At 63.8% G+C, this 43,553-nt stretch carries 43 protein-coding genes and 1 tRNA gene; 35 read left to right on the forward strand and 9 right to left on the reverse strand.

Features of this window, described 5'->3' with window-relative positions; translation table 11 throughout:
• The first annotated feature begins 386 nt into the window (after nt 1-386).
• From Q8O80_RS02875 to Q8O80_RS02915, 9 genes are all read left to right on the forward strand, one after another.
• Nucleotides 387-878, forward strand: a complete 492-nt coding sequence (locus Q8O80_RS02875; protein WP_305576717.1) for a chemotaxis protein CheW — start codon at nt 387-389, stop codon at nt 876-878.
• 133 nt (nt 879-1,011) lie between these two features.
• Entirely contained in the window at nt 1,012-2,622 is a 1,611-nt protein-coding gene (gene lnt / locus Q8O80_RS02880) for an apolipoprotein N-acyltransferase (RefSeq protein WP_305576719.1), read from the forward strand.
• 105 nt (nt 2,623-2,727) lie between these two features.
• Complete coding sequence (locus tag Q8O80_RS02885; RefSeq protein WP_305576722.1) at nt 2,728-3,345, forward strand: ribonuclease D; 618 nt, start codon at nt 2,728-2,730, stop codon at nt 3,343-3,345.
• A complete protein-coding gene (locus tag Q8O80_RS02890; RefSeq protein WP_305576724.1) occupies nt 3,345-3,998 on the forward strand; it encodes a hypothetical protein in 654 nt (217 codons plus the stop codon). Before Q8O80_RS02885 ends, Q8O80_RS02890 begins: the two co-directional genes overlap by 1 nt.
• A gap of 10 nt (nt 3,999-4,008) precedes the next feature.
• On the forward strand, nt 4,009-4,461 hold the full coding sequence (locus Q8O80_RS02895) for an LptA/OstA family protein (RefSeq protein WP_305576726.1): 453 nt from the start codon (nt 4,009-4,011) through the stop codon (nt 4,459-4,461).
• Nucleotides 4,458-5,225, forward strand: coding sequence for an LPS export ABC transporter ATP-binding protein (gene lptB, locus Q8O80_RS02900; RefSeq protein WP_305576728.1), 768 nt, complete (start codon nt 4,458-4,460; stop codon nt 5,223-5,225). The genes Q8O80_RS02895 and lptB overlap by 4 nt, the downstream gene beginning before the upstream one ends.
• Nucleotides 5,226-5,378: 153 nt before the next feature.
• Nucleotides 5,379-6,890, forward strand: a complete 1,512-nt coding sequence (gene rpoN, locus Q8O80_RS02905; protein ID WP_305576730.1) for an RNA polymerase factor sigma-54 — start codon at nt 5,379-5,381, stop codon at nt 6,888-6,890.
• Between the two features lie 234 nt (nt 6,891-7,124).
• Nucleotides 7,125-7,694, forward strand: a complete 570-nt coding sequence (gene hpf / locus Q8O80_RS02910; RefSeq protein WP_305576732.1) for a ribosome hibernation-promoting factor, HPF/YfiA family — start codon at nt 7,125-7,127, stop codon at nt 7,692-7,694.
• 47 nt (nt 7,695-7,741) lie between these two features.
• On the forward strand, nt 7,742-8,209 hold the full coding sequence (locus Q8O80_RS02915) for a PTS sugar transporter subunit IIA (RefSeq protein WP_305576734.1): 468 nt from the start codon (nt 7,742-7,744) through the stop codon (nt 8,207-8,209).
• A gap of 87 nt (nt 8,210-8,296) precedes the next feature.
• On the opposite strand, the gene Q8O80_RS02920 is transcribed toward Q8O80_RS02915, so the two are convergent.
• Both Q8O80_RS02920 and Q8O80_RS02925 read right to left on the reverse strand, forming a co-directional pair.
• Entirely contained in the window at nt 8,297-8,584 is a 288-nt protein-coding gene (locus Q8O80_RS02920; protein ID WP_305576736.1) for a DUF1150 family protein, read from the reverse strand.
• Nucleotides 8,585-8,599: 15 nt separating this feature from the next.
• Entirely contained in the window at nt 8,600-9,019 is a 420-nt protein-coding gene (locus Q8O80_RS02925) for an Hsp20 family protein (RefSeq protein ID WP_305576738.1), read from the reverse strand.
• A gap of 120 nt (nt 9,020-9,139) precedes the next feature.
• Between Q8O80_RS02925 and Q8O80_RS02930 the strand changes: the two genes are divergently transcribed.
• The 11 genes from Q8O80_RS02930 to Q8O80_RS02980 all read left to right on the forward strand — a co-directional run bounded on the left by Q8O80_RS02930 (nt 9,140) and on the right by Q8O80_RS02980 (nt 24,758).
• Nucleotides 9,140-9,988 (forward strand): glycosyltransferase family 2 protein, encoded by an 849-nt coding sequence (locus Q8O80_RS02930; protein ID WP_305576740.1) that lies wholly within the window; start codon nt 9,140-9,142, stop codon nt 9,986-9,988.
• Nucleotides 9,989-10,169: 181 nt separating this feature from the next.
• Entirely contained in the window at nt 10,170-10,370 is a 201-nt protein-coding gene (gene rpmI, locus Q8O80_RS02935) for a 50S ribosomal protein L35 (protein WP_035099236.1), read from the forward strand.
• 20 nt (nt 10,371-10,390) lie between these two features.
• Complete coding sequence (gene rplT / locus Q8O80_RS02940; RefSeq protein ID WP_305576748.1) at nt 10,391-10,792, forward strand: 50S ribosomal protein L20; 402 nt, start codon at nt 10,391-10,393, stop codon at nt 10,790-10,792.
• A gap of 194 nt (nt 10,793-10,986) precedes the next feature.
• Nucleotides 10,987-12,117 carry a phenylalanine--tRNA ligase subunit alpha gene (pheS, locus tag Q8O80_RS02945; RefSeq protein ID WP_305576750.1) on the forward strand — a complete coding sequence of 377 codons (1,131 nt, stop codon included), beginning with the start codon at nt 10,987-10,989 and terminating at the stop codon, nt 12,115-12,117.
• A gap of 2 nt (nt 12,118-12,119) precedes the next feature.
• A complete protein-coding gene (locus Q8O80_RS02950) occupies nt 12,120-12,752 on the forward strand; it encodes a DNA polymerase III subunit epsilon (protein WP_305576752.1) in 633 nt (210 codons plus the stop codon).
• 12 nt (nt 12,753-12,764) lie between these two features.
• A complete protein-coding gene (gene pheT / locus Q8O80_RS02955; protein ID WP_305576754.1) occupies nt 12,765-15,185 on the forward strand; it encodes a phenylalanine--tRNA ligase subunit beta in 2,421 nt (806 codons plus the stop codon).
• 201 nt (nt 15,186-15,386) lie between these two features.
• Nucleotides 15,387-16,091, forward strand: a complete 705-nt coding sequence (locus tag Q8O80_RS02960) for a nucleotidyltransferase family protein (protein ID WP_305576756.1) — start codon at nt 15,387-15,389, stop codon at nt 16,089-16,091.
• Entirely contained in the window at nt 16,088-19,105 is a 3,018-nt protein-coding gene (addB, locus tag Q8O80_RS02965; protein WP_305576758.1) for a double-strand break repair protein AddB, read from the forward strand. The genes Q8O80_RS02960 and addB overlap by 4 nt, the downstream gene beginning before the upstream one ends.
• Nucleotides 19,102-22,533, forward strand: a complete 3,432-nt coding sequence (addA, locus tag Q8O80_RS02970) for a double-strand break repair helicase AddA (protein ID WP_305576760.1) — start codon at nt 19,102-19,104, stop codon at nt 22,531-22,533. Before addB ends, addA begins: the two co-directional genes overlap by 4 nt.
• A gap of 78 nt (nt 22,534-22,611) precedes the next feature.
• Nucleotides 22,612-22,935 carry a thioredoxin gene (gene trxA, locus Q8O80_RS02975; RefSeq protein ID WP_305576762.1) on the forward strand — a complete coding sequence of 108 codons (324 nt, stop codon included), beginning with the start codon at nt 22,612-22,614 and terminating at the stop codon, nt 22,933-22,935.
• Between the two features lie 152 nt (nt 22,936-23,087).
• Nucleotides 23,088-24,758, forward strand: coding sequence for a glycoside hydrolase family 3 protein (locus Q8O80_RS02980; RefSeq protein ID WP_305576764.1), 1,671 nt, complete (start codon nt 23,088-23,090; stop codon nt 24,756-24,758).
• 84 nt (nt 24,759-24,842) lie between these two features.
• On the opposite strand, the gene Q8O80_RS02985 is transcribed toward Q8O80_RS02980, so the two are convergent.
• Complete coding sequence (locus Q8O80_RS02985) at nt 24,843-25,634, reverse strand: phytanoyl-CoA dioxygenase family protein (RefSeq protein WP_305576767.1); 792 nt, start codon at nt 25,632-25,634, stop codon at nt 24,843-24,845.
• A gap of 200 nt (nt 25,635-25,834) precedes the next feature.
• The gene (locus tag Q8O80_RS02990) at nt 25,835-26,872 is read right to left on the reverse strand and encodes an aldo/keto reductase (protein WP_305576769.1); all 1,038 of its coding nucleotides are present in this window, start codon (nt 26,870-26,872) and stop codon (nt 25,835-25,837) included.
• An 82-nt stretch (nt 26,873-26,954) separates the two neighbouring features.
• On the opposite strand from Q8O80_RS02990, the gene Q8O80_RS02995 reads away from it, so the two are divergent.
• From Q8O80_RS02995 to Q8O80_RS03015, 5 genes are all read left to right on the forward strand, one after another.
• Nucleotides 26,955-27,980 (forward strand): rhodanese-related sulfurtransferase, encoded by a 1,026-nt coding sequence (locus Q8O80_RS02995; RefSeq protein ID WP_305576771.1) that lies wholly within the window; start codon nt 26,955-26,957, stop codon nt 27,978-27,980.
• Complete coding sequence (gene tsaB / locus Q8O80_RS03000) at nt 27,977-28,591, forward strand: tRNA (adenosine(37)-N6)-threonylcarbamoyltransferase complex dimerization subunit type 1 TsaB (RefSeq protein WP_305576774.1); 615 nt, start codon at nt 27,977-27,979, stop codon at nt 28,589-28,591. Before Q8O80_RS02995 ends, tsaB begins: the two co-directional genes overlap by 4 nt.
• Nucleotides 28,588-29,067 carry a ribosomal protein S18-alanine N-acetyltransferase gene (gene rimI / locus Q8O80_RS03005; protein ID WP_305576776.1) on the forward strand — a complete coding sequence of 160 codons (480 nt, stop codon included), beginning with the start codon at nt 28,588-28,590 and terminating at the stop codon, nt 29,065-29,067. The genes tsaB and rimI overlap by 4 nt, the downstream gene beginning before the upstream one ends.
• Nucleotides 29,068-29,076: 9 nt before the next feature.
• Nucleotides 29,077-29,544 carry a Fur family transcriptional regulator gene (locus Q8O80_RS03010; protein WP_305576778.1) on the forward strand — a complete coding sequence of 156 codons (468 nt, stop codon included), beginning with the start codon at nt 29,077-29,079 and terminating at the stop codon, nt 29,542-29,544.
• A gap of 122 nt (nt 29,545-29,666) precedes the next feature.
• Nucleotides 29,667-29,909, forward strand: coding sequence for a hypothetical protein (locus Q8O80_RS03015; protein ID WP_305576780.1), 243 nt, complete (start codon nt 29,667-29,669; stop codon nt 29,907-29,909).
• On the opposite strand, the gene Q8O80_RS03020 is transcribed toward Q8O80_RS03015, so the two are convergent.
• Nucleotides 29,906-30,160, reverse strand: a complete 255-nt coding sequence (locus tag Q8O80_RS03020; RefSeq protein WP_305576782.1) for a hypothetical protein — start codon at nt 30,158-30,160, stop codon at nt 29,906-29,908. The genes Q8O80_RS03015 and Q8O80_RS03020 overlap by 4 nt on opposite strands.
• 115 nt (nt 30,161-30,275) lie before the next feature.
• Nucleotides 30,276-31,586: a nicotinate phosphoribosyltransferase gene (gene pncB, locus Q8O80_RS03025; protein WP_305576784.1), complete on the reverse strand. Its 1,311-nt coding sequence runs from the start codon at nt 31,584-31,586 to the stop codon at nt 30,276-30,278.
• A 214-nt stretch (nt 31,587-31,800) separates the two neighbouring features.
• Between pncB and Q8O80_RS03030 the strand changes: the two genes are divergently transcribed.
• Nucleotides 31,801-33,993 carry an SEC-C metal-binding domain-containing protein gene (locus Q8O80_RS03030; RefSeq protein ID WP_305576786.1) on the forward strand — a complete coding sequence of 731 codons (2,193 nt, stop codon included), beginning with the start codon at nt 31,801-31,803 and terminating at the stop codon, nt 33,991-33,993.
• A 39-nt stretch (nt 33,994-34,032) separates the two neighbouring features.
• Here Q8O80_RS03030 and Q8O80_RS03035 read toward each other — a convergent pair whose 3' ends face one another.
• From Q8O80_RS03035 to Q8O80_RS03045, 3 genes are all read right to left on the reverse strand, one after another.
• Nucleotides 34,033-35,187, reverse strand: a complete 1,155-nt coding sequence (locus Q8O80_RS03035; protein ID WP_305576788.1) for a winged helix-turn-helix domain-containing protein — start codon at nt 35,185-35,187, stop codon at nt 34,033-34,035.
• A gap of 141 nt (nt 35,188-35,328) precedes the next feature.
• A tRNA-Ala gene (locus tag Q8O80_RS03040) sits at nt 35,329-35,404 on the reverse strand.
• Between the two features lie 140 nt (nt 35,405-35,544).
• Entirely contained in the window at nt 35,545-35,946 is a 402-nt protein-coding gene (locus Q8O80_RS03045; protein ID WP_305576790.1) for a TIGR02300 family protein, read from the reverse strand.
• 166 nt (nt 35,947-36,112) lie between these two features.
• Between Q8O80_RS03045 and Q8O80_RS03050 the strand changes: the two genes are divergently transcribed.
• From Q8O80_RS03050 to Q8O80_RS03090, 9 genes are all read left to right on the forward strand, one after another.
• Nucleotides 36,113-37,456, forward strand: a complete 1,344-nt coding sequence (locus Q8O80_RS03050) for a 3-phosphoshikimate 1-carboxyvinyltransferase (protein ID WP_305576792.1) — start codon at nt 36,113-36,115, stop codon at nt 37,454-37,456.
• A gap of 3 nt (nt 37,457-37,459) precedes the next feature.
• On the forward strand, nt 37,460-38,101 hold the full coding sequence (locus Q8O80_RS03055; RefSeq protein ID WP_305576794.1) for a d(CMP) kinase: 642 nt from the start codon (nt 37,460-37,462) through the stop codon (nt 38,099-38,101).
• A gap of 183 nt (nt 38,102-38,284) precedes the next feature.
• Entirely contained in the window at nt 38,285-39,988 is a 1,704-nt protein-coding gene (gene rpsA, locus Q8O80_RS03060) for a 30S ribosomal protein S1 (RefSeq protein WP_305576796.1), read from the forward strand.
• An 81-nt stretch (nt 39,989-40,069) separates the two neighbouring features.
• Nucleotides 40,070-40,582, forward strand: a complete 513-nt coding sequence (locus Q8O80_RS03065; RefSeq protein ID WP_305576798.1) for a GNAT family N-acetyltransferase — start codon at nt 40,070-40,072, stop codon at nt 40,580-40,582.
• 70 nt (nt 40,583-40,652) lie between these two features.
• Nucleotides 40,653-41,609 (forward strand): signal peptide peptidase SppA, encoded by a 957-nt coding sequence (gene sppA, locus Q8O80_RS03070; RefSeq protein ID WP_305576800.1) that lies wholly within the window; start codon nt 40,653-40,655, stop codon nt 41,607-41,609.
• Nucleotides 41,610-41,646: 37 nt separating this feature from the next.
• Complete coding sequence (locus Q8O80_RS03075) at nt 41,647-41,928, forward strand: integration host factor subunit beta (RefSeq protein ID WP_305576802.1); 282 nt, start codon at nt 41,647-41,649, stop codon at nt 41,926-41,928.
• Nucleotides 41,929-41,959: 31 nt separating this feature from the next.
• Nucleotides 41,960-42,319 carry a LapA family protein gene (locus Q8O80_RS03080; protein ID WP_305576804.1) on the forward strand — a complete coding sequence of 120 codons (360 nt, stop codon included), beginning with the start codon at nt 41,960-41,962 and terminating at the stop codon, nt 42,317-42,319.
• Between the two features lie 8 nt (nt 42,320-42,327).
• Nucleotides 42,328-42,975: a phosphoribosylanthranilate isomerase gene (locus Q8O80_RS03085; RefSeq protein WP_305576806.1), complete on the forward strand. Its 648-nt coding sequence runs from the start codon at nt 42,328-42,330 to the stop codon at nt 42,973-42,975.
• A gap of 163 nt (nt 42,976-43,138) precedes the next feature.
• A partial coding sequence (locus tag Q8O80_RS03090) for a pyridoxal-phosphate dependent enzyme (RefSeq protein WP_305576808.1) occupies nt 43,139-43,553 on the forward strand: 415 nt, incomplete at its 3' end.

The following is a 43,553-nucleotide window of genomic DNA, read 5'->3' on the forward strand; positions in this document are numbered from 1 at the left end:
CAGCTTGGCGCAGAACGGGTTAAAATGGCGTTCGACGCAGACCCTGCGCGCAATTGCGCCGCACAGGCCCCCCATGGCGCCACGCGAGACAGTGGCAGCGGACGGGGCGTTGTGGATCCGCTGCGGGTCCCCGGAGCAGCCCATCAGCGCCCGCAGGCACCGATACGGACCATTGCCTGCGGTGGCAGCTCCTTCAAAACCCCTTGTTCTGCAGGCATTTGGCACTGTGTGCATGAATTTTATTCGGCAATAACAATGCCCGCAGAACTTGTTCAATGGTTTAGAAAGCATTTTGAAAAACAATGGGGGCGCGCTGCAGGAACAAAACCGGTGCCAGCGAGCGATGAGCGATAGCGTGACACGGACAGCATGGGCGGAGTTTTTTGATGAGTACAGCACTGCAATTTGAACCATCAGAGGGCGGACAAGACCTGCTTGGCGCGACGCAGGCCAACCAGTTCGTGACCTTCTCAGCCGGCGACAAGGGCTATGGCGTCGACATCATGGCGGTGCGCGAAATTCGCAGCTGGTCGCCCACCACCGAACTGCCCGATGGCGCCCATTCGGCTTGCGGTGTGCTTGATATCCGCGGCACCGTGGTGGAGGTGCATGATCTTGCCGCCATGCTGGGCGGACAAAAGCTGCAGGCGGCACGCGGGCATGTGGTGCTGGTGGTTTCGCTGGGCGCGACCAATGTCGGCATTCTGGTGGATTCGGTGTCCGATATCATCTTTGCCAAGGATGACGAATTCCGGGACGCGCCGGGCCATGGCGGCGACCCCGCCAGCGCCAAGGTTTCGCGCCTGGTGCGCCAGGAAGATCGGCTGATCGCCATTCTGAACCTGCAGGCCCTGTTTCCCTACGCCAGCATGCACTGAAGCGAGCGGGCGGCATTGCCGCCCCCGAACCAACGCCGCGCGCCCGCCCGGGCCGGGGCGCGCCGTGTCTTGACGCTGTGGGTCGCACCCGCCAGCTTGCCATCATGCGCCCTGATTCGCCGATTAACCCGCCATGACCTGGCTCGCCGAAACCGCCATGCTCAGCCATGGCTGGCGCCGTTTCGTGCTGCTGGTGGCCGCCGGGGCGCTGGCCGGGCTGTCGGTGCCGCCGCTCTTTGTCCTGCCCGCCCTGTTCCTGGCTTTTCCGGTCTGGATCTGGTGCCTTGATGGGGCCGAGACGCCGCGGGGCTGGCGCCGCCTTTTCGGCCCGGCCTTTACCATCGGTTTTGCCTTTGGCTGGGGCTACTTCGCTGTCGCTTTCCATTGGCTGGGCGCCGCCTTCTTTGTCGATGGCGGCATCATGCTGGCCGTCATGCCGCTGGCCATTCTGGCGCTCGCCGCCCTGATTGCCCTGTTCTGGGGGCTGGCCAGTGCGCTGGCCCATCTGTTGTGGAGCCATGGCCCCTGGCGCATCGTCACCCTCGCCACCTTTCTGACCCTGGCCGAATGGGCCCGCGGCCATGTGCTGACCGGCTTTCCCTTTGATCTGCTCGGCTATGCCCTGACCCCCAATGACGAGATGATGCAGCTCAGTTCGGTCATCGGCATTTACGGGCTGACCCTGCTGGCAGCACTGCTGGCCATGACCCCGGCCCTGATCTGGCCGGCCGACGGGCGCAGTCTCAGCCGCCGGCTTCTGCCGTTCTTTGTCGCCATTGCCGTGATTGCCGCCCAGCTCGGCTATGGCTACAACCGCCTTGCCGGCATCACCGCGACCGAGCGCAGCGACACCGCCATGCGGCTGGTGCAGCCGCTGGTCTATGAGCATGCCGATTGGAACAATGCCGATCCTGTCGCCCTCATCGATCGCCTGCTGATGCTCTCGGATATGCGCATGGATCCGACCGATCAGGGGCTGGCCGATATCGATCTGCTGGTCTGGCCCGAATCCAGCCTGCCGTTCTATCTCTCCACCTATCCTGAGGCCCTGGCCCGCATTGCCCGGCTGCTGCCCGAACAGACCACTCTGCTGGCCGGGGCGCCGCGCCAGCAATATGAGCCGGGCTCGGCTTTGCCCTCGGGCCCGCCCTTCAATGCCATTCTGGCCATCGACAGCAATGGCGAAATCATCGCCAGCTACGACAAGTCCCATCTGGTGCCGTTCGGCGAATTCCTGCCCTTCGGCCCGTTCTTTGCCAGCCTGGGCATCAAGCAATTCGTGCCCGGCGCTGAGGGCTGGAGCCATGGCGATGCCCGTCGGCGTCTGATCAGCCTGCCCAACAGGCCATCCCTGCTGGCGCTGATCTGCTACGAAATCCTGTTTTCCGGCGATCTGGGTGATACCGAGAACGCGCAATTCCTGTTCAACATCACCAATGATGCCTGGTTTGATCATTCCATCGGTCCGGCCCAGCATGCCCATCACGCCCGCATCCGGGCGGTCGAGGAGGGCATGAGCCTGATCCGCGCTGCCAATTCCGGCCTGACCTTCGCCACCGACCCGCTCGGCCGCATCACCGCGCAACTGGAACCGCTGCAAATGGCGGCGCTTGATGTTCGCCCCCATGATCGGCTCGAGAGCACCCCGTTCACCCGGCTGCGCTACTGGCCCCTGCTGATCGCGCTGCTGCTCGGCCTGGCCATTTCCGTACTGGCCCGCCGCCCGCGCCGGCGGCCGGCCTAGACTGTCGCCTGCCGCCCCATCTCGGGCCGGCCAATATCGGGCCGGCCTTTCCAACGCCTTGATGCTGTGGCATCAGGGATAGACCCCAAGCTTGCGAGAGTTTTCATGGCGATCCGACTGCACCGCGGCGACCTGCCCAACTTGTCCAATTACGACGGCCGCGAAGTGGCGATCGATACCGAGACCATGGGCCTGCATCCCCATCGTGACCGGCTCTGTGTCGTCCAGCTCTCGCCCGGCGATGGCAGCGCCGATATCGTCCAGATTCCGCAGGATGCCAGCCAGGCGCCCAATCTGACCAGACTGCTTGCCGATCCCAAGGTCACCAAGATCTTCCACTATGCCCGCTTTGACGTGGCCGTGCTCAGGAACCGCTTCGATGTGGTCACCGGCCCGGTCTACTGCACCAAGATCGCCTCCAGGCTGGTGCGCACCTATACCGATCGCCACGGCCTGAAGGATATCAGCCGCGAACTGCTGGGCCTCGACCTGTCCAAGCAGCAGCAGAGTTCCGATTGGGGGGCCGACAAGCTCAGCGATGCCCAGCTCGACTATGCCGCCGCCGATGTGCTGCATCTGCACGATCTCAAGCGCCATCTCGACCGCATGCTGGCCCGTGAAGGCCGCACCGAGCTCGCCCGGGCCTGTTTTGACTTCCTCGCGACGCGTTGCGAACTGGATTTGCTGGGCTGGGACGAAACCGACATCTTCGCGCATAGCTGATGGATAATCTGGCGCTGGACCTGCAGGCCGATGCCGCCCAGCGGGCGGCGATCTATCGCCGGCTGCAGGGGCGCAATCGTCTGGTCGCCATTCTGCGCATCGGCGTGCCGGCGCTGGGCCTTCTCGTCTTGGTGGCGCTGCTCGGCCAGATCTATCTGTCCAGCCTGACCGGCCGCTTTGAAATCGGGCGTATCGAGGTCTCGCGCGATACCATTGCCATTGAGACCCCCGAATATTCCGGCGTGCTCGACGATGGCACCACCTATCGCGTCTGGGCCAGGTCGGCCGAGGCGGCAATTGCTGCCGCCGATCAGATCGCCCTGAGCGAGGCGGCCCTCACCATGCGCCGCCGCAGCGGGCTGGTGACCGAGGTCACCGCGCGCGACGCCACGCTCGATACCGGTCGCGAGACCGTGACCATCCCCGGCGTCGCCCTGGTCGAGGAATCGACCGGCACCACCGGCACCATCCGCGATTCGCTGTTTGACTATGCCGCCCAGACCCTGGTGGGCCAGGGCGCGGTGCATATTGACTATGCCGACGGCACCACGCTCGATGGCGTCGGCATGACCTATGATGTCAGCAACGCCATCTGGACATTTTCTCGTGTGACCGTCACTTTGCCCTCCACGCCCGGATCCGACACCCCATGATCAAGTCACCATGATGCTGCGCCTGTTTGCTTTCCTCGCGCTGGCCCTTGCGGCCACCCCGGCCCTTGCCCAGCAGGAGGTCAACATCACGGCTGACCTGTTCACGCTGGACGAGCAGACCAGCACGGCGGTGTTCACCGGCAATGTGGTGGTGGTTCACCCCACCGTCACGGTCTGGGCGCCCAAGGTGGTGGCCACCTATGGCGCCGGCGGCACCAGCGACATCAAGACCTTCGAGGCCACCGGCGCGGTCAAGCTCGAAACCACCGATCAGACTGCCACCGGTCAGCGCGCGGTGTTCACCCCCGGCGACCAGTTGCTGCGCCTCACCGGCGATGTGGTGGTGGTCAATGCCGGCGGAACCGTCAATTCCGACGAGCTCGTGGTCAATCTTGAAACCAATGTCTCGACTTTCACCAGCGGCCAGAAGGGCCGGGTTACCGGCGTCTTTACCTCACAATGAGCGCCAGTCCCGATCAGCCGGCCAGGCCGCGCCTCGACCAGACCGGCTGGCTCGTCGCCCATAACCTGGCCAAGAGCTTTGGCAAGCGCGTGGTCGTGCGCGATGTCTCCATTGCGGTGCGCCGCGGTGAGGCCGTCGGTCTGCTCGGCCCCAATGGCGCCGGCAAGACCACGGTGTTCACCATGATCATGGGCCTGGTCAAACCCGATGCCGGCTCCATCCAGCTCGATGGCCGCGCCATCACCCACCTGCCGCTGTTCCAGCGCGGCCAGCTCGGCATTGGCTATCTGCCCCAGGAGCCCTCGATCTTTCGCGGCCTGACGGTCAGCGGCAATATCATGGCGGTGCTGGAAAACCACATCAGCGACAAGCCGGCGCGCAAGGCGCGGCTGGCCTCCTTGCTGGCGGAGTTTTCCATCCAGCATCTGGCCAAATCCAACGCGCTGGCCCTGTCGGGCGGCGAACGCCGCCGCGTCGAGCTGGCCCGGGCGCTGGCCGCCGATCCCGCCTTCATGCTGCTCGACGAGCCCTTTGCCGGGGTGGATCCGATTGCGGTGGCCGAGGTCAAAGGGCTGGTGCGCCAGCTCACTCAGCGCGGCATTGGCGTGCTGATCACCGACCACGCCGTGCGCGAGACGCTGGGCCTGGTCGACCGCGCCTATGTCATTCACGGCGGCAAGGTGATGATTCAGGGGCGTCCCGAGACCATCAGCGCCGATCCCGATGCCCGCCGCGTCTATCTGGGCGAAAATTTCGAGATCTGACCGCGCAGGTCGCTCATCGTACTTGGCACGAAGAACTTGGCACGAAATTTGCCCGCATTGGGCACCGTTGCTTGCCCGCTGCGCAATAATGAGGCATGGTCGCGCTGAAAATTGGGCAGTTTTGGCCCGAACTTGTGCTCAGGGTTTCGTTTGATGGCACTTTCGCCGCGTCTGGAATTTCGTCAGGCCCAGAGCCTGACACTGACGCCGCAGCTGATGCAGTCCATCCGCCTGCTGCAGCTCAGCCACCTTGAGCTGAACAATTTCGTCGAGGACGAATTGCTGCGCAATCCACTGCTTGAGCGCGGCGATGGCGCCGAGCCCGGCGAGCCTGACATCCCCGAAGTGGTCGAACGCTCCACCGAAATCACTGCCTATGAAGACACTGTCGATCGGGGTGATCGCATCCAGGATGCCGATTCCATTGCCGATGGCTATGATACCGCCGTCGAGAATGTGTTCCCCGACCAGACCGCGCAGGATCAGCTCAATCCGGCCAGCCGGCTGGATCGCAATGGCAGCTCCGAGGCCGGCGAAGCCCCCGATATCGATCAGTTTGTCGCGTCCCGACCGGTGCTGAGCGAACACCTTGAAGCCCAGTCCAACCTCATCCTGCGCACGGCGGCCGATCGGCTGATCGCCCGCTACCTGATCGATGGCCTCAATGAAGCCGGCTACCTGACCGCCGATCTGGATGCCTTGGCAGAGCAGCTGGGCGCGGAGCGGGCCGATATCGAGGCCGTGTTGCTCGCCTTGCAGGGCTGCGATCCGGTGGGTGTATTTGCCCGCAGCGTTCCCGAATGCCTCGCCATCCAGCTGCGCGAGCGCGACCGGCTCGACCCGATGATGCAGGCGCTGCTCGACAATCTGGAACTGCTCACCGCGCATGATATGGCCGGCCTGCTGCGGATCATTGGCTGTGATCGCGAGGATCTGGTCGATATGCTGGCCGAACTGCGCCGGCTCGATCCGCGCCCCGGTCTGGCCTTTGACAGCGGCCCGGTCGAAACCGTGGTGCCCGATGTGTTTGTGCGGCGCGGCCCCGATGGGGGTTGGCAGATCGAGCTCAATACCGAGGTGCTGCCCCGTGTGCTGGTCAACCGGGTCTACTATGCCAGCGTCACCAAACAGGCCCGTGCGCCCGGCGAAAAGGCCTTCCTGTCCGATTGTCTCTCCACCGCCAACTGGCTCACCAAGAGCCTCGATCAGCGGGCCCAGACCATTCTCAAGGTGGCGGCAGAGATTGTGCGCCAGCAGGATGGTTTTCTGACCCACGGCATTGCCCATCTCAAGCCGATGACCCTGCGCATGGTGGCTGAAGCCATCGAGATGCACGAATCCACCGTCAGCCGGGTCACCGCCAACAAATATCTGGCCACCCCGCGCGGCCTGTTTGAAATGAAATACTTCTTCACCACCGCCATTGCGTCCAGCGATGGGGGCGGCGATCACTCGGCCGAAGCGGTGCGCCACCGCATCCGGCAGCTGATTGAGGCTGAACAGGTCACCGCGGTGCTCAGCGATGACACCATTGCCGAGATGCTCAAGCAGGAGCAGGGTATCGAGCTGGCCCGCCGCACCGTCGCCAAATACCGCGAGGGGATGAATATCCCCTCATCGGTGATGCGCCGCCGCCGGATGAAAAATTCCCAGCAAATGGCCTGATCCGCCAGCGCCCGGCCCGATGGCTCGCGCAGGATAAGGCGCTTTTGTGGCCAAGTCCAAGGGATAAACCACCCCGAACCGGGAGTTGCGCATTGCTTCGGTCGCGCCCGCAGGTCTAGCATTGGCGTAGCGGCCACCCATATCTCAAGGGGTAGGCAGCAGGCGTGATCCCGAAACCGGGAACGGCTTTCGGCGATCTTCACGTCGCACCACGACAAGAAGGGAATAGAAGCCATGACCTTACGCGTTTCGGGAAAGAACATGGATGTCGGCGATTCGCTGCGCGGCAAAGCCGAGGAGCATTTCAACACCGTTGTCGGGAAGTATTTCGACGGCGGCTATGACGGTCATCTCACCCTCTCACCCGATGGCATCGGCTTCCGCGCCGATTGCGTAGTGCACCTCGATTCCGGCGCGACCTTGCAGGCCAGTGCCCAGGGTGGCGACCCCACCGCGGCCTATGAGGTCATGGCACTCAACATTGAAAAGCGGCTGCGCCGCTACAACCGCAAGCTCAAGCAGCACCGCCGTGGCGCCAATGGCGGCGACGTGACGGCGCAATATACCGTGCTTGATGCCGGCACCCAGCTCGATGAGCTCGATGCCGACTATGCGCCGCCCGTGATCGCCGAAGGCACCAAGAGCCTGCGCCAGCTCAGTGTTGAGGAAGCGGTGATGGAGCTCGATCTGACCGGTGGCCAAGTTGTGATGTTCCGCCATGCTGGACATGGTGGGCTGAATGTGGTCTACCGCCGCACCGACGGTAACATAGGTTGGATCGACCCCGCCCTCGGAGCCAGTTGATGTGCTCCTGAACCACAACTGGCGCAGTTAATCGTAAGGTAATTTGAATGGAATTGGCCAATATTCTGGCTGAGCGTGCCGTGCTATTTTATCCCGATACAACAGCCAAACGCCAGTTATTTGAGGACCTTGCCACCCGTGCTGCTGAACTGACCGGGTACCCGAAGGCCGACATCCTCGCTGCCATCAATGGCCGCGAGGAACTTGGCTCCACCGGGTTGGGCAATGGCATCGCCATTCCGCATGGCAAGCTCCCCGGACTCAAGGATGTCACCGCGCTGTTCGCGCGGCTGGATCATCCCATCGAGTTTGATGCAGTTGATGATCAGCCGGTCGATCTGGTGGTCCTGCTGCTGGCGCCCACCGGGGCCGGCGCCGATCATCTCAAGGTGCTGTCGCGCGTGGCGCGGCTGCTGCGCACCGATAATGTGGTCGATGAACTGCGCCAGACCGAGGACCCGGCCCAGATGCACGCCATTCTCACCCAATCCCTGCTGGGCACCTACGCCGCCTGATCGACTGGGCCAGTCAGTCACTCAACAAAAACCCTCCAGCGGGTGACGCTGGAGGGTTTTTCATTTTGTTACTGGCCCTGGTGGGGTTCAGTGCAGCGTGGCCAGGCCCAGATTGTTCTCGCCGAGCCAGTCATTGACGGAATCTTCGGTGTCGGTCACCAGCAGCGGCGTACCATTGGCCGCCATCAGCAGCTGATACTCGGTCTCGGCCTCAAACACCGCATCCTCGATCAGCGTGCCCAGCACAGCGCCGGTCACCGGGCGCAGATAGGCCACGGCATCGCCGCCCAGGGCGGCAAATTGCGCCCGTGTCAGTGATTTCAACGGATGGATCACGCGATCTGCTGCGGCCACGTCGGTTGGTTTTTCATACATGGTGTCGGCCTTTCCTCAGATTGAGCGAATTTCGATACGGCGGGCGTTCTTGGGCGCTTGCGGGCGTTCAATGGTAATAACGAGCATACCGTGCCCTAAAGTTGCATCCAGTACCATCATGCCATCGGCCAGCAGGAACGAGCGTTGGAATTGTCTGGCGGCAATGCCGCGATGCAGAAACTCCCGTCCTGGCTCGTCCTTCTGCTTGCCGCGCACGATGATCTGGCTGTCTTCGGCCAGAACCTCAAGCTCATGGGCGCCAAAACCGGCAACGGCGATGGAAACCACAAAGTGCTCGGTGCCCTGGGCATCGACAGTGCGCTCAATGTTATAGGGCGGATACCCGTCGGCGGATTTGGCCAACCGATCGACGCGCTCCTCAAAGCTGTCAAAGCCGAGGAGAAATGGGGCGGAAAATACCGAAACACGCGTCATACACACCGTCCTTGATCGTCAAGCAACGCACCGACACGCGACCCGATTGCAGTGGCATCGCGCGTCTGCCACGAATATGGGACCTGCACGCCCATCGTTCAAGGTCGAGGTTTTGCTGCCGTGTCCCACACCGTTTCCATCATCACGCCGGCCTTTCGGGCCCAGCCCACCATATTGGCCACCGTGCGCTCCGTGCTGGCGCAAACCCATGCCGATTGGCGCCTCTGGCTCATTGCCGATGATGACTTTGACTATGCCGGGCTGCTGGCCGAGGCCGGGCTGGACGACAGCCGCATCCTGCATCTGAGCAGCGGCGGCGTCGGGCTGGGTGCCGCCACCGCCCGCAATCGCGCGCTGGAGCGTCTCGACACCCCGTTTGCTGCCATTCTCGATGCCGATGACCGGCTCAAGCCGCAAAAGCTCGAATTGGCTGTTGAGGCCCTCGCCGAGCACGCCATTGTCACCACCGCGCTCGATGTGATGGACGAAGCGTTCAATCATCTGCGTTTTGTCGGGCAGGGGCCCGATCGGGCGCTGACGCCGGGCCAGCACAAATGGGTCAGCCTCTCCATGGATTCAATGCTGGTCTGGGATCGCCGCCGCGCCGATGGCCGCTATGACTCCACCATGAGCAATATGACCGATCTGGAATTCCTGCTGCAGCTCTATCGCCAGGTGCCGGCCTCGTTTCATCTGGGCACGCCGCTGCACGATTACATCAAGCGCAGCGCCTCGATGAGCAATGGCGCCAATGTCGCTGCCGGCATGATCGCCTCAAAGACCACGCTGCTGCAGCGCCTGCGCGCCGGCTTTTACGGCCTGCCGGCTGAGGATGTCGCCGGGCTCGAACAATTCCTCGACATTTCGCTGGCCGCCGAGCCCCTCTATGGCCCCGCCCTGGCCGCACAGCCGGGCCTGCTGTTTGAGGATCACCTGGAACCCAGGCTCGCCCAGGCAAAACGCGCCTAGCCTGAGACCGGCGCGGGCCAGGCTGGCACGCGGCGTCAGACTCTGCTTGAGCCTCTTGCTCTGTCCCCGGTTTCCGCTTATAGAGCCAACTTCTCCGGATCGCCCGGCCAACAGGCATGCCGTGGCGATCTCTGAATGCGATGGGCCAAATCCATCCAATCTTCTTATAAGGACCCGCAAAATGCCCAAGATGAAGACGAAGTCTGGCGCCAAAAAGCGTTTCAGTTTCACAGCGACCGGTCGGGTCAAGGCAGGCGTCGCCGGCAAGCGCCACCGCCTGATCAACCACAACGCCAAGTACATTCGCACGAACCGCGGTACCAAGATCCTGTCCAAGGGCGACGAGGGTCTGGTCAAGTGGTACATGCCGTACAATCGCTAACGCTGAAAGGAAGCTGACACATGTCACGCGTTAAAAGAGGCGTTACCAATCACGCCCGCCACAAAAAAGTTCTCAAGGCTGCTGAAGGCTATTATGGCCGCCGCAAGTCGACGATTCGCATCGCCAAGCAGGCCGTCGAAAAGGCCGGCCAGTATGCCTATCGCGATCGTCGCATCAAGAAGCGCAATTTCCGCGCCCTCTGGATCCAGCGCATCAATGCTGCCGTGCGCGACCAGGGCCTGACCTATGGTCGATTTATCGACGGCCTCAGCAAAGCTGAGATTGCTGTCGATCGTAAGGTGCTGAGCGATCTCGCGATCACCCAGCCTGAAGCGTTCGCCGTGCTGGTCACCAAGGCCAAGGCTGCTCTGGCGTATCTGGAAGACGTGGACACTGTTACCCACGCTCGCGTCACCGCCTAACTCTCCCCAGCTTCGCTGAGGTCGATTTTGACGCCTTGCGCCGCCCTTTGGGCTGGCGCGGGGCGTTTCTGTTTGTTGGCACCGGCCTCTTTTACCCTTCTCCCTCAACAGGAGACGGACGACCATGCAATTTGCACCTGACTCTGCTGGCTCAAAATGCTCTAAAGCCCGCAAAACGACCGAATGAGAATGCCATGTCTCTCGATACCCAGATCGACACCCTGCGCAGCGACCTCAGCGCTGCCATTGCCGCAGCCGCCGATGAGGCCGCGCTCGATACCGTCCGCGTCTCTGCCCTGGGCAAGAAAGGCAGCGTCTCGGCGCTGCTGGCTTCGCTCGGCGCCATGGCCCCCGAGGAGCGCAAAAGCGCCGGCCCGGCCATCAATGGCCTCAAGGTCGAGATCGCCGGGCTTGTCGACGCCAAGAGCAACGAACTCAAAGCCGCCGCGCTCGACGCCCGCCTGCGCGCCGAAACCCTCGATGTCACCCTGCCAGTCCAGCCCGCGCCCACCGCGCGCGGCCGCATCCACCCGATCAGCCAGACCATTGACGAGATCACCGCGATCTTCTCCGACATGGGCTTTTCGATCGCCGAAGGTCCCGATATCGAGACCGATTATCTCAATTTCACCGCGCTGAATTTCCCCGAAGGCCATCCGGCCCGGGAAATGCACGACACCTTCTTCATGAAGCCCGGCCCCGATGGCGTCAAAAAGGTGCTGCGCACCCACACCTCGCCGGTGCAGATGCGCGTCATGCAGAAAACCAATGAAAAGCCCGCCGCGGCCTATCTCACCCCCGCCATGGATCCGCCGATCCGCGTCGTCATGCCCGGCCGCACCTATCGCAATGATAGCGATCAGACCCACACCCCGATGTTCCATCAGGTCGAGGGCCTCGTTATCGACAAATCGAGCCATATCGGCCAGCTGCGCTGGGTGCTCGAGGAGTTCCTCAAGGCCTATTTCGAGGTCCCCAACGTCACCCTGCGCTTCCGCCCCAGCTTCTTCCCCTTCACGGAACCCAGCATGGAAGTGGACGTGCAGTGCGACCGCTCCGGCAGCGAAGTCAAGATCGGCGAAGGCAGCGACTGGCTCGAGATCCTGGGCTGCGGCATGGTCCATCCCAATGTCATCGCCAATGCCGGCCTCGACCCCGAAATCTACCAGGGCTTTGCCTGGGGCATGGGCCTCGACCGCATCGCCATGCTGAAATACGGCATGCCCGACCTGCGCGCCTTCTTTGACGCCGACCAGCGCTGGCTCGACCATTACGGCTTCCGCCCGCTGGACCTGCCGACCCTGTTCGGTGGGTTGAGCAGCTAGCCATGACTGACGCGCCAGACCATGCGATTTTCATCGTCACCGATATTGAAGCCGATGGCCCCACGCCCTTGCGCCATTCCATGCTCAGTTTTGCCTCGGTCGCCATTGATGCCGATGGCCAGCGCTATGGCGAGTTCGAGGCCGTGCTGGAGCCGCGCGCCGACAAGACGCAAAGCCCGATGACCATGGATTGGTGGGCCACCCAGCCCGAAGCCTGGGCGGCAGCCACCACCGGCGCCGAGCCGGCCGAGATCGTCATGCCGCGCTATGCCGATTGGGTCGACAGCCTGCCCGGTCCCTGCGTCTTTGCCGCCGCGCCGATGATGTTTGACGGGCTGTGGATGGACCATTATCTCGACAGCTTCGCCGATACCCGCGTGCTGGGCGGCCCCTTTGCCCAGCGCCAGATATTCAAGGGCGGCGGGGTCTGTCTTTACACCATGGCCGGCACGCTGCGCGGCGTCCCCTATCCGCAATGGGGCATGAGCCGGCTGCCCGCCGAGTTCTTTGGTCACATCGCCCATACCCATAAAGCCATCGACGATGCCCGCGGCTTTGCCAATGTGCTCGTTGAACTGATGAAAATTTCCCGCGCTCTGCCGCCGATCTCCGGCAGCCAGAGCGACTTCCGCTAAGGTGCCGATCTCATGAAATTCACCCTCGACTGGCTCAAGCAGCACCTCGATACCGATGCGTCGGCGACCGAGATCGCCACCACGCTGACCTTGATCGGGCTCGAACTCGAAGGCATGGAAGATCAGGGCAAGGCCTTTTCCAGCTTCGTCACCGCCCATATCGTCTCGGCCGAACAGCACCCCAATGCCGACAAGCTGCGCGTCTGCAAGGTCGATGCCGGCACCGGCGAACTGATCGACGTGGTCTGCGGCGCCCCCAATGCCCGCACCGGCCTCAAATCGGTGTTCGCCGCCCCCGGCACCTATATTCCGGGCAAGGACATGACCATCGGCAAGGGCAATATCCGCGGCCAGGTCAGCAATGGCATGCTGTGCTCGGATGCCGAGCTCGAACTGTCAGACAACCATGACGGCATTATCGAGCTGCCCGCCGATGCGCCGATCGGGGTGCCCTATGACCAATATGCTGGCATTGGTGGCGTGGTGTTCGACATTTCCATCACCCCCAATCGCGGCGACGCCACCGGCGTCTATGGCATTGCCCGCGATCTGGCCGCCTATGGCCTGGGTACGCTCAAAGCCACCGACATGTCGCCGGTCCCCTCCAGGGGGCCCAGCCCGATTCTGCCGCTGCCGCAGCAATTCAGCGCCGATGAGCCCAAGACCATTCGCCGCTTTGGCGGCCGCTATATCAAGGGGGTCAGGAATGGCCCGTCTCCCGCCTGGCTGCAGCAGCGCCTGCGCGCCGTTGGCCTGCGCCCCATCAACGCCATTGTCGATATCACCAATCTCGTTTCGCTTGGCTGGGGCCGCCCGCTGCACGCCTATGACGCCGACAAGATCGTTGGCCAGCCCGTGCTGCGCAACGCCCGCAATGAGGCGTTCGAGGCGCTCGACAACAAGGTCTATACGCTCGACGAGACCATGACCGTCATCGCCGATGATCTCGGTCCGCTCTGCCTCGGTGGCATTATGGGCGGCGTGCGCTCCGGCGTCACCGAAGCCACCACCAATGTCTTCATGGAATGCGCCAGCTGGGACCCCGATCTGGTCGCCCGCACCGGCCGCAAGACCGGCATTGTCTCCGATGCCCGCTATCGCCTCGAACGCCATGTCGATCCGGCTTTGACCGATCCCGGTCTGGAACTGGCCACCCGCCTCGTGCTCGAGCTTTGCGGTGGCGAGCCGATGGAGCCTGCCATTTCCGGCGACGATATCTACCCCAATACCGTGGTCGATTTTCCGCTGTCCGAAGTCAAACGCCTCACCGGTCTCGATGTCGAGCCGATGATTATTACCGCCATCCTCACCAGGCTCGGCTTCGAGCTGACCGCCAAGGGCGACAGCTTCACCGTCAAGGTGCCCAGCTGGCGCCCCGACGTGACGCTGAAGGCCGATCTGGTCGAGGAAGTCATGCGCATGGTCGGCGTCGACAATATCCCGGTCGAGCCGCTGGCCCGTCTCAGTCACGTCGCGCCGCGCATGCTGACCACCATCCAGAACCGCCGCCGCATCGCCCGCCGGGCGCTGGCGTCGCGCGGTCTCGATGAGGCGGTGACCTGGAGCTTCATCAGCCATGATGAAGCCACCCGTTTTGGCGGTGGTCAGGAAAGCCTGCAGCTGGCCAATGCCATCGCCGCTGACATGACCGATATGCGCCCCTCGCTGCTGCCGGGCCTGCTCGCCGCGGCCCGTCGCAATGCCAATCGCGGCATTGATGATCTGGGCCTGTTCGAAGTCGGCCAGGTTTTCCTCTCCGCCAGTCCCGAGGGCCAGCACACCTATGCCAGCGGCATTCGCACCGGCACGGCCAGGCTCACCGGCGCGGGCCGCCACTGGTCGGGCAAGGCCGACAAGGTTGGCGTGTTCGACGCCAAGGCCGATCTGGCCGCCGCGCTCGATGCGCTCGGCATTGATATCGACAAGGTCCAGATCCTGGCCGAACCCGCGCCCTGGAGCCATCCCGGTCGTGGTGGCCGCATCGCGCTGGGCCCCAGGATCACTCTGGGCTGGTTCGGCGAACTGCACCCGGCCATGGCCGCCGAGCTCGACATTGATTTCCCCGTCGCCGCCTTCGAGATCGACCTCGATGCCATCCCCGAGCCGCGCCAGAAAGCCACGAGGACCAAGCCGGCTCTGGCGCTGTCATCCCTGATGCCGCTCACCCGCGACTTTGCCTTTGTGGTCGATGCTTCGGTCACGGCCGCCACCATCCTCCGCGCCGCCCGCGGTGCCGACAAGGCGCTGATCAAGGACGTCACCATCTTTGACGTCTTCGAGGGTGCCCATCTCGGCGAAGGCAGGAAGTCGGTCGCCATCGCCGTCACCATCCAGCCCAGCGACAAGACCCTGACCGACGAGGACATCGACAGGATCTCCGCCGCCATCGTCGCCGCCGTCACCAAATCCACCGGCGGCGTGCTGCGGGCATAGCGGGCGCACCGTTTCGCCCCGCCCACGGAGCGGCACCTCCCCCTCGACGGGGGAGGTTGGGAGGGGGTGTGAGAGCCCCGATACCGGGGCGCCCATCCCCCCTCCCTGACCCTCCCCGCAAGGGGGAGGGTGTCGACTGCTAAATCGGTGCAGCGGTCTACAGCTCTTGCCTCGGCGACGGTGTACGGCTCTTATCCCGACATGACCGAACCCAGCCGATTCCCCGATGTGATGCTGCTGGCCGCGGGCCTGGGCACCCGCCTGCGCCCCATTACCGATTCAATTCCCAAGCCGCTGGTGCCGGTGGCCGGCGTGCCGCTGATCGAGCGGGTGATGGACAATGCCAGGGCCGAGGGCGCCCGGCGCTTTGTCGCCAATGCCCATTACCGCGCTGACCAGTTGCTGGCCCATTTTGGCGGCCTGCTCAAGGTCAGTCGCGAGGACGAGCTTCTCGATACCGGCGGCGGCGTCAAGCGCGCTCTGCCCATGCTGCTGTCGGACCCCATTCTGGTGATGAATACCGACGCCTTCTGGCCCGCCGGCAGCGACACCCCTCTCGCCCGCATGCTGGCGCGCTTTGACGAGCGCACCGACATGGTGCTGCTTTGCGTGCACCCGCGCGACGCCGCCGGCTTTGCCCGCAGCCATGATTTCTGCCTGTCGCCGCACGGCACCATTACCCGCGATACCGGCGCGCCGGTGATCTATGGCGGCGTGGCGCTGATGGGCAAAGCCCTGTTCAACAATACCCCCGACGGCGCCTTCTCGCTCAACCATCTGTTCGAGCAGTGCCTCGAGCGCGAATCCCTTTATGGCGTTGCGCTCAATGCCCCCTGGTTTCATGTCGGCGACGCGGCTGGCCTTGCCACAGCCGAAGCGCGGCTCGTCGCGCCGGCCGCGCCATGACGCTGTTCTCCATTGCCCCCCATGCCCGTTTCATCGCCACCCTGGCCGACCGGGTGATCGACGGCACCCTGCTGGGCGGCGCCGACCAGACCCAGCCCTTCTGGCTCACCGATGTCACCATCGTGCTGCCCACCCGCCGCGCCAAGCTGGCGCTGGCCGATGAATTCGCCCGTCGTGGTCACGGTCTTTTGCCCGATATCCGCAGCTTTGGCGGCGAAGTCGAAGACGAGGAACCCTTCCTGCCGCCCTTCGACGCGCCCACGCCCTTGCCCGCGGCCTCGGGGCTCGAACGCCGTCTGGTGCTCTCCAGCCTCGTCGACCAATGGGCCAATTCCGCTGCCGGGCAACGCGCCTTTTCCAGCCCGCCCACCGCTGGCGAAATCCTCTCCATGGCCGAATCGCTCGGCCTGCTGATCGATGATCTGCACACCGAGGAGCGCGGCGCCGCCGAGATCCGTGCCATCGTCCCCGAGATCGAGGCCAATCTGGGCGAATACTGGCAGCAGACGCTGACCTTTCTCGACATCGCCCTGACCTATTGGCCGGTGCGGCTCGAGGCCAAGGGGCAGGCCGATATCGCCGCACTGCGCGGCCAGCGGCTCGACCGCCAGGCCTTGGCCACCCGACTGATCTATGGCGACCGCCCGGTCATTGCCGCCGGCTCCACTGGCTCCATTCCCGCCACGGCCCGCCTGCTCAAGGCCATCAATGATCTGCCGCGCGGCGCGGTGGTGCTGCCCGGGCTCGACTGCACCATGAGCGCGAACGATCACGCGGCCCTGCTCGACGACAGCAACAATCCGCACGGCCATCCGCAGTTCGGCCTGGCCAGGCTGCTGCGCTCCATGGGTGCGGCCATCAGCGACGTCACCGAACTGGCCCCCCATGATCATCCGCGCACCACGCTGGTCCATCGCGCTCTGGCCCTGACCAAGGACACCGCCCGCTGGTCCACCCAGCGTCTGACCACCGCCCAGCTCGACGAGGCTAGCGAAAACCTCTCGGTCATTCGCGCTCGCACCGAGGACGAGGAGGCCCGCGCCGTCGCTCTGGCCGCCCGCCAGGCCCTCAGTGAAAGCAAGACCGTCGGTATCGTCACGCCCGACCGCAATCTGGCCCGTCGCATCGCCGCCGAGCTGCGCCGCTTTGATGTCGATGTCGATGACGCCGCTGGCGTGCCGCTGTTCCAGTCCGGTGCCGGCCGCCTGTTGCGGCAGATCCTGGCGCTGGCGACAACCAATTGTGCCGCCGTCGATCTGATGGCCCTGCTGCGCAACCGCGCCACCCGCTTCGGCCAGAGCCGCGCCGCCATCTCGGCTCTGGCCGACGCCATCGAGCTCGGTCTGCTGCGCGGCCAGCGCGCCAATCCGGGCCTTGCCGGTCTGCGCCAGCTGCTCGCTGCCAATATCGCGGGCACCACCACCCATCCGGCGCGCCGGCTGAGCGAAGACGATCGCGCGCCCATCACCGCCCTGTTCGACCAGATCGAGGCCGCGCTGGCGCCTCTGTTCGCCCTGCTGGCGGAAAAGACCATCCGCGCCAGCGCCCTGGCCTCGTCGCTATGCACCGCCTTTGATGCCGTGGCCGATGGCGCCGACATTCCCGGGCGTCATGAGCTGGGCGATTGGGCCCGACAAATGGCCGGCCTCAGCGGCGAAGGCCACACCTTCCAGCCGCGCCAGCTTGACGGCGTGCTGACCGCCCTGATGCTCGGCGCCCAGGTGCGCACCTATGAGGAGCGCCGCCATGACATCGCCATCTGGGGCCAGCTCGAGGCCCGGCTGCAAAATCCCGATCTGCTGATCCTGGCGGCGCTCAACGAAGACAAATGGCCCGAACCGGCCGATCCCGGCCCCTGGCTCAGCCGTGGCATGCGCCTGGCGGCCGGGCTCAATCCGCCCGAACGGCGGCAGGGCCTGGCCGCGCATGACTTTGCCCAGGCGCTGGGCAATCCCGAAGTCATCATCGCCTATGCCGACCGCGTTGGCGCCAGCCCCGCCATTGCCTCGCGCCTCTTGCAGCGACTCACCGCCTTTGCCGGCACCGAGACCGCCGCAATCTGGGAGCAGCGCGGCACCATCTGGCTGGAGCAGGCCCGCTGTCTCGATGCGGTGGACGACACAAAATCGGCGCCGCGCCCGGCACCCAATCCGCCCGCCAGCACCCGCCCGCGCGCCCTCTCGGTCACCGAGATCGAGACGCTGATGCGCTCGCCCTATGATATCTATGCCAAGCATGTGCTGAAGCTGCGCCCGCTCGATCCGCTCGGCGACAGCCCCGATGCCCGCGAGCGCGGCACCATCATCCACGACATCTTCGCCCAGTTTATCCAGGACAGGTGCGACGTCATGGCGCCCGACGCCATCGACACGCTAATGGCCATCGCCGCCGATAAGTTCTCCGGGCTCGACGCCATTGGCGAGCGCCGCGATATCTGGCTGCGCCGCTTCCACACCGCCGCCACCCAGTTCCTCGATTTCGAGCGCGCCCGCGAGCCCCTCGTCGCCCGGCGTCACGCTGAAATCGATGGCGAGCTGAAGCTGCATCTGAGCGAACCCTTCACCCTGCGCGGCCGCGCCGACCGCATCGATGCGCTCAACGATGGCACGCTCGAAATCATCGATTTCAAGACCGGCTCGCCGCCCAGCAAGGGCGCCATGCAGGCCTTTGAAGTCCCCCAATTGCTGCTCGAAGCGCAAATGGCCAATGCCGGCACGCTCAAGGGCGATATCGCTCCCGCGGCCACCTCGGCCCTCACCTATATCAAGGTCGGCCTCGGCCCCGACGCCTTCACCGCCCGGCCCTTCGTGCCCGCCGACGGCTTCGACATCATGGCTGCCGCCGACGAGATTACCGCGCGCATGCAGCGCCATGTCGAATTCTTCCTGCTGCGCGACACGCCCATGCCGGCCCGCCTGCTGCCGCTGCCCGGCCAGCGCTTCGCCGGCGCCTATGACCATCTCTCCCGGCTCGCCGAGTGGACGGCTGTCGATGGCGGGGAGGACGCCTCATGAGCGATCGCGGCACCCTCGTCGTTCCCTTCGACACCAGCGCCCAGCAGGCGCGCGCCGCCGATCCGTCCTGGTCGATCTGGGTGTCGGCCAATGCCGGATCGGGCAAGACTTTCGTGCTCACCCGCCGCGTGCTGCGCCTGCTGCTGGCCGGCGTCGCGCCCGAAACGGTGCTGTGCCTGACCTATACCAAGGCCGCCGCCGCCGAAATGCGCCGCCGCGTGGCCGGCGAACTGGCCAAATGGGCCCTGCTTGAGGATGCCGAACTCGATATTGAACTGGCCAAGGTCGAAGGCCCCAATGTCTCGCCCGAGCTGCGCGAGCGCGCCCGGACCCTGTTTGCCAAGGCGCTCGAAACCCCCGGCGGTCTGAAGATCGTCACCATTCACGCCTTCTGCGAATCGGTGCTGCACCGCTTTCCGCTCGAGGCCGGCGTGCCGTTCGATTTTGCCGTCATCGAGGATGATGAGCGCAGCGCCATGCTGCTCTCGGCCCGCGAAACCGTGCTCTCGGCTGGTCTTGATGTCGATGGGGCGGTGGAAACCCTGTTCCAGACCCTCAGCGACGAGCAGATCAAGAACGCCATCAACGCCGCCCTTGCCGATGGCCGCAAGCTCAAGCTGGTGCTGGCCAATCCCGAACAGGCCAAGGCCAGGCTGCGCGCGCTGATCGGCGCCGCCGCCAATCGCTCCGTCAGCGAGATCAACACCGCCATTCTCGCCGAGCGTCTGCTGACCGATGCCGATCTCGCCCGGCTCTATGCCCTCTGCCCGCCCTCGGGCGGCAATCGCAAACTCGAAGACAAGCTGGCCGCCATCGACCCGGCCAACCCGTCGCCTGCCGCCTGGCTGCGCGCCTTCCTCACTGCCGATGAAACCGTGCCGGCCCGCCTCGTCGTCAAGGCGGTCAGCACGGCTGATCCCGATCTCGCCGATCTGCTCACTGCCGAAGCCGAACGCCTCGCCGAACTCGCTGCCGCCCGCCGCGCTGCCAGCCTGGTCGCGCGCAGCGACGCCCTGCTCGATATCGTCGCCGCCGTCGGCAAGCGCTACGAGGCGCAAAAGCGCGCCCGCTCGCTGCTCGATTTCGACGATCTGGTGGAACGCCTTGCCGATCTGTTCCAGCACCAGTCCGGCGACTGGGTGCGCTACAAGCTCGATGCCGGCATCGACCACATTCTGGTCGATGAAAGCCAGGACACCAATGGCGAGCAATGGCGCGTGGTGCGGGCCATTGCCGAAGAATATTTCGCCGGGGCAGGGGCCGTCAGCCGCCCGCGCTCGCTGTTTGCGGTGGGCGATCAGAAACAGTCGATCTACTCCTTCCAGGGCGCCGAGCCGGCCCTGTTCGCCGACACCGGTCGCGACTTCTCGCTCAGGGCCGACAGCGTCGACCTGCCGTTCCAGCCGGTGCCGCTGCGCACCAGCTTCCGCACCCTGCCCGAAATCCTCGCCGCCGTGGATCTGGTCAGCGATCGGCAGGACATTCAGGCCGCCCTGCTCGAATCCGACAAGGTGCACCACAACACCGCCCGCACCATGCGAGGCGGTTCGGTCACGCTCTGGCCCCCCACCCAGCAGGTGGCCGATGCCCCCGCCGGCAGCGACTGGCCCACCACCGTGCTCGAAACCGAGCGCAGCGCCCCGCGCCAGATTGCCGAGCGCATCGCCAGCGAGATCAGGCGCTGGGTCGATGGGCAGCGCCCGCTCACCGGTCGTGGCCGCTCCGTCACCGCCGATGACGTGCTCATCCTGGTGCAGTCGCGCGGCCCGGTATTTCAGGAAGTCATTCGCGCCCTGCGCAATGCCAATCTCCCCACACCCGGCGCCGACCGGCTCGGCGTCACCAGCCATATCGCCGTCATGGATCTGCTGGCGCTCTGCGATGTGCTGCTCAACCCTGCCGATGATCTGCAACTGGCGGCGCTGTTGCGCTCGCCGCTGTTTGATATCGACGAAGAAACCCTGTTCGCCCTGGCCCAGCCCCGCGCCAGGAACCAGACTCTCTGGCACGCACTGGCTGAACACGCCGACGCCAATTGTGTCGCCGCCGCCGAGCGCCTGCTCCGCTGGCGCGGCGCGCTGGATTTCGAGCGCCCCTTCGAATTCCTCACCCAGGTACTCTACGCCGAAGGCGGCCGCAAGCGCTTCCATGCCCGCTTTGGCGGCGAGGTCGATGACGTGGTCGCCGAACTGCTCGAGCTGGCGCTCAACCACGAGCAGGGCCCCCAGCCCTCGCTGCAGGGCTTTGTCGCCGAGATGCGCCAGCGCTCGGGCACCATCAAGCGCGAACTGCCCGAATCCGGTGGCGGCGTCCGGGTGATGACCGTGCACGGCGCCAAGGGGCTTGAAGCGCCCATCGTCATCCTTGCCGATGCCGCGACCAAGCAGCGCAAGCAGATGATCGGCAAGCCGGTTTATCTCCTGGCCGAGGCGCCCGGGCCCTTGCTCATCCACGCCTCCAGCACCGCCGACCATGTCGAGGCTACCCTGCCCATCAAGCAGGCGAGCGACGACAATCTCGAGCGCGAATACTGGCGCAAGCTCTATGTCGCCATGACCCGCGCCGAGGATGAACTCTATGTCACCGGCGCGCTGACCCCGGGCTCGGACGCCGGCAAGCAGCTTGAGGGCAGCTGGTACGAGTCCATCGAGACCGCCCTGCGCCCGCATGCCCAGAGCCAGACCGATGCCGATGGCGCCGAATCGGCGCTGGTCTATCCGCGGCTTCGCGTCGCGCCCGCCGCCATCGGCGCCACGCCCGAGCGGGCCAGCGCCCGCACAGCGCCGCTCAGCTTTGCCCCCTTGCCCACCCCGCTCAGCATTCCCCAGGTTTCGCCATCGCTGGCCGGCAAGGCCGCTTTCCCCGGCGCCGCGCTCGATAGCCTCGCCGAACAGGTCCGCGATGCTGAAGCGGCGCGGCGCGAGGGCATTGCCCTGCACGCCTTGCTGCAGCATCTGGGCAAGCTCGATCCCGCCATCTGGCCCGAAATCGCCGACAAGGCGCTGGCCGCCCTGCTGCCTGATTCGCCCGCAGACCACGCAAGGCTGGCCGCCAAGGCCATCGCCATCCTAACCCGCCCCGAATTGGCCCATCTGTTTGGCCCGGGCAGTCGCGCCGAAGTGCCGTTTTTGCTGGACGCGCAACGCGATGGCCAGCCCATTCGCCTGAGTGGTCGCATCGACCGACTGGTGATTGACGCACAGGGGGTATTGGTGGTCGACTACAAGTCCGATGCGTCAGTGCCGGGGGGACCGGGCGAGGTACCGGGGCGTTACGTCACCCAGCTTGGACTATATGCGTTGGTTGCAACTCAGCTCTTCCCGGGACGGGCCATCCGTGCCGCAATCTTATGGACAACACTGGAATCATTGATCATTCTCTCCCCGGACGCCCTGTCGGCTGGCACCCGGGGCTTCACCTTGCAGTGATCTTGCTTGTACCCATGCTGGACACGCACCAGCTTTGGGCGCACACAGACCGCCGCTCAGAACAAAAGGCAGAATCCCATGACTACTCATGTTTCCGATGCCAATTTTGGCGAGGAAGTCCTCAACTCCCAACAGCCCGTCCTGGTGGACTTCTGGGCTGAGTGGTGCGGGCCATGCCGCGCAATTGCTCCAGTGCTCGACGAGCTCTCGACCGAACTGGCCGGCAAGGTCAAGATCGTCAAGCTCAATGTCGATGAGAACCCGGGTACCGCCAGCAAATATGGCGTCCGCTCCATCCCGACCATGATCCTGTTCAAGGGCGGCGAAGCGGCTGACATGAAGGTCGGCGCGGGCACGCCCAAGGCCGGTCTCACCAAATGGCTCGAAGGCCACGCAGCCTGATTGCAGGCAGTGCGACAGAATTTACACCGCTGGGGCGACCCGGCGGTGTTTTCGTTTGCGCTGACAACAGCCTGCGCGGCGTGCGAGTTCCCCCCCGGGGGCACATCTGCTAAGCCTTTTGCCACATAAGAAGACTTCAGGGAGCAAGCCCCATGGCGCCCATCGATCTCGCAGCCGCCCCGTTCCATCTCGATGACGACGCCATGGCCTGGGTCCACACCACCAGGGACAGCTTCAGTCCACGCGACAAGCTGGCCCAGCTGTTTGTGCTGCTGGCGCGCGGCACCCCCCAGCAAGCCGCTGAACAGGTCCGCAGCTTCAAGCCCGGTGGCATCACCCGCATCTATTCCGCCGACCTGGCCGCCGAAATCGCCCTGGCCCGCGAACTGGCTGAACTCAGCGCCGTGCCGCTGCTGGTCAGTGCCGATCTCGAGGGCAGCCGCATGAGCCTGCCACTGGGCACCAGCGTGCCCAATCCGCTCGGTCTGGCTGCTGTTGATGATCTGGAAGCCACCACTGCCATCGCCACCCTGATGGCGCGCGAAGCGGCGGCTGTCGGCCTCAACTGGAGTTTTACCCCGGTCATCGACCTCAACATTGCCTGGCGCAGCGCCATTGTCGGCACCCGCTCTTTTGGCAGCGATATCGACAAGGTCGAGCGCCACGCGCTGGCCCAGATCGCCGCCTTCCAGGCCAATGGCATTGCCGCCACCGTCAAGCACTGGCCCGGCGAAGGCTATGATGATCGCGACCAGCATCTGGTCACCACTGTCAATCCACTGTCCATGAGCGATTGGGAGGCCAGCTTTGGCCGGCTCTACCGCAAGGCCATCGCGGCCGGGGTGATGAGTGTGATGAGTGCCCACATCGCCTTTCCCGCCTATGCGCTGGCGCTCGATCCCGATGCCGGTGCCGAAGCCTGGCGCCCCGCCTCGCTCAGCCGCATTCTCAATGAGGATTTGCTGCGCCGCGAGCTGGGCTTTAATGGCCTGATTGTCTCTGACGCCACCGCCATGGCCGGACTGGGCGATTGGGGCCCGCGCGACCAAACCCTGCCCGAACTGGTCATTGCCGGCTGCGATGTCATCCTGTTCTCCGACGACCCCAATGCCGACCTGATGCGGCTGGTCAAAGCCGTTGCCGATGGCCGTCTGAGCCAGGACCGCGTTGACGAGGCCGTTACCCGCGTGCTCGCCCTCAAGGCCGCCCAGGGCCTGCACCGGCCCCGCCCGCTGCTTGAACTAGAGACGGCCCGCCAGCTGGTGACCAGCGAGGCGCACCAGGCCACCGCGACCGCCGTCACGGCCCGCGTCCCAACCCTGGTCAAGGACACCAACAAGCTGCTGCCGCTCTCACCGTCCCGGCACCACCGCGTGCTGGTCTATTCCGGCGGCGCCATCGTGCCCTTCGTGCCCGAGCCGCTGCCGCTCAGCGTGCCGCTGCGGCTTGAGGAAGAGGGCTTTGCCGTCACCGTCTTCACCCCCGGCATGGCGGTCAATCCGAAGGATTTTGATCTGGTGCTCTATCTCTTCGCCGAAGAGACCACTTTGGGGCGCAGCCGGATCTTCCTTGATTGGGTCAAGCTGACCGGCTCCACCTTGGGCGGTATGACTCGCTACTGGCACGACGTGCCCACGCTGATGATCTCGTTCGGCTACCCCTATTATCTCTACGATGCGCCGCGCGTGCCCGCCTATATCAACGCCTATGGTTCGAGCGAAGCCCTGCAGGCGGCGGTGGTCGAGGCCATTATGGGCCGCACCCCCTTCACCGGCACCAGCCCCGTCGACCCCTTTGTCGGCAGCGACCAAGGCAAATACTGATCATTCTGCTTTCATAGGCACTGTTCCATCCCGGCCACCACGCACCCCTCCCCACCAGGGGAGGGGTGCGCGCGGGGCGCCGGGCTAGAACGTCAGGCCACAGGCCTGGCGAATGGCGCGTTGCACCGGCGATGGCGGCAGGGCGGGGTCGAATTCGCCGCGCGGCAACAATGGCGGTTGCGCCATGAAGCGCGGCTGGGTTCCCCGATGCGGCTGGGCCGCATGTACGAGGAAGGGGTGGCACAGATAGACTGTTCCGGCCCGTCCGGTCGCCAGGGCTTCCGGGCATGACGCCGTCGAGGTGAAGCCATCGGCAGCCAGTTCGCCCAGCGTCAGGCCACTCTCGCCAAAGGGCAGCAGTTGGCGGGCGATGGTGAGGTGCGATCCCTTGCGCACCCTGGTGGGGGCATCATCGGGGCCGATATCGGAAAACAGGAACAGCATGAGCAAGGCGCGCCCCGTGCTTTTCACGTTGACCCGCCATTGCATGAAGTCGGGGTTTTCCAGGCCGAAGCTGGCATCGACATGCCAGCCCGCATCGCCCGGCTCCTCGGTGGCGGGAAACCGCACGGGGAAGGTGCCCAGCCCATTGGGCTTCAGCCAGCGCCCCGCCCCGGCCAGGGCGTCATAGGCCTGATGCAGCTGCGGCGTGTTGGCGGCGTCGACAAAGGGAGGCCCCGCCATGAAGCCCAGGCGGACAACCGGGCGCGTCCAGGTCTCGGGCGCATCGGGCGACAGCCCCATGGCGCGCCAGAGTTCCTGTCGCCCCGCCCGGGCGAGCTCGGCATCGAAGGCCGCTTCGAGCTTTAGATAGCCATGTTCAATGAAGTGATCGAGCTGAGCCGTGCTCAGTCCGCAATGAGAAGCATCCGACATTCAAAAATTCTCCGCACAGCGGCCTCTGCGAGGCGCTGTCAACAAGCTGAACGGCACTGGCGTGCCGCGACGAAACGGGTCGTCAGCTCAGAGCGGGAAGAATGTGGACTGGAACATCATGGGCGAAATTTAGCAGACCGCGCGTGGCGGTGCAATCGCCGGGCGGGGTAGCCCGCCCCCCTTGAGGGGCGGGCCGACGCTCAGCGCAGCCAGCCGGCGGGGCGGGGATGGAGTTCCATCTGGCCATCCTTGGTGGCGGCGTCGATGGCGGCGATTTCCTCGGGCGCCAGCGCCAGATTGTTGAGCACGCCCAGATTGTCCTTGAGCTGATCGAGATTGCGCACGCCGATCAGGGCCGAGGTCATTTCCGGGCGGCGCAGCACCCAGCTCAGCGCCAGCTGCACCATGGTCTGGCCGCGGGATTTGGCGATCTCGCCGAGCTTGTCGACAGCGGCCAGCACGCGCGGCTCGATATGGCTGGCGCGCAGGCTGCCATTGGGGTTTTCGCCGCGGGTGCCGGATTTGTCGCCCCGGTTGTATTTGCCCGACAGCACGCCCTGGGCGAGCGGGGAGAAGGCGATGACGCCAATGCCCAGATCGCCGCAGGTGTCCAGGGTACGGTCGTTCTCGATCCAGCGATTGATCATGGAATAGGAGGGCTGGTGAATGGTGGTGGCGACGCCCATCTCTTTCAGAATGCGATAGGCCTCGCGGGTTTCGGCCTCGGGATAGCTGGAAATGCCGACATAGAGCGCCTTGCCGCTGCGCACCGCATGGGCCAGCGCGCCCATGGTTTCCTCGAGCGGGGTATGGGGATCAAAGCGGTGCGAATAGAAGATGTCGACATAGTCGAGGCCCATGCGCTGCAGCGACTGATCCAGACTGGCCAGCAGATACTTGCGGCTGCCGAATTCGCCATAGGGGCCCGGCCACATATTGTAGCCGGCCTTGGTGGAGATGATCATCTCGTCGCGATAGGGGCGGAAATCGCGGGCCATCACCTGGCCGAACAGCTCTTCGGATGAGCCGGGCGGGGGGCCGTAATTATTGGCCAGGTCGAAATGGGTAATGCCCTGATCGAAGGCATAGCCGAGGATTTCCATCGCCGAAGGATAGTCCCGCGTGCCGCCGAAATTCTGCCACAGGCCCAGGCTGATCACCGGCAGTTTGAGGCCCGAGCGGCCGGAGTGGCGGTATTGCATGGTGTCATAGCGTGCCGTATCGGCCCGATAGGTCATGGTAGGCTCCGTGTCATGTTCTGATTTGGCCGCGCGGGCGGGCAATGGTATGAGCGGGCAAACAACCCGCCGAAAAAGTCACATGACCCGTAATCTGCCCCAAGACGCACTGCCATACAAGGTGATGGCGATCTATAAATTCGCTGACCTGCCCGATGCCGCCCGGTTGCAGCCGGCGCTGGCCGCACTGTGCGCCGCACAGGCGATCAAGGGTACGCTGATCCTGGCGCCCGAGGGCATCAATGGCACGGTGGCCGGCACGGCGGCGGCGATCGACGCGCTGGCGGATTTCCTGTTGCTCAGTGGACCGTTCGGGCAGCGGCTACAGGGGGCGGAAGTGAAATATTCGGCCGCCAGCACCATGCCGTTCCTGCGCCTCAAGGTGCGGCTGAAAAGCGAGATCGTGACGCTGCGGGCGCCGCAGGCCAATCCGGCCAGGGCGGTGGGCACCTATGTCGAGCCGGTCGACTGGAACGGGCTGATCGAGCGCAATGATGTGGTGCTCGTCGATACGCGCAATGACTACGAGGTCGGGCTGGGGACTTTCCAACGGGCGCTGGACCCCAAGACTCAGCATTTCACCCAGTTCAAGGACTATGTCGCCACCCATCTCGACCCGAGCCGGGACAAGAAGGTGGCGATGTTCTGCACCGGCGGCATTCGCTGCGAAAAGGCCTCGAGCTATCTGCTGAGCCAGGGGTTCGAGGAGGTGTTTCACCTCAAGGGCGGGATTTTGAAATATCTCGAAGTGGTGCCAGAGGCCGAGAGCCGGTTTGCCGGGGAGTGCTTTGTGTTCGACGAGCGCGTGGCGGTGGGCCATGGGCTGGTCGAGGGCGAGGCCACCTTGTGCCGCGCCTGCCGGCATCCGCTGACGCCGGCGGACCGGGCCGACAAGGCCTACGTGGAGGGGATAAGCTGCCCCTATTGCGCCCAGGACACCGCCAGGCACGCCGCAGCGCAGGAGCGGCAGAAACAGATGGCGCTGGCCGCGCGGCGCGGCGCGGCGCATCTGGGCGATGGCGCGGTGCAGGCGGCAGCTGATGCCCGGGCCCGCAAGCGGGCCGAGGCCGAGGCGTCGCGGGCGCGCAACGCGGCTGCCAGGCCATGAACCCGACACAAGGGCCGGTGCTGGCGATTGATACGGCGGCGCCCCGGCTGCAGCTGGCGCTGTTGCTGGCCGATGGCCGGGTGGATGAGTCGGTGGAAGACATGGCGACCGGCCAGGCCGAGGCGATCTTCGGGCGGATTGCCCAATTGCTGGCGCGCAACAAGCTGGGTTACCCCGATCTCGACCGGGTGGTGACCACCACCGGGCCGGGCTCGTTCACCGGGCTGCGCATCGGGCTGAGCGCGGCGCGCGGCATCGGGCTGGCGCGGGGCATACCGGTGATCGGGGTGCCGAGCCTTTTGGCGCTGTCGCTGAGCGTGGCAGGGCCCTCCACCGTGCTGCTCGATGCGCGGCGCGGCGAGGCCTATTTCCAGATTTTTACCGGGGCCGGCATGGCGGTGACGGCGCCCGACCTGCTGCCCATGGCGCTGGCACAGGCGGCGACACCGCCCGAAACCACGCTGATTTCCACCCCCTTTGTCGATGTGGCGCTGCTGGCGCAATATGGCGCCACGGCTGATCCCGCGACCCACCCGCCCGAGGCGGCCTATGTGCGCGACGCCGATGCCAAGCCGCAGACGGCCGGCCGGGTGGAAAGAAGCGCCACGTGATCAAGCTGTGGATGGCCCCGGGGGGCCTGCATATCGAGCCGGGGCAGACCAGGGATGCCGATGAGCTGGCGCGCATCCATGCCAAGGGGTTCTATCGCGGCTGGCCGAGCGCCGAATTTGCCAGCTTTTTGAGCGAACGCGATACGCCGGTCTATGTGGCCTGCGACGCCAAGCGGCGAATTGCCGGCTTCGCCCTGGTGCGCATCGCTGCCGATGAAGCCGAATTGCTGACCATTGCGGTGGACCCCAAATGGCGCGGCAAGGGCCTGGGCCGGGCGCTGCTGCAGGCCGCCTTTGCCGATCTGCTGACCAGTCCGGCCAGGCGGATGTTTCTTGAGGTCAGCGAAGAGAATGCGGCGGCGATCAAGCTCTATCAGCGGCTGGGTTTTACCACTATTGCCCAGCGCCAGGGCTATTACCCCCGGGCCGATGGCTCGGCGGCCACGGCGCTTGTCATGGCCACCGATCTTGGATAGGCCGGTGCCATGACAGATCCGGTCGGGAGCCGTGATGTGAGCAAGAGCCAGACCGAGCCAACGCTGGAAGAAGCCTGCGTCGCCAAAGGTATGCGCATGACCGAACAGCGTCGCGTGATTGCCCGGGTGATTGAATCGGCTGCTGACCACCCCGATGTGGAAGAACTCTATCACCGGGCTTCAGCGATCGATGACCGCATCTCGCTGTCGACGGTGTATCGCACGGTGAATCTGTTCGAGGAGGCGGGCCTGGTCACCAAGCACGACTTCAAGGACGGGCGGGCGCGGTTCGAGCTGATCCCCGACGAGCATCACGACCATCTGATCGATATTCGCAGTGGCGCGGTCATCGAATTCCGCAATGAGGAAATCGAGGCGATCCAGGAGGTCATTGCCAAGCGGCTGGGCTACCGGCTGGTCGACCACCGGCTCGAGCTCTATGCGGTGCCCCTGACCAGCGGCAAGGACAAGGCGTAGGCCGGTCCGGGCCCTCGCCGGCCGATTGATTGCAATTTTAGCGGGTAAGCCTAACGCCGGATTCGGCTTGGGCGTTAACGTCCTGTTAGCTAAGTCTGGCTCCTGCACTGAAGGAGACGGCAATGGTCTGGCAGGTTCTGGCAATGTGGGCGGTGGTGCTGACCACCATCATCTGGTTTGTGCGCGATGAACGCCGGCTGCGCGCCCATGCCGCCCTGGCGCGGTCGGCGCGCTACTATGCCCATGCCCCCAAATACCGGCATCAACCGAGCCGGGCCGTGCTGCCGCCACCGCCCAGGCTTGCCCGGGGCGGGCTGAGCGAAACGCAGCGGGCATTCCTCAAGGCGCTGGCGCAGAAGGCCTAATCGTCCGTACCCATGGATTTCTTCATGCGGGCGACGATTTCTGCGGCCTTGAGCAGCAGCGCCATATCGACATCGGCGGGCGGCGTATCAGGGGCGACATTGGCCCAGACGGCAATGGACAGCTCATGGGTCTGCGCATGCCCGTCCAGCACCTCGCTGAGTACAGCGCGGACGTGACCGGTCACGCGGCCGGCGAGCCGAGGATGGGACTGTTTGTCCCGCACAGCGATATCAATAAGTTCAAAGGTCATACCGGCCCCGAGGGACCCCCAACGCAGTGGCACGCGTGGAGTATCCCGAGCTCTTAACGCACGGTGCGGGCTGGTTGTTCCGCTGCGGTGCTTTATTGAAGGAATGGCGCCTAGATCACACCTTGACGGCGTATTCAACCCGCCCGGACTCGCCAAAAAGCCGGATATAGCGTGCGATTTCCTCGGGCGTGCCGGTGGCCTTGGCCGGATTGTCGGATAGCTTGACCACGGGGCGTCCATTCGCTTCGCTGACCTTGGCAACGATGGAAATTGGTTCCAGTCCGGGGTTTGGCCCATCGGGTTCGCAGCCCGCAAAGTCATTGGTCAGGTTGGTGCCCCAGCCAAAAGCCATGCGTACCTTGCCGTCAAAATGCAGATAGGCCTCCTCGATCATGTCGACGTCGAGCCCATCGGAAAAAATCAGTAATTTTTCGCGCGGATCGCGACCGCGACTTTTCCACCACGAAATGATGCGTTCGCCCCCGGCAATGGCCGGCGCGCTGTCGGGCCGGAAGCCGGTCCAGTCGGCCACCCAGTCGGGCGCATGCTCGAGAAACGAGTCGGTGCCAAAGGCATCGGGCAGCACGATCTTGAGATTGCCGCCGTAATAGCGCTCCCAATCGGTCAGCACCTGATAGGGCGAGGCCAGCAGCGCCTCGTCATTGGCCGCCAGCGCCGCCAGCACCATGGGCAGCTCATGGGCATTGGTGCCCAGCGCCTCTAGGTCGGTGTCCATGGCCAGCTTGACGTTGGAGGTGCCGGTGAAATTGTCGCCAATGCCCTCCTTGAGCGCATCGACGCACCAGCGCTGCCACAGGAAGGAATGGCGCCGCCTGGTGCCGAAATCGGAAATGCGCAGGTCAGGCAGCTTCTGCAGCCGCTCGACCTTTTCCCACATCTTGGCCTTGGCGCGTGCATAGAGCACATCGAGGGTAAAGGGCCCATAATGCTTGAGGGCGGCCCGGCTGCGCAGCTCGTTGATGATGGCGAGCGCGGGGATTTCCCACATCGAGGTTTCCATCCACAGGCCGGGGAATTCGAGCACGAACTGGCCGTCGCGGCGCTCAAGCGTGTAATCGGGCAGGCGGAAATCCTCGAGCCATTTGAGGAAGGCCGGCGAAAAGATCTGCTTGGAGCCATAAAAACTGTTGCCCGCCAGCCAGATCATTTCCTTTTTGGTGAAACGCAGTTCGCGCACGTGGTCGAGCTGGGCGCGCAGCTCGTCAATGTCGATCTCCTCGGCCAGCCGCACCGATTTGGTGCGGTTGATCAGCGAGAAGGTGGCGTTGACGCCGGGATACAGCCCCCAGATCATCTGCAGCATCAGCAGCTTGTAGAAATCGGTATCGAGTAGGCTGCGCACGATCGGATCGAGCTTCCAGGTGTGGTTGTACACCCGGCGGGCCATGTCTGTGAAAGTTGCCATTGTCGTTCCCCGTTCGCGGCGAGGCTTGTACCGCGCAGGGGTGGCAATGGGAAGACCGGGGGCGGGTGGATTGGTTCGGCTGGGGGAAGTGGCTTCATACGACTTGGAGGTGCGAGTCGCAGACTTGACCGCGCGGATCCAGAGAATGTTGACGGGGATTTCAGCTAGGCTGCTATGAATTTCTATGTCCCAGTGAGTCGAGGGCAGTCACGTCATGAACGCAAAAGACATGTCTCCAGGAGAGGCACGCGACGAGTCTGAAATATTCGCAGCACTGGAGAAAGTCTGTTGCTCCCCCGGATACATCCACGCAATCGCATATTTTTGTTGGCGCGATAACCTCATTCGATTTGGCGGTGATGAGCTAACAGAAAAAGACGTAGAGCACCAATACTCCGGTGATCAGCTACTTAGGTCCGAGATTTCAACCCTCGTGGGCCTGATGGCGAAAGGGGTTATCGACTTTTCCATCCCAGAGCCGAGCACCCTTCAAAGCTACATAGATAAGTCAGAAGCGCTGCTGCATGAAATTCATTTGAGCCTTCAGAAACCTTGGATGGCCGCGTTTCAAGCCATGGTGCGCAACCCCAGCAAAGCAAGTCGCATTGATCCATTCAGCACCGCTGACGGCCTTCGGGAACCCATATTTTATGGAGGCGAGTCTGCTTACAACTTTCAATATGAAGAACTGTCGCGCCTGAAATATAACGCAGACAATGACTGGCTCAGTTCACAAGTTGGCTTCTCAATTGATGAGGCTTGCTTGGTCGCTCGTGCGATTGGCGAATTGCAGATGCAAAAACTCTTGGGCCTTCGAGAAGGGATGATTAAGCAGCATCCGGATCAATGGACTTTTTTACCCGGATTTGCCTTTCGCGCCGATGAGTTGGAAGGCCGAACAGAATTGTCTCGTGAGAAAATAGAAAGCGTCCTCACGGCGTTTACTGCTGACCCGAACAAAGCAAACGCCTCATTCTCCAGCTTGAGCGCCTTCAACGAAACAAATTCCGCCCCGGTCATCAAAAATGTCAACGGCTCATATGTTCTATTGCAGCACTACAGCCTGCTTGAAGCGATATATGAAGCGCCATTCTTCTGGATGGCGGGAGACAAACGCTACGCTGCAACTGCATCCAAGAACCGTGGCGCGTTTGCTGAGCAGTTTCTGGCACAACGTCTCACCAGCGTGTTTGGCCCCCAGCATGTCTTTCAAAATGTGGACATTTACAAGGGAAAGGATCGCGTCACGGAAGCAGACGTCTTGGTCGCGTATGGGGACCGAGCAATTGTCGTGCAAGCTAAGTCCAAACGGCTGACCATCGAAGCTCGAAAGGGGAACGACCTTCAGCTAAAGGACGATTTTAAGAAGGCAATTCAGGATGCCTACGATCAAGCCTTGCTGTGTTCGGAGGCGCTCCTAGACCATGAATATCGGTTCGTCTCATCTTCTGGCGGTACAATCGACTTTGCTAAGAGGCCCACCAATATCTACCTAATCTGCAGTGTGTCGGACCATTTTCCCGCCTTAGCCGCGCAGGCTCGACAGTTTCTAAAAATAAAATCCACAAAAAACGTGCACCCGCCCATAATAACAGATCTATTCTTTATGGACGTTTTATCTGAAATACTGGAAACTCCTCTCCATTTTCTGAATTATTTGTCACTAAGGTCAAAATTCGACAGTAAATTACTGGTAAGTCAAGAGCTTACAAACCTTGGATATCATCTGAGACACAACCTGTGGCTGGACGATCAATATGACATGGTGAACTTGGGTGACGATTTCACCAGCTCTCTCGACATAGCAATGTCTGTACGTAGGTTGGGAGTTCCCGGGGAACGAACACCCAAAGGCATTTTAACTCGCTTTGACGGAACGCCCCTTGGCAGATTGATTTCCGAATTTGAAGCCAGCGCAATTCCCGAACTTGTGGGGCTTGGTATGCTGTTCCTTCAGTTCGGGTCCGACACCGCCAAGCATATAAATAAGGGCGTTGAAAGACTAGTACGTTCAGCAGCAGATGACGGGCAACAACATGACATCTCAATTCCTTCCGCTGCGGATAGGTCGGGTTTCACCATTCATGTTAATTCCCTACCGGAGAGGTTAGCGCGGGAGCGTTTGTCCGCTCACTGTCGAATTAGGAAATACGATTCAAAGTCGGACGTCTGGCACGGGCTGCTACTTGCTCCTGGAACCGGGAACATCAGAGGCGCCCTTTCTGTCGAAGAGACTTGGAAAGCCGATGCAAGCATGGAGAATGCACTTACTGCATGGCCAAAAAAGCCAATGGTTGCGGTTGACACGCTATCGCGCGGCGCACTTCGTAGGAAAGTGGGACGCAATGAACTGTGCCCATGTGGTAGCGGAATGAAGTACAAAAGATGTTGTTTAGCTCGGTCTTGACCCCCGTTGCATTGCATTCCTGATAGTCCGCATCCCCCCTCACGCCCCCAGCTGAAACCGCTCAAACCGTCCCAGCGCTTCGTCCACCGCCACCCTGCCCTCCGCCCCGACATCAGCCAGCCAGGTCTCTTGCTGGATCAGCAGCTTGCCGGCACTGCGGTCGGTCTTGAGGTCGAGGGCGGCGACGATGTTGTCGCCCAGCAGCACCGGCAGGGCGAAATAGCCGTAGCGGCGCTTTTGGGCCGGCAGATAGGCTTCAAACAGATGCTCATAGCCAAAAAAGCGCTTGAGCCGCTTGCGCTGGATGATCAGTGGATCGAACGGCGAGAGGATGTGCACCAGCCCGGGTGGGATGCCGGCGGGGGCCTCGAGCGTTTCCGGCGCGGCCCAATGGAGGGTCTGGTCCGGCCCTGCCAGGGTCAGCGGCACCAGCTTCTTGGCGCGGACACGGCTCTCGATCAGCGCCTTGACCATGGGCTTGCTGGGCGCGTCGAGGTGGCAGATGGAATCCAGGCTGACCACGCCCTGGCTGCGCAGGGCGCGATCGAGCTTATAGGCAATGATCTGGCGGGCGGTGGCCGGCTTCGGCCTGCCGGTCCAGCCGAAATGGCGCGCCATCAGATCATAGCTCTTGAGCATGCCCTGGCGCGCCGCGACGGTGACATGGCCCTGGTAGAACAGCATTTCGAGCACGCGCTTGGATGGCTTGCGGCTGGCCCAGGGATGATCCTTGTCGACCAGCCTGTCGTCGCCGATATCGCGCATCGACAGCGGCCCCTCGCGGCGCAGGCGGGCCAGCATGGCCCTGGATTCGGCGGGGGTGACCGAACCGAACCAGCGGCTGGCGCCATTGCGCTGGGCCTGCATGGCCGGCAGGAAGAACGCCAGGTCGGCGCTGGGCACGTAGCTGAGCGCGTGGGTCCAGTATTCGAACACCGATTTGTCGGCGGACTGGGCCGCGACCAGATCGGCGCGGCGATAGGCCGGGATGCGCGAGAACAGCATGTGGTGGTGGCAGCGCTCGATGACATTGATGGTGTCGATCTGCACATAGCCCAGATGGGCAACGGCGGCGCGCACCGCCTCGGGGCCGCTGCCGAACGGCGCGGCACCATCGAGACGCTGCGCGGCAATCCAGATCTGGCGGGCGCGGGCGGGGTCGATAACAAGCGGGGTTTTGGCCAAGACGGGCATCCGAATCGCGTGGATGACCAGCATGGCGGGGCAGGGGCGCGCCGGTCAATCAGCCGGCGCCCGCCGGCAAGCGGACGCTGAAGCGCTGGCCGCACGGAACGGGCCGGGCTGATCGGGCAAGCGGATATGGCGGGAAAAAATTGGTGGAGCCTAGCGGGATCGAACCGCTGACCTCTTGCATGCCATGCAAGCGCTCTCCCAGCTGAGCTAAGGCCCCATTATTTGGGTCTTTGGAGGACAATTGCCTTCCAAATCGAGGCGGAACCTATTGGATGATCCCGGCCCTTGCAAGTGCCTAAATGACACTTTTTGATTCAACCGGCCGGGTGACCCAGCCGGTTGAAAAATCACATGAAATCAGGGCTCGTCGTCGGTATTGACGTCAAAGCCGAGCGCGTCGTCTTCGTCTTCGTCTTCTTCGAGGAAGGTGTCGGCGTCATCTTCGCCCAGTTCTTCATCGACTTCGACGTCGTCGGTCTCGGGAATGTCATCGCCCGATTCTTCGGCGTCGGCTTCCTCGAGCGAAACGATCTCGGGCGCGGCGACGTCTTCAATCTCGTCATCGAGCTCGTCGTCAATCGGCTTGACGGGCTTGGGCTTGGCGGGCGCCGCCTTGGGCGTCACCGCAGCCTGCTCGAAAAAGGCGCGCGGATAGCTCTTGCCGGTATAGGGCGAGACAACCGGATCGAGGTTGAGATCGTAGAACTTTTTACCCGTATCAGGGTCGGTCCGCTTGGTGCCGCGGTCGGAACTGGCCATCGATGTTCCTCGTGGATGGGGTTTGGTGGGCGGTTTCGCCCCGTGTTTGGTCAGTCCGGTTATGAGCAAAGCAGGCCCCTGTCAAACCGAAAATGTGGAGAGCAGCTTCCCGGACCGACGGGGTGATGGCAATCACGGGGCTGACCGTGTTAAGTCCGGGCGCGTCATGACCGATTTGCCAGCCAGTTCCGCCCCGCTCACCGCCCACGGTGCCGATCCGCTCAGCGGCCGCTTTGCGACGCCCGGCGACCCCGCCATCTCGCTGCGCGCCGTGCTGCTGGCGGCGCTGACCGTGGGCACCAGCAGCTTCACCAGATTGCGCCTGTCCGCCGATGTGCAGCGCTGTATTGCCGGGCTGCGCCAGCTGGGCGTCAGCATCGAGACCAGCGGGCCGCAGACGCAGGTGACCGGGCTGGGCGTAGCCGGGCTGCTCAAGCCCGAGGCGCCGCTGCAGGCGGGGCCATCGGCCACCAGCCTGGCCATGCTGCTGGGGCTGCTGGCGCCCTATGGCTTTGCCACCGCATTGCGCGCCGAGCCGGCCGTGAGCAAGGGCATCGACCCTGAACTGCTTGAGGGCCTGACCGCCATCGGCGCGCGTCTCGAGCGGCGGGGCAAGAGCGGCTTGACCCTGCATGGCGCCTGCCTGCCCTTGCCGCTGCAGCTCAATCTGGTGACCCCCGCCGAAGCCACCAAGACCGCGCTGCTGCTGGCCGGGCTGCAACTGGCCGGCGACAGCCAGCTGCACCAGGCCATGGTCACGCGCGACCATACCGAAAAGCTGCTGGCCGCGTTTGGCGCCAATATCACGGTGACGCCCGATGCCGATGACGGCGGGGGCGTGACGATTCGGCTGGCCGGCCTGCCAGAGCTGACACCTCAGGCCATCAGCGTGCCGGGCGATCCCTCGGCGGCGGCCTTCGCGATTGTGGCGGCGCTGATCATCAAGGGATCGGACGTGGTGGTGGAAAACGTGCTGATCAATCCGCTGCGCACCGGGCTGATCGACACGCTGCTGGAAATGGGTGGCAATATCCAGTTTCTCAACCAGCGCGAGACCGCCGGCGAGTACATCGCCGATCTGCGGGTGCGCTCCAGCTGGCTCAAGGGGGTGCGGGTGGACCCGCGTCACCTCGAGAGCATGCGCGACGATATGGCGATGCTGGCGGTGGCCGCCGCCTTTGCCGAAGGCGAGACGGTGATCCACACCGGCGCTGCCGCGCCCAGTGGCGACCCCTGGGAGCGGCTGGCGGCGGGGCTGCGGGCCAACAAGGTCAAACTGCGCCAGGAGCCCGGGAGCCTCACCATTGCCGGCGACGGCAAGGTGGCCGGTGGCGGCAAGGTCGACTGCCAGGACGATCCGGTCATGGCGATGAGTTTTGCCGTGCTGGGCCTGGCCAGCCGCCATAAGGTGACAATCGAGAACGTGGGCCCAATGGCGGACAGCTTCCCCGATTTCGTGGCCGCCATGACCGCCCTGGGCGGCCGATTTCCCCCAAGCAAGGGACGCTGAGCGATGATTATTGCCGTGGACGGACCGGCCGCATCAGGCAAGGGCACGCTGGCCGCAGGGCTGGCGCAACACTATCAATTGCCGCATCTGGACACCGGGCTGCTGTATCGCGCGGTGGGCTGGGCCCTGCGGGACGAGCCCGACGGCCCGGACTTCGAGGCCAGGGCGATCGCGGCGGCGCAAAGCCTCGACGCGGCCCATCTGGGCAATCTGGAGGCGCTGACCAGCGCCAATACCGGGATCTTGGCGTCACGCGTCGCGGTGATTGGCGAGGTTCGCGTGGCGATGCGCCAATATCAGCGCGAATTTGCCCGCCAGCCGGGCGGGGCGGTGCTGGACGGGCGCGATATCGGCACGGTGATCTGCCCGGACGCCGATGCCAAGCTGTTCATTGTTGCCGACAGCAAGGTGCGCATGGAGCGGCGGGCGCGGCAGCTCGAACAGCGCGGCCTGCCGGTTGACCGCTACGCGCTCTATCACCAGATCGAAGAGCGCGACGCGCGCGACATGGCCAATCCCCATGGCGGCTTTTACAAAGCTGACGACGCGCACTTGCTCGATACGACGCTTCTCGATATAGAGGCATCACTCCGCGCAGCCATCGCGATTGTCGATGGGACCATGGCGCGCAAGGCAGGGCTGTAAAGCTCAAATCCAACCTTGTGCGAACCGGCCCCGGCCATCAGCCTCAGCGAAGCAAGCGGACCGATATCAGATTCATCGCCATTCCCGAATGGCCCCGTGTGCCGGCTGCTGAGCAAGGTTCAGCAGGCGGGTTCCATTTCTGGCGATGCTCACCCCCAACCACCGGCACAACGGAGAAGATATTTGGCACAGCAAACTGTGACGAAAGAAGATTTTGAATCGCTGTTGATGGATTCGTTCGTTGATAACGAGCCGCTAGAAGGTTCGGTTGTCAAAGGCACCGTCGTCGCGATCGAAAAGGACCTGGCGATCATCGACGTCGGTCTGAAGACCGAAGGCCGCATTCCGCTCAAGGAATTCGGCGCTGCCGGCCGTGACGGCCTGATCGTTGTTGGCTCGATCGTCGAGGTCTATGTTGACCGCGTCGAAAACGCTGCCGGCGAAGCCGTTCTGAGCCGCGAGAAGGCCCGTCGTGAAGAGAGCTGGGTCAAGCTCGAAGTCATGTACAACAACAATGAGCGCGTTGAAGGCACCATCTTCAACCAGGTCAAGGGCGGTTTCACCGTCGACCTCGAAGGCGCCGTTGCCTTCCTGCCGCGTTCGCAGGTCGATATTCGCCCGATCCGCGATATCGCGCCGCTGATGAACGTGCCGCAGCCGTTCCAGATTCTGAAGATGGACAAGCGTCGCGGCAATATCGTCGTCTCGCGTCGTGCCATTCTCGAAGAGTCGCGCGCCGAACAGCGTTCCGAAATCGTGCAGCAGCTCGAAGAGGGCCAGGTTGTCGACGGCGTGGTCAAGAACATCACCGATTACGGTGCCTTTGTTGATCTCGGCGGCATTGACGGCCTGCTTCACGTCACCGACATCGCATGGCGTCGGGTGAACCATCCTTCCGAAGTGCTCACGATCGGCGAGACCATCAAGGTCCAGATCGTCCGCATCAACCACGAGAGCCATCGTATCTCGCTGGGCATGAAGCAGCTGCAGGCTGATCCATGGGAAGGCATCGAAGCCAAGTATCCGATCGAAGCCAAGTTCACCGGCCGCGTCACCAATATCACCGACTACGGTGCCTTTGTTGAGCTGGAGCCAGGCATTGAAGGCCTGATCCACGTGTCCGAGATGAGCTGGACCAAGAAGAACGTCCACCCCGGCAAGATCGTTTCGACCTCCCAGGAAGTCGAAGTTGTCGTGCTCGAGGTCGATCCGGACAAGCGTCGCATTTCGCTTGGTCTCAAGCAGACCCTGGCCAATCCGTGGGAAAGCTTCGCCGAGAAGTTCCCCGTGGGCGCTGTCATCGAAGGCGAAGTCAAGAACAAGACCGTATTCGGCCTGTTCATTGGCCTCGACGGCGATGTCGACGGCATGGTCCACCTGTCCGATCTCGATTGGCAGAAGTCGGGCGAAATCGCTCTGGAAGACTACAACCGCGGTGACATGGTTTCGGCCAAGGTCCTCGATGTTGACGTCGAGAAGGAACGCATCAGCCTGGGCATCAAGCAGCTGTCGACCGGCGAAGTCGCCGACACTGCCGGCACCGAAGGCGGCATCCGCAAGGGTTCGATCGTCACCGGTACCGTCACCGAGGTCAACGATGGCGGCATCGAAGTCCGTCTCGCCGACAGCGAAATGACTGCCTTCATCCGCCGTGCCGACCTCAGCCGCGATCGCAACGATCAGCGTCCTGAGCGTTTCAGCAAGGGCGAAAAGGTTGACGCCCGCGTCACCCAGTATGATCGCAAGACCCAGCGCATCCAGCTCTCGATCAAGGCGCTCGAAATCGCCGAAGAAAAAGAAGCTGTTGCCAATTACGGTTCGTCCGCTTCGGGCGCATCGCTGGGCGACATCCTGGGCGCTGCCCTCAAGGATCGCGAAAAGGAATAGGTTTTGTAAGCTGCACAAGCTTACCTGCAAAACCTTGGGCCCGCGCTTCACAGCGCGGGCCTTTTGCTTTCTAACAATCCCATGAGCAACACGATCCATTGGCGCCCGCTGACGCCGTCTGACCTGCCAGCAGTTGAAGCCATCGCCGCGATCGTGCATCCGGGCTTTCCCGAGGATGCGGCCGTGTTTGCCGAACGGCAGAGCCTTTATCCGGACGGCACGCGGCTGCTCGAGCTGGATGGCGTTCCGGCGGGTTATGTGCTGAGCCATCCCTGGCACTTCAAGCAATTGCCGGCGCTCAATGCGCTGCTGGGCGCGGTGCCCGAGCCCGCCGACACCTATTACATTCATGATCTGGCGCTGCTCAACAAGGCGCGCGGCACCGGGGCGGCGGCCAGGATTGTCGGCGAGATCCAGCGCCATGCGCGCGGGCACGGCTTTGCCAATATGAGCCTGGTGGCGGTCAATGACTCGCTGCCGTTCTGGCACAAGCATGGCTTTCGCGCGCTGAGCCCTTCTGTGCTATCACCGGAGCTGCTGGCCAAGCTGGCCAGCTATGAGGCGGCGGCCCGCTTCATGGTCAAGACATTCTGACGCGTCTCGCGGTCTTGCCAAAGCCCGACAGTCGCCGTACCGGACGGCAATGCCCAAGAGCGAGGCCTCGATGACTGACCCAAATCCAGCTGCCCCAGCCAGCGATCCGCATGGCGTGATCGCTGCCGAGACCTTCCGCAAGTCGCGCGGCCTGTGGCGGATACTGGCGTTCATGGCCCTGGCCATTGCCGTCATTGTCGGGGTGGGGCGCTTTGCCCTGCCCGAAGCGGGCAGCGGCGATTACGTGGCGCGGCTGGTCGTGGATGGCGCCATTGCCTCCGATCCAGACCGGCTGGCCGCCATGACGGCGCTGGCAGAGGACGATGCGGTCAAGGCGGTGATCATTGCGATCAACTCGCCGGGCGGCACCACGGCGGGCGGCGAGGAATTGTACGAGGCGCTGGGGCAGTTGCGCGCCGCCAAACCGACAGTGGCGGTGATCAAGGAACTGGGGGCCTCGGCCGCCTATATGACGGCAATCGGCACGGACCGCATCTTTGCGCGTCGGCTTTCGATCGTGGGCTCGATCGGCGTGCTGTATCAGCACGTCAATGCCGGCAAGCTGCTCGACACGATCGGGGTGGATCTGGACAAGGTCGCCTCGGGCCCGCTCAAGGCCGAGCCGGACGTCAACGAGCCGCTGAGCGGAGCGCCGCGCGCCTCGATTGCGGCACTGGTCGATGACAGCTTTCAGTGGTTCGTCGACATTGTCGCCGAACGCCGCGGCCTGAGCCGGAGCCAGACCCTGGCGCTGGCCGACGGGCGCATCGTGACGGGCCGGATTGGCCTCGAAAGCGGGCTGATCGATGAAATCGGCGGCGAGCTTGAAGCCATGGCGTGGCTCGAAGCGAGCCATGATGTGGCCGCCGATCTGGATATCAGGACCATCTGGCCCCGGCCAGACCAGGGATTTGACCTGATCGGCACCTTTTTGAACGGCCAGGCCCGCAGCATGCTCGGATTGCCGCAGGGCCCTATCACGCTTGACGGGCTGGTCTCGCTTTGGCAGGTTGGGGCCGCCTCATAAATCTGTTGGGGCGGCAGCCTGCCAAGTGGAGCCTGGGATGATCAAGTCGGAACTTGTCGAGAAGCTTGCGGCGGAAAATCCTCATCTGTTCCAGCGCGATATCGAGAACATCGTCAATGCGATCCTCGATGAGATCGGCGAGGCTCTGGCGCGCGGTGATCGCGTCGAACTGCGCGGCTTTGGCGCCTTCTCGGTGAAGAACCGGCCGGCCCGGATCGGGCGCAATCCGCGTACCGGCGAGCAGGTGGATGTGGGCGAGAAATATGTGCCGCAGTTCAAGGCTGGCAAGGAAATTCGCGAGCGGCTCAACCGTTCGTAACGGGGCCAGGGCTCCATAGGCACGCAAGGCAATGGTCAATAAAATCGTCGGTTGGTTGATACTGGTGCCGATCTGCCTGGGCCTGGTGGTGTTCGCCCTGGCGAACCGGCACTTCGTGGTGGTCAATTTCAATCCTTTCGCTCCCGGTGACGGCGCCGCCATGCCCGGTTATGGCGTGCCGATGTTTGTGGTGCTCTATATGGTGCTGCTGGTGGGCGTGCTGGCCGGTGGCATTGCCACCTGGTTTGCGCAAAGCCACCATCGCCGCGGCGAAAAACACTGGCGCCGCGAGGCCCAAACCCTTACTGGCGAGCTGGAAACCCTGCGCAAGACCCCGCGCAGCCCGTCCAGCGGCGCTGCCGATGTCGACGATCTTTTGGAGCTGCGCTGAGCACCCCTATGGCCGACCCCCTGATCATCAAGATTTGCGGCATCAAGACCCCTGACGTTCTGGAGACGGCAATCGCAGCCGGCACCGATATGGTGGGCTTCCTGCATTTCCCGCGCTCGCCGCGCCATGCCAGCGTCGATACCATTGCCGATTTGATTTCCCAGGCGCGCGGACGGGTGCAGACCTGCGTGGTGCTGGTCAATCCGGACAATAGCACGGTGGCCGAATTTGCCGCGCTGGGCCCGGACTGGATCCAGTTGCATGGCCCCGAAACCCCGCATCGGGTGGAGGCCATCCGCGCCGAGGCGGGCGTTGAAATCATCAAGGCGCTGCCGATCGGCTCGGCTGAAGATGTCGGCCATGTCAGCGATTTCCATGAGGTGGCCGACCGGCTGCTGCTCGACGCCAAGCCGCCCAAGGGGGCCGACCGCCCCGGCGGCCTGGGCGATACCTTCGACTGGGCCCTGCTCAAGGCGCTTGACCCGTCCATCCCCTTCATGCTTTCGGGGGGGCTGACGCCAGAGACTGTCGCTGACGCCGTCAGGACCGTGCGCCCCTTCGGGCTGGACGTGTCATCGGGGGTCGAGAGCGCACCCGGGGTCAAGGATAAACGGCTGATCGAAGCGTTCATCCAAAACGCCCGCGCCGCCGTATAAGTCTTTCTTCTCCCTCCCCCCTGCGGGGAGGGTGGCCCCGACGGGGTCGGATGGGGTATTCCGTCATCCGGCTCGCTTGGCCCACCCCCACCCTTGGCGCTGCGCGCCGTCCCGCCCCACAAGGGGGAGGGAGACGCAGGCGCCGGAGCATTTTGAGGCTGACGTGGACACCACCGGAAAAAACTCCCTGCGCAATGGTCCGGACGACCAGGGGCGCTTCGGCATCTTTGGCGGCCGCTTTGTCGCCGAAACCCTGATGCCGCTGATCCTGGATCTCGAAGCCCATTATCGGGCGGCGCAGAACGATCCGGCGTTCAAGGCCGAGCTGGACAATCTCTCCACCCACTATGCCGGGCGCCCGAGCCCGCTCTATTATGCCGAGCGGCTGACCCAGCATCTGGGCGGGGCCAAGGTGTGGTTCAAGCGCGAAGAGCTCAACCATACCGGCAGCCACAAAATCAATAATTGCCTGGGCCAGATCCTCTTGGCCCGGCGCATGGGCAAGACCCGGGTAATCGCGGAAACCGGCGCCGGCCAGCATGGCGTGGCCACGGCCACCGTCTGCGCCAAGTTCGATC

Origin of the sequence: Devosia sp., from assembly GCF_030689745.1 — a bacterium.
GTDB classification, from domain to species: domain Bacteria; phylum Pseudomonadota; class Alphaproteobacteria; order Rhizobiales; family Devosiaceae; genus Devosia; species Devosia alba.

What these genes read in the sequence shown, in the direction of transcription:
- Q8O80_RS03075 (WP_305576802.1), top strand. Translation starts at nt 41,647, where the DNA reads ATGATCAAGTCGGAACTTGTCGAGAAGCTTGCGGCGGAAAATCCTCAT.
- Q8O80_RS02925 (WP_305576738.1), bottom strand. Translation starts at nt 9,019, where the DNA reads ATGACGCGTGTTTCGGTATTTTCCGCCCCATTTCTCCTCGGCTTTGAC.
- Q8O80_RS02960 (WP_305576756.1), top strand. Translation starts at nt 15,387, where the DNA reads ATGACCGAACCCAGCCGATTCCCCGATGTGATGCTGCTGGCCGCGGGC.
- pncB (WP_305576784.1), bottom strand. Translation starts at nt 31,586, where the DNA reads ATGGCAACTTTCACAGACATGGCCCGCCGGGTGTACAACCACACCTGG.
- Q8O80_RS03085 (WP_305576806.1), top strand. Translation starts at nt 42,328, where the DNA reads ATGGCCGACCCCCTGATCATCAAGATTTGCGGCATCAAGACCCCTGAC.
- Q8O80_RS02915 (WP_305576734.1), top strand. Translation starts at nt 7,742, where the DNA reads ATGGAATTGGCCAATATTCTGGCTGAGCGTGCCGTGCTATTTTATCCC.
- rpmI (WP_035099236.1), top strand. Translation starts at nt 10,170, where the DNA reads ATGCCCAAGATGAAGACGAAGTCTGGCGCCAAAAAGCGTTTCAGTTTC.
- trxA (WP_305576762.1), top strand. Translation starts at nt 22,612, where the DNA reads ATGACTACTCATGTTTCCGATGCCAATTTTGGCGAGGAAGTCCTCAAC.
- tsaB (WP_305576774.1), top strand. Translation starts at nt 27,977, where the DNA reads ATGAACCCGACACAAGGGCCGGTGCTGGCGATTGATACGGCGGCGCCC.
- Q8O80_RS02995 (WP_305576771.1), top strand. Translation starts at nt 26,955, where the DNA reads ATGACCCGTAATCTGCCCCAAGACGCACTGCCATACAAGGTGATGGCG.
- Q8O80_RS03015 (WP_305576780.1), top strand. Translation starts at nt 29,667, where the DNA reads ATGGTCTGGCAGGTTCTGGCAATGTGGGCGGTGGTGCTGACCACCATC.
- Q8O80_RS02885 (WP_305576722.1), top strand. Translation starts at nt 2,728, where the DNA reads ATGGCGATCCGACTGCACCGCGGCGACCTGCCCAACTTGTCCAATTAC.
- Q8O80_RS02980 (WP_305576764.1), top strand. Translation starts at nt 23,088, where the DNA reads ATGGCGCCCATCGATCTCGCAGCCGCCCCGTTCCATCTCGATGACGAC.
- pheT (WP_305576754.1), top strand. Translation starts at nt 12,765, where the DNA reads ATGAAATTCACCCTCGACTGGCTCAAGCAGCACCTCGATACCGATGCG.
- Q8O80_RS03055 (WP_305576794.1), top strand. Translation starts at nt 37,460, where the DNA reads ATGATTATTGCCGTGGACGGACCGGCCGCATCAGGCAAGGGCACGCTG.
- Q8O80_RS02985 (WP_305576767.1), bottom strand. Translation starts at nt 25,634, where the DNA reads ATGTCGGATGCTTCTCATTGCGGACTGAGCACGGCTCAGCTCGATCAC.
- Q8O80_RS02920 (WP_305576736.1), bottom strand. Translation starts at nt 8,584, where the DNA reads ATGTATGAAAAACCAACCGACGTGGCCGCAGCAGATCGCGTGATCCAT.
- lnt (WP_305576719.1), top strand. Translation starts at nt 1,012, where the DNA reads ATGACCTGGCTCGCCGAAACCGCCATGCTCAGCCATGGCTGGCGCCGT.
- addB (WP_305576758.1), top strand. Translation starts at nt 16,088, where the DNA reads ATGACGCTGTTCTCCATTGCCCCCCATGCCCGTTTCATCGCCACCCTG.
- addA (WP_305576760.1), top strand. Translation starts at nt 19,102, where the DNA reads ATGAGCGATCGCGGCACCCTCGTCGTTCCCTTCGACACCAGCGCCCAG.
- rpoN (WP_305576730.1), top strand. Translation starts at nt 5,379, where the DNA reads ATGGCACTTTCGCCGCGTCTGGAATTTCGTCAGGCCCAGAGCCTGACA.
- Q8O80_RS02895 (WP_305576726.1), top strand. Translation starts at nt 4,009, where the DNA reads ATGATGCTGCGCCTGTTTGCTTTCCTCGCGCTGGCCCTTGCGGCCACC.
- Q8O80_RS02990 (WP_305576769.1), bottom strand. Translation starts at nt 26,872, where the DNA reads ATGACCTATCGGGCCGATACGGCACGCTATGACACCATGCAATACCGC.
- Q8O80_RS03050 (WP_305576792.1), top strand. Translation starts at nt 36,113, where the DNA reads ATGACCGATTTGCCAGCCAGTTCCGCCCCGCTCACCGCCCACGGTGCC.
- Q8O80_RS03030 (WP_305576786.1), top strand. Translation starts at nt 31,801, where the DNA reads ATGAACGCAAAAGACATGTCTCCAGGAGAGGCACGCGACGAGTCTGAA.
- Q8O80_RS03045 (WP_305576790.1), bottom strand. Translation starts at nt 35,946, where the DNA reads ATGGCCAGTTCCGACCGCGGCACCAAGCGGACCGACCCTGATACGGGT.
- rplT (WP_305576748.1), top strand. Translation starts at nt 10,391, where the DNA reads ATGTCACGCGTTAAAAGAGGCGTTACCAATCACGCCCGCCACAAAAAA.
- Q8O80_RS03035 (WP_305576788.1), bottom strand. Translation starts at nt 35,187, where the DNA reads ATGCCCGTCTTGGCCAAAACCCCGCTTGTTATCGACCCCGCCCGCGCC.
- Q8O80_RS03080 (WP_305576804.1), top strand. Translation starts at nt 41,960, where the DNA reads ATGGTCAATAAAATCGTCGGTTGGTTGATACTGGTGCCGATCTGCCTG.
- Q8O80_RS03010 (WP_305576778.1), top strand. Translation starts at nt 29,077, where the DNA reads ATGACAGATCCGGTCGGGAGCCGTGATGTGAGCAAGAGCCAGACCGAG.
- Q8O80_RS02950 (WP_305576752.1), top strand. Translation starts at nt 12,120, where the DNA reads ATGACTGACGCGCCAGACCATGCGATTTTCATCGTCACCGATATTGAA.
- lptB (WP_305576728.1), top strand. Translation starts at nt 4,458, where the DNA reads ATGAGCGCCAGTCCCGATCAGCCGGCCAGGCCGCGCCTCGACCAGACC.
- Q8O80_RS02890 (WP_305576724.1), top strand. Translation starts at nt 3,345, where the DNA reads ATGGATAATCTGGCGCTGGACCTGCAGGCCGATGCCGCCCAGCGGGCG.
- hpf (WP_305576732.1), top strand. Translation starts at nt 7,125, where the DNA reads ATGACCTTACGCGTTTCGGGAAAGAACATGGATGTCGGCGATTCGCTG.
- pheS (WP_305576750.1), top strand. Translation starts at nt 10,987, where the DNA reads ATGTCTCTCGATACCCAGATCGACACCCTGCGCAGCGACCTCAGCGCT.
- Q8O80_RS03020 (WP_305576782.1), bottom strand. Translation starts at nt 30,160, where the DNA reads ATGACCTTTGAACTTATTGATATCGCTGTGCGGGACAAACAGTCCCAT.
- Q8O80_RS02875 (WP_305576717.1), top strand. Translation starts at nt 387, where the DNA reads ATGAGTACAGCACTGCAATTTGAACCATCAGAGGGCGGACAAGACCTG.
- Q8O80_RS03065 (WP_305576798.1), top strand. Translation starts at nt 40,070, where the DNA reads ATGAGCAACACGATCCATTGGCGCCCGCTGACGCCGTCTGACCTGCCA.
- sppA (WP_305576800.1), top strand. Translation starts at nt 40,653, where the DNA reads ATGACTGACCCAAATCCAGCTGCCCCAGCCAGCGATCCGCATGGCGTG.